At 61.9% G+C, this 57,671-nt stretch carries 31 protein-coding genes, 3 tRNA genes and 1 pseudogene (2 of these 35 running past the window's edge); 26 read left to right on the forward strand and 9 right to left on the reverse strand.

The window, feature by feature from the left end:
- The 6 genes from CFE428DRAFT_RS08505 to CFE428DRAFT_RS08525 form a co-directional block, all read left to right on the forward strand.
- Positions 1-5,404 carry the final stretch of an autotransporter-associated beta strand repeat-containing protein gene (locus tag CFE428DRAFT_RS08505; RefSeq protein WP_006979103.1) on the forward strand. Its footprint begins 16,016 nt before the window's first position, so 5,404 of the gene's 21,420 nt are visible here — the last part of the coding sequence; its start codon lies off the left edge, out of view; the stop codon is at positions 5,402-5,404.
- Positions 5,328-7,316 carry a beta strand repeat-containing protein gene (locus CFE428DRAFT_RS35545; protein ID WP_157447458.1) on the forward strand — a complete coding sequence of 663 codons (1,989 nt, stop codon included), beginning with the start codon at positions 5,328-5,330 and terminating at the stop codon, positions 7,314-7,316. The genes CFE428DRAFT_RS08505 and CFE428DRAFT_RS35545 overlap by 77 nt, the downstream gene beginning before the upstream one ends.
- Positions 7,310-16,498: an autotransporter-associated beta strand repeat-containing protein gene (locus CFE428DRAFT_RS08510; RefSeq protein WP_006979105.1), complete on the forward strand. Its 9,189-nt coding sequence runs from the start codon at positions 7,310-7,312 to the stop codon at positions 16,496-16,498. The genes CFE428DRAFT_RS35545 and CFE428DRAFT_RS08510 overlap by 7 nt, the downstream gene beginning before the upstream one ends.
- Positions 16,413-21,848: a beta strand repeat-containing protein gene (locus CFE428DRAFT_RS08515; protein WP_042724658.1), complete on the forward strand. Its 5,436-nt coding sequence runs from the start codon at positions 16,413-16,415 to the stop codon at positions 21,846-21,848. The genes CFE428DRAFT_RS08510 and CFE428DRAFT_RS08515 overlap by 86 nt, the downstream gene beginning before the upstream one ends.
- Positions 21,841-23,775 (forward strand): beta strand repeat-containing protein, encoded by a 1,935-nt coding sequence (locus CFE428DRAFT_RS08520; protein WP_006979107.1) that lies wholly within the window; start codon positions 21,841-21,843, stop codon positions 23,773-23,775. Before CFE428DRAFT_RS08515 ends, CFE428DRAFT_RS08520 begins: the two co-directional genes overlap by 8 nt.
- A gap of 189 nt (positions 23,776-23,964) precedes the next feature.
- The gene (locus CFE428DRAFT_RS08525) at positions 23,965-25,440 is read left to right on the forward strand and encodes a putative Na+/H+ antiporter (protein WP_157447459.1); all 1,476 of its coding nucleotides are present in this window, start codon (positions 23,965-23,967) and stop codon (positions 25,438-25,440) included.
- Between the two features lie 19 nt (positions 25,441-25,459).
- On the opposite strand, the gene CFE428DRAFT_RS08530 is transcribed toward CFE428DRAFT_RS08525, so the two are convergent.
- Together CFE428DRAFT_RS08530 and CFE428DRAFT_RS08535 are read right to left on the reverse strand one after the other, a co-directional pair.
- Positions 25,460-25,825, reverse strand: a complete 366-nt coding sequence (locus CFE428DRAFT_RS08530) for a response regulator (RefSeq protein ID WP_006979109.1) — start codon at positions 25,823-25,825, stop codon at positions 25,460-25,462.
- Entirely contained in the window at positions 25,818-26,582 is a 765-nt protein-coding gene (locus CFE428DRAFT_RS08535; RefSeq protein WP_006979110.1) for a response regulator, read from the reverse strand. Before CFE428DRAFT_RS08535 ends, CFE428DRAFT_RS08530 begins: the two co-directional genes overlap by 8 nt.
- A 151-nt stretch (positions 26,583-26,733) precedes the next feature.
- On the opposite strand from CFE428DRAFT_RS08535, the gene CFE428DRAFT_RS08540 reads away from it, so the two are divergent.
- Positions 26,734-26,809: transfer RNA gene (locus tag CFE428DRAFT_RS08540), tRNA-Lys, on the forward strand.
- A gap of 180 nt (positions 26,810-26,989) precedes the next feature.
- Here CFE428DRAFT_RS08540 and CFE428DRAFT_RS33285 read toward each other — a convergent pair.
- Both CFE428DRAFT_RS33285 and CFE428DRAFT_RS08550 read right to left on the reverse strand, forming a co-directional pair.
- The gene (locus CFE428DRAFT_RS33285; protein ID WP_049975585.1) at positions 26,990-29,401 is read right to left on the reverse strand and encodes an Ig-like domain-containing protein; all 2,412 of its coding nucleotides are present in this window, start codon (positions 29,399-29,401) and stop codon (positions 26,990-26,992) included.
- Positions 29,386-31,098, reverse strand: coding sequence for a hypothetical protein (locus CFE428DRAFT_RS08550; protein WP_157447460.1), 1,713 nt, complete (start codon positions 31,096-31,098; stop codon positions 29,386-29,388). Before CFE428DRAFT_RS08550 ends, CFE428DRAFT_RS33285 begins: the two co-directional genes overlap by 16 nt.
- On the opposite strand from CFE428DRAFT_RS08550, the pseudogene CFE428DRAFT_RS41520 reads away from it, so the two are divergent.
- Positions 30,986-31,324, forward strand: a pseudogene (locus CFE428DRAFT_RS41520) (PIN domain-containing protein); the annotation flags it as partial. The gene CFE428DRAFT_RS08550 and the pseudogene CFE428DRAFT_RS41520 overlap by 113 nt on opposite strands.
- A gap of 86 nt (positions 31,325-31,410) precedes the next feature.
- Here the strand turns inward: CFE428DRAFT_RS41520 and CFE428DRAFT_RS08555 are convergent.
- A tRNA-Lys gene (locus tag CFE428DRAFT_RS08555) sits at positions 31,411-31,482 on the reverse strand.
- Between CFE428DRAFT_RS08555 and CFE428DRAFT_RS08560 the strand changes: the two genes are divergently transcribed.
- Positions 31,468-32,838 (forward strand): tetratricopeptide repeat protein, encoded by a 1,371-nt coding sequence (locus CFE428DRAFT_RS08560; RefSeq protein ID WP_157447461.1) that lies wholly within the window; start codon positions 31,468-31,470, stop codon positions 32,836-32,838. The two genes, CFE428DRAFT_RS08555 and CFE428DRAFT_RS08560, sit on opposite strands and share 15 nt — an antisense overlap.
- Here CFE428DRAFT_RS08560 and CFE428DRAFT_RS08565 read toward each other — a convergent pair.
- Positions 32,798-33,493, reverse strand: a complete 696-nt coding sequence (locus CFE428DRAFT_RS08565; protein ID WP_006979114.1) for an HAD-IA family hydrolase — start codon at positions 33,491-33,493, stop codon at positions 32,798-32,800. The two genes, CFE428DRAFT_RS08560 and CFE428DRAFT_RS08565, sit on opposite strands and share 41 nt — an antisense overlap.
- A 181-nt stretch (positions 33,494-33,674) precedes the next feature.
- Here CFE428DRAFT_RS08565 and nusA point away from each other — a divergent pair, with 181 nt between their 5' ends.
- The 7 genes from nusA (at position 33,675) to CFE428DRAFT_RS35555 (ending at position 40,442) form a co-directional block, all read left to right on the forward strand.
- Positions 33,675-34,940, forward strand: coding sequence for a transcription termination factor NusA (gene nusA, locus CFE428DRAFT_RS08570; protein WP_006979115.1), 1,266 nt, complete (start codon positions 33,675-33,677; stop codon positions 34,938-34,940).
- Between the two features lie 31 nt (positions 34,941-34,971).
- Complete coding sequence (gene infB, locus CFE428DRAFT_RS08575) at positions 34,972-37,149, forward strand: translation initiation factor IF-2 (RefSeq protein WP_006979116.1); 2,178 nt, start codon at positions 34,972-34,974, stop codon at positions 37,147-37,149.
- Between the two features lie 264 nt (positions 37,150-37,413).
- Entirely contained in the window at positions 37,414-37,800 is a 387-nt protein-coding gene (gene rbfA / locus CFE428DRAFT_RS08580) for a 30S ribosome-binding factor RbfA (protein WP_006979117.1), read from the forward strand.
- Entirely contained in the window at positions 37,790-38,770 is a 981-nt protein-coding gene (locus tag CFE428DRAFT_RS08585; protein ID WP_006979118.1) for a DHH family phosphoesterase, read from the forward strand. The genes rbfA and CFE428DRAFT_RS08585 overlap by 11 nt, the downstream gene beginning before the upstream one ends.
- Positions 38,751-39,470, forward strand: coding sequence for a tRNA pseudouridine(55) synthase TruB (gene truB / locus CFE428DRAFT_RS08590; RefSeq protein WP_006979119.1), 720 nt, complete (start codon positions 38,751-38,753; stop codon positions 39,468-39,470). The genes CFE428DRAFT_RS08585 and truB overlap by 20 nt, the downstream gene beginning before the upstream one ends.
- A 10-nt stretch (positions 39,471-39,480) precedes the next feature.
- Positions 39,481-39,939: an FAD synthetase family protein gene (locus CFE428DRAFT_RS35550; RefSeq protein WP_006979120.1), complete on the forward strand. Its 459-nt coding sequence runs from the start codon at positions 39,481-39,483 to the stop codon at positions 39,937-39,939.
- Positions 39,936-40,442, forward strand: coding sequence for a riboflavin kinase (locus CFE428DRAFT_RS35555; protein ID WP_006979121.1), 507 nt, complete (start codon positions 39,936-39,938; stop codon positions 40,440-40,442). The genes CFE428DRAFT_RS35550 and CFE428DRAFT_RS35555 overlap by 4 nt, the downstream gene beginning before the upstream one ends.
- 130 nt (positions 40,443-40,572) lie before the next feature.
- Here the strand turns inward: CFE428DRAFT_RS35555 and aroE are convergent, their stop codons facing one another.
- On the reverse strand, positions 40,573-41,490 hold the full coding sequence (gene aroE, locus CFE428DRAFT_RS08600) for a shikimate dehydrogenase (protein ID WP_006979122.1): 918 nt from the start codon (positions 41,488-41,490) through the stop codon (positions 40,573-40,575).
- Positions 41,491-41,611: 121 nt separating this feature from the next.
- Positions 41,612-42,937, reverse strand: a complete 1,326-nt coding sequence (locus tag CFE428DRAFT_RS08605) for a glutamate--tRNA ligase (RefSeq protein ID WP_006979123.1) — start codon at positions 42,935-42,937, stop codon at positions 41,612-41,614.
- Between the two features lie 175 nt (positions 42,938-43,112).
- Between CFE428DRAFT_RS08605 and CFE428DRAFT_RS08610 the strand changes: the two genes are divergently transcribed.
- Complete coding sequence (locus CFE428DRAFT_RS08610; protein ID WP_006979124.1) at positions 43,113-44,306, forward strand: response regulator; 1,194 nt, start codon at positions 43,113-43,115, stop codon at positions 44,304-44,306.
- 315 nt (positions 44,307-44,621) lie between these two features.
- Here CFE428DRAFT_RS08610 and CFE428DRAFT_RS08615 read toward each other — a convergent pair whose 3' ends face one another.
- Positions 44,622-45,281, reverse strand: coding sequence for a lipoate--protein ligase family protein (locus tag CFE428DRAFT_RS08615; RefSeq protein ID WP_042724660.1), 660 nt, complete (start codon positions 45,279-45,281; stop codon positions 44,622-44,624).
- Between the two features lie 141 nt (positions 45,282-45,422).
- Here CFE428DRAFT_RS08615 and CFE428DRAFT_RS08620 point away from each other — a divergent pair, with 141 nt between their 5' ends.
- From CFE428DRAFT_RS08620 to CFE428DRAFT_RS08660, 9 genes are all read left to right on the forward strand, one after another.
- Positions 45,423-46,322, forward strand: a complete 900-nt coding sequence (locus tag CFE428DRAFT_RS08620) for a ParB/RepB/Spo0J family partition protein (RefSeq protein ID WP_006979126.1) — start codon at positions 45,423-45,425, stop codon at positions 46,320-46,322.
- 4 nt (positions 46,323-46,326) lie between these two features.
- On the forward strand, positions 46,327-47,379 hold the full coding sequence (locus CFE428DRAFT_RS08625; RefSeq protein WP_006979127.1) for a M28 family peptidase: 1,053 nt from the start codon (positions 46,327-46,329) through the stop codon (positions 47,377-47,379).
- Between the two features lie 276 nt (positions 47,380-47,655).
- Positions 47,656-47,729 (forward strand) — tRNA-Arg (locus tag CFE428DRAFT_RS08630).
- Positions 47,730-48,058: 329 nt separating this feature from the next.
- Complete coding sequence (locus CFE428DRAFT_RS08635; protein ID WP_006979128.1) at positions 48,059-49,243, forward strand: Gfo/Idh/MocA family protein; 1,185 nt, start codon at positions 48,059-48,061, stop codon at positions 49,241-49,243.
- Between the two features lie 39 nt (positions 49,244-49,282).
- A complete protein-coding gene (locus CFE428DRAFT_RS08640) occupies positions 49,283-50,503 on the forward strand; it encodes an AraC family transcriptional regulator (RefSeq protein ID WP_006979129.1) in 1,221 nt (406 codons plus the stop codon).
- A gap of 108 nt (positions 50,504-50,611) precedes the next feature.
- Complete coding sequence (locus CFE428DRAFT_RS08645; protein ID WP_006979130.1) at positions 50,612-53,578, forward strand: sensor histidine kinase; 2,967 nt, start codon at positions 50,612-50,614, stop codon at positions 53,576-53,578.
- A gap of 123 nt (positions 53,579-53,701) precedes the next feature.
- Positions 53,702-54,340, forward strand: a complete 639-nt coding sequence (locus CFE428DRAFT_RS08650; RefSeq protein WP_006979131.1) for a response regulator — start codon at positions 53,702-53,704, stop codon at positions 54,338-54,340.
- A gap of 115 nt (positions 54,341-54,455) precedes the next feature.
- Complete coding sequence (locus CFE428DRAFT_RS08655) at positions 54,456-54,647, forward strand: hypothetical protein (RefSeq protein ID WP_006979132.1); 192 nt, start codon at positions 54,456-54,458, stop codon at positions 54,645-54,647.
- Between the two features lie 255 nt (positions 54,648-54,902).
- A protein-coding gene (locus CFE428DRAFT_RS08660) for an autotransporter-associated beta strand repeat-containing protein (protein WP_006979133.1) crosses the window boundary here: on the forward strand, positions 54,903-57,671 show its 5' portion. Its footprint extends 4,236 nt past the window's final position; the window shows 2,769 of its 7,005 coding nt (coding positions 1-2,769); it begins with the start codon at positions 54,903-54,905; its stop codon lies beyond the right edge, outside the window.

The following is a 57,671-nucleotide window of genomic DNA, read 5'->3' on the forward strand; positions in this document are numbered from 1 at the left end:
GGTAACGGTGAACAACCAAGGTGTGGCGGCCGGCCCCGGCAACGGCGGCTACGGCCTGCAGGTCGATGGCGACATGGCTCTTGGCGCGGACCAGACTTTCAATGTCAGCACGGCCACGGCTTCGAATGTGGTTCAAGGTCTGACCTTGAATGGCGTGGTCTCCGGTAACGTGAACCTCGTCAAGGGTGGTAACGGCACCCTCGTGCTCGGGAACGCCGGCAACACCTTCGGTGGAGCGGGCAAGAGCATCGACATCCAGGGCGGTGTCGTGGCGATCAGCAATGACCTCGATCTGGGCGATTCCAATAACGTCGTCAACCTGGACGTCATCGGGGCGCAGACCAACCTCTTCGGCCTGCGCGCGACTGACAACGTCAACCTGGCCTCGACGCGCATCATCAACCTCGGTCAGGCCAACAACGGCATCGAGGTCGTGGCCGGCAAGACGCTTACCGTCAACCACGCGTTCACGCTCTCCGCCACCACCAACACGCTGTTCAAGAACGACGCCGGTGTCCTCGAACTCGCGGCCGACAACTCCGCCACCGGTTGGTCGAATACGAACACGACGCAAGGCGGTATCAATATCGCCTCCGGTGCGGTGCGGTTGAGTGCGAATGGCGCAGCCGGCGCCTCGACCAACCTGATCATCGTCTCGCCGACGGTCACGGGCGCGGCCCTGCAGTTGAACGGCGGTATCACCGTAGCCAACCCGATCGTCATCAACAACAGCACCGCGACCAACCAGGGCTTCGGTGGCATCAACTTCGGTGGCGAACTGGAGAACTTCGGGGGCACCAACACCACCAACGGTGTCATCACCATGTTCGCGGATGCGGATATCGGCGCGGATGCCGGCAGCGTGCTGAACATCAACGGCACGATCAACAACCCGACCACCACGGCGCGGGCCTTGATCTTCACCGGCGATGGCACCATCAACCTGAACAGCAATGCCACGGCGGGCACGACCACGGCCAACCAGTATTTCAGCATCAACAAGTACGGCCAGGGCACCCTGAACATCACGACTGCCAACGCGGTCGTCTTTACCAACAACTTCACGGTCTTCCAGGGCAAGATCTCGCTCAATGGCGCCGGCGCGCTGACTTTGGGCACGAATATTGCCGCCACCGTCAATCCCGGTGCGACTCTGGAACTCAATGACCTGGGCACGAACGCCACCAACCGCCTCGGCGGGCGGGGCCTCACCTTGGTCGGAGGTAACTTCAACCTCATCGGCAATGCCTCGGCCAATACCAGTGATTCGATGGGCACCCCGACGTTCAATCGTGGTTACTCGATCATCACCGTCACGGCGCAGACCGGCGAGCAGGCGAACCTCAAGTTCACCGCCACTAACAACAGCGTCGCCCCGGCGCAATCCACGGCCGGCTCTGGCGCCAGCATCCTCTTCCGCGGCACCAATCTGGCGGCGACGGCGACGGCGGGTTCGGCGACCATCAGCGACAGCCTCGGCTTCACGTTCAACGGCCAGACCGGTGGCACCGGGCAGACGAGCAAGGGCATCATGCCTTGGGCGTTGGTCGACACTTCGGCGACCGGCAATGGTCTGTCCTTCGCCACGACCGATGGCAGCGCAGGCTCGGGAAATGGCACGGCGAACGCAGGCATCCGCGTGCTGGCCGCGAATGAGTACGTCTACAATACGGTCACCGCGAACAACAACGTGCTGATCAATACGGGGACGGTCAGCCTCACCGCCGCTCCGTCCTCTGCGGCGAACTCGTTCACCTTCGACAACAGTGCGAACCTGTCGATGAGTTCGCTCGTCCCGCTGAGCAACAGCAGCGGTGGTATCCTTGTGCGCAACGGCAGCTCCAGCATCAGCGGTGGTTTCATCAACCAGACCAACGGTTTCTCGCCGCTGAATATCTGGACTCTCGGCAACCTGACGATCAACAGCGTCATGAACGGCGGTAATGGCTTCGGCAACGGCAGCCCCAGCATGATCAAGGCTGGGGCCGGAACGCTGACCCTGTCCGCGCCCGCCAGTTACGTTTATACCAATAACAGCGGCAACACGCTCACCGGCCTGACCATCATCAACGGGGGCACGCTCAAGCTCAACAGCGGGACGAACACCCTTTCCTACAATAACTTCCTCGAAGTCGGGCTCGGCGGCACTCTCGACTTGAATGGCAATTCCCAGTACGTCGAGGGATTGTTCACCGACGGTGCGCTCGCGGGGACGGGCGGAACGATCACGGGTGATGCGAACAGCAACAGCACCCTCATCGTCAACGCCGACAATACCACCCGGAATTTCGCCGGCAACCTCACTGGCGCCCTGAGCTTCCAGCGTTCCGGCCAGAACACCCTCAGCCTCTATTCCAACAGCGACTACACCGGCATCACGCAGATCAGCGGTGGTGTGACCGTCCTGCGTGACAAGGCGCAGTTGTCTGGCACCACGCAGATCGACCTGAACTACGCCACGCTGTTGGTCGACAACAACGTCGGCGTGCAAGACCTGTCGGATCGCATCAACGATACGGCGGCCATCAACCTCCGGGGTGGCAGCCTCACGGTGGTCGGGCGCGCGCAAACCGCGTCCTCGGAAAAACTCGGCGTCGTCACGGCGATGCAGGGTTACTCCACCATCCTGGCCAACGCTGGCGCCGGCCCTGGCCCAGCTTCGGTCGATGTGACGTTGCAAAAGATCGCCCAGGGAAATGTGGATGGCGTGCTCAATTTCAATGGCCAGATCAACGGAGGGAGCAATGGGCAGACCGTTTTGGGTCTCATCGGCAGCAATCCGCGGATCGAGATCACAGACGTCTCGAACCTGACCAACCTGAGCACTACGCATATCATCGGTGGCTGGGCCGTGGTGAACGGCACGGAATTCGCCGCCTATAATGCGACTTACGGGGTCGGAGCGCTCACCCAGGCGGGCTTTGCTGGTTATGACTTCAACCAGTCGACCTTGCCGCTGACGGTGACGCCGACGCAGAACCTGCGCCTTACCGCGAGCACCACCATTCCGGATGCGGGCCTGGTGATTAACGCCTTGAGCTTGCGGGGTACGTTTGACACCAACATGACGACCAACGCGGTGTTGAACGTGGTGAGCGGTGGCTTCATCGCCAACCAAACCAGCAACAGGCTGAGCAACCTCATTGGTCAAGGCTACTTGACGGCGGGTGGCTCGCAGACCTCGGGCATTGCGCCGTTGTATCTCTACAACACTGCAAACACCTACACGATCAACGCCAACGTGATCGATACCGCGGTCCCGCAGGGAACCTTTGGCCCGGTCGCAACCGGGGCGCACGTACGCTTGATCATCTCGGCCACGGGCGGCGCCGTTTCGCTGGCGTCGGCGAACAACGGCGCGGGCAGCGGCAACAGCTATACCGGCGGCACCGTGCTCAATGGTGGCACGCTCAACCTCGCCACGCCGGCGTTGCTGCCAGGCTTCGTCATTCCGAACTCCAACCCGAACGCGATCGATCCCACGCTGAGCACTTCCGGTTTGATCATCAACGGCGGCACGGTGACCGAACTGAACGTTGGGGGCCAGATCGGTACCGCCAACATCGTTACCCTGAATGGGAATTCGACCCTGAACCTGGTCGGCAACACCAACCAACTCGCTGGCGGCCATTACGACACCGGCAGGATCAACGACCCGGTGGCCGGCACGAACACGTTGGCGGGCCTGGTCTTCAACGACAACGGTGGCGGAGCGACGAACCCGATTGTGAACACCGGTGGCGGCACCTTCACGGCCACGGGGCTGATACCGGCGACGGTGAACGCCCCCGGCGTTCTGGCCTTGACGGGCGATGTCAATCACCAGGCGATCACTTCCAATCCGAGCAACGTCGGCTCCATCGCCACGGTGGCCGGGCGCATCACCTTCAGCACCGATTCGAACGAGATCATCACGGTCAACCCCTACAACTTCAACGTCAACGACGTCGCGCCGATCCAGTCCGGCCTGAATATTCAAGGCATCATCGGGACCAACGGTTTCATCAAGCAGGGCCTGGGGGTTCTCGGCCTTTCCGGGCAGCAGATCTACACCGGCCTCACCGACGTCCAGCAGGGCACCATTGCTATTGAGATCCTCAACGGCGGCAGCCGCTACTCCGACTACCAGTTGGACGCTGGCACGTTCTTCAACTTGAACGCGATCAGCACGGCCATTGGTTCGTTGACCGGCAGCGGCACCGTCTTCAACTCGAGCGGTATCACCAATGCAACCTTGCAGGTCGGCTTCGATAACACGAATAGCACCTTCAGCGGGCAGTTCAGCCGCTTCAGCGATGGTGCTGCCGGCACCCTGTTCGTGCAGAAGATCGGCACTGGCACATGGAACCTGACCGGTGCCGCGAATACCGCCACTTCCGCCTTGGGTAACTCGGGGATCAACGGTGGCCTGGCGGTGAACCAAGGCGAGGTTTTGTATAACGGCAATGGCACTGGCGCCTGGTCGAACTACACGGTCAACGCCGGCGGCACGCTCGTGCTGGATAACTCCGGGACGAACATCAACAACCGTCTCGGTTGGGCGGGCGGCACGGCGACCATCCCGAGCATTTCGTTGGTCGGGGGCCGGATGGACGTGATCGGCAACGCCAGCGCACCGACGACCGAAACGGCGCAGTTCTTCGCCAACAGTACTTCCGTCAACGGCATGGGGATCCTGAACCTGGGTGCCGAATGCGAATCAACCGCTGACCTTCGCGAACCTCGCCAACTGGGGCTTCACCGCTGGCCAGACGCTGTTTATCCTCGGTGTGAATGTCACTCCGGACAGGCGGTGGGAGCGGGGCAAGCGGTCTACACGTGGCCGTTGATGAACTTCAACGGCGGCCAGGGCAGTTTGGCGAACGGCACCGTCACGACCCAGGTGCGTCCGGATATCGTTTTGGATCCGCAGAGCAACGACATCGCCCAGACCAACACGGGCATCGCGTTCTCCACGAAGGATTCGGTGACTGGCATCGTACGTCCATTGGCGGCGAATGAAATGCAGACGGCGGCCAACTTCCTCACGAGTGGTAGCGCTTCCACGACGAACTACTCGCTGAACGCGGGGGTCACTATCGTGAACAACCAGTCGTCGAACACGATCCGCCTCGAAAACGGCGGCGGCATCTCGATTGGCACGGCGTCGAACTTCGGCCTGCTCAACACCACCGGCGGCGTGATCACGGAAACGCTGAATTCCAACGGCATCATTGCTCTTCAGGGCAATAACGGGATCAACGTGGGGGCGCTCTCCGTCACTCAAAAATACCCCGTACCTGTTCTGGGTGGAGGGGGCCTCGACCACCCTGAATGTGACCGGCTTCATGTCGACCGCTTCGGGTCAGACCCTTCAGGGTCTGACGAAGTCCGGCCTCGGTACGTTGAGGCTGAATTCGCATGAATTCTACACCGGCCAGACGACGATGAACCAGGGCACCCTCGTGCTCAACGCCGGCGACAACACCCTGCTCGTCAATCCTTCCGGTGGTGCGCCCACCGTGGTGAATGTGCTGCTCAACAACGGCACCATCGACCTGAACAATAACAGCCAGGCTATTGGATTCCTGGCCAGCAGCGACCCGATCGCCGGAACGGGCGGCACGATCACCAACAGCGGGGGGACGACGGTCAACCTGACCAGTGCCACGACGTCGAGTCTCACCTTCGCCGGAAGCATCACGGGTAACTTGAACTTCCTTAAATACGGGAGCAGTACGCTGACGCTGACCAATGCGAACACCTATAGCGGAATCACAACGCTGGCAGGTGGCACGACGACCCTGCGCGATAGCGGCACGATCGCTTCCTCGGTGATCAACCTGAACTTCGGAGGTCTCACCCTCGACCAGAGCGGCCTCAATCCGGCAGGCAATCCCAACTTCCAGCGCCTAACCACCACGAGTCCGAATGGCGTCTCCCTGAATATGCGGGGCGGCACGTTCCTCATCCAGGGTGGCGGTTCCACCGATTCCGTTCAAGAGTTGGGAACGGTGACGGCTTTGGGTGGCCAGAACACCATCCAGGGTTCCCCGATGATCAATCAGGGTTCCACGATCACGATGACCATCGACAACCTCGTGCATACGTCCAGCAACGACACGATGTTCAGCTTCGTCGGGTTCGTGGGCAGCTCAGCCAACATCACGGTCAACGCGGGCACGATTGGTGGCAACTCGCTGAACGGGTTCACCCACATTTACCTGAACAACATCAACGGCTCGACGTTTACGCAGACGAGCATGCTGAATAACATCATCGGTGGTTGGGCGATTTCCGATGGCTCGACCTTCGCGACCTACAGCGACACGCTGGGTGTGGGCAGCATGGGTTCGACCGGCTTCGCCAATTTCGATGGCACGGATGTCTCGGCGGCCACCACGGCCTCGCAGAACATCAACGACGGTAGCAACCGCACCATCACCGCCAGCCATACCGCCAATACCTGGCGCATGGCTCCGGGTGCAGCCCAGACCATTACGCTGGGCAACCTCGCCAGTCCGGTCACCCAGGGATTGCTCACCGGCTTCATTACCAACGCCGGGCAGACGATCTCCATCAACGCCGGGGATCCCGGTTCGCAGCTCACCTCCACGGGAACGGACCTGTACGTATTCATCAATCAGGCCACGACCAACATCAACGCCCCGATGGTGGGAAGTCAGGCTCTGGTCAAGGCGGGCGGCGCGACGCTGTCGCTGACCCCGGCCTTCTTCGTGGGCAGCAATACCACGACCGGTAGCAACGTGGTGACTCCGACTCTGGCGGTGAATGGCACTGCCGTGAGCTCCGGCAGCAGCACGATTACCGTCACGACTTCGAACGGCTTGGTCGTCGGTCAAACGATCAGCGGCACCGGCATTCCGGCTGGCACGACCATCGCGAGCATCAATGGCACGACGGTTACCCTGTCGGCCAATGCCACCGCGAGTGGAACCAATGTGGGTCTGACCGCAAACAGCACGGTTGGCTTCCAGGTGGGTGAAGTCGTCAGCGGCAGCGGCATTCCGGTAGGCTCGGTGATTACCAGCATTGGGCTCACCAGCTTCACCATCTCGCAGAATGTGACGACGGGTGCGACGGGCACCCTCCTGGCCTTCGGCAATGATATCGTCAACAACACCTTCAAGAACGACAATACCTACACGGGCGGCACCTTCGTCCAGTCCGGTACGTTGAACCTGAGTGGCTTGATCGGTTCGACCGTCATCCCGGGTGACCTCACGATCAACAACGGCACCGTCAACATGGTGTCCGTTCTCCGGGCAGATCAAATCGACGAGCAACATCACCCGTCAACGGTGGCGGCGTGTTGAACCTGGTCGGTATCAATACCCTGAACAAGCTGACCTTTGCCGATGTCGGCGGCAACGGCACCCCGTCGGTGAACGCCAATGGGATGGCCATCACTTTGACCACCACGAGTGGCAGCCCCACCATTACGGTTCCGTTCACCAACGGCTTGGCGGTGGGACAGAGCGTGACCGGCACGGGCATCCCGGCTGGGACGACGATTCTTTCCATCGCTGGTAATACGATCACTCTGTCCGCGAATGCGACCACGAGTGCTTCGAACAGCCTGTCCTTTGGCGGTACTCTGACCCTCACCGACGCGAACGCGATTACGGCGGTGACCGATAACTATGCCACGATCCCGACCGTCTCGGCTTCGCAGGGTCTCGTGTTCAGCAATGCGGCTCCGGTGATCAATGTCTCCGGTGCTTCGATTGGCAACCTCCTCATCTCCGCGCCGATTACCGGCGCGGGTGGAGTGATCACCAAGACGGGCACGGGCGTTCTCATTCTGAGCAGCAATGCGGGTACCTTTAGCAGCGGCTTCGAGGTGCAGAGCGGCTCATTGACCCTGGCCAATAACAGCACGGGAACCTTGGTGAACCAGTTCATGAGCGGTCCGCTGGGCACGGGAACTCTGGTTCTCGACACCGGCACGACGATCCAGTCGGACGGCACCGGGCGCACGCTCCTCAACCCGGTCACGATCAACGGCAACGTGACCTTCGGTGGTGGTACGGCGGGCAACAACGTCACTCTCGCTGGTCCGGTCAATCTCGGCAGCACTACGCCCACTCTGACCGTGACCAATCCGTTGGTGACGGCGGCGCTGGCTGGCCCCTTGAACGGCACCGCCGGCCTGACCAAGAACGGCAACGGTATCCTCGTCCTCTCGGGCCAGAGCACCGCTTACAGCGGTCCCACCTTTGTCTCCAGCGGCGTCTTGAAACTGGGCGTGGCGCAGAACCTGTCCCAGTCCGAACTCATCATCGGCAGCGGGGCGGGTGGCACGGTCGGAGCGGCGTTCGATCTCGCCGGCAATGCGGCGACCTTCGGTTCGCTGGCCAGCGACACACCGACCACGGGCGGCTTCATCACCAACTCCTCCGGGACGGCGGCGACGCTCACCGTGGGCGTCGATAATACGTCGACCACCTTCGGCGGCACTCTCAGTGCCGGTTCGGGCGCGCTCAACGTCACCAAGGTCGGCACCGGAACCCTCACCTTGACCGGCACGAACACGCTGACCGGCGCGCTCACCGCCGCCGGCGGTAGCCTGGTCTTCGATTACACGACCAATAACACCACCAAGCTCGGCACTGGTCCCCTCGGCCTGTCTGGCGGCAACCTGACGTTGCTCGGCAACGCCACTGCAGCGACGACGCAGACGGCGGCTTCGACCCTCGTCGGCCCTGGCCTCTCCAGCGTGACCCTCACGCCGGGCTCCGGCCAGACGCTCACTCTGAATACCGGCGTCATCTCTCATGCGGGCGGTATCGTGAACTTCGCCGAACTTCCGACGGGCGCGACGGTGAATGTCGGCGCCACGCCGCTCTTCAATGGCCTCCTTGGCGCCTGGGCGACGATCTCGGTGGGCAGCAATACCTTCTTCGCCAGCAAGGACATCAACAACAACCTGATCGCTTCCTCGAGTACCTACGGCAATACGGCCAAGGATGACATCACCACTTGGAAGATCGCGGACGATGTCAAGGACTCGACCGGCTACATCAACACGATCGTCGGCGGCAATGCGGTCAATTCGATCGAGTTCAACGCGAACGTCGCCAGCTCGAATGTCGCGATGGCTTCGAACGTCACCCTCGATGTCGCCTCCGGTGGCATCCTGATGACGAGCAATGTCGGCGCGAACAACCGCACGATTTCCGGTGGTGGATTGACCGCGGCCAGCGGTGAACTGCTGGTCACGCAAAACGGCACGGGAACGCTGACCATCGGGTCGAACCTGACCGGGGTCTCGGCGGCGCAGAACCTGACGGGCAGTGCGGCGAGCTCGAACCTCGCGTTCACCAAGTTCGGCACCGGCATGGTGATCCTCTCCGGCAACAACACCTACACCGGCAACACCACGATCAACCAAGGCACCGTGCAACTCGCCGGTGGTCACGCGATCGGTGATTACTCGACTGTCGTCCTCGCCAATACCGCCGGGGTCACTCTCGACCTGAACAACACCACCGAGACCGTCGGCCCGCTCCAGGGCGGCGGGGCGGTCGGTGGCACGATCAGCATCGGCACCGGTTCGCTGACCAGCAACCACCTCAGCCCGTTCTTCAACGTTGGCGTCAACACCATCTACAGCGGCGCGATCACCGGCAGCGGCAGCTTCATCGTGAATGGCTCGGGCAGCCAGCAGCTGGATACAATCAGCAACACCTTCACTGGTGCGATCGCTGTGACCGGTGGGGCCAACCTCATCCTCTCCGGCTCGGGCGTGAACAACTTCAGCCAGGCGTCGAGCCTCACCGTCAGCGGTGCAAGCCTCACCCTGGACTACAACGCCTCGACGACGAGCGGGGACCGCCTGTCGGACACTGCTCCGGTGACCTTGAGCAACACCGCCTTCCAGGCCAACAGCCAGTACGCGGGCTTCAATGGCGCCATCAATGGTCTGACTCTTCAGACCAACGTGGCCGCTGTCCGTAACGAAACGATTGGCGCGATTACCCTCGGCGGTGGCGCCAACCAGATCACGGGCAACACCTTCATTGGGACGACGGCGGTGACCGATGCCCTCGTCAATCTGACCGCGGCCAGCCTGACTCGGACGAACGCCAGTACCTTGGTCATCCGCGGATCGAACCTCGGCACGGTCGCATTCGGCACGAACCAGGGCGCCACCGTGGTGCTCAACACTGCTCCGACCTTGGTCGGCGGCACCGGCGCGGCGGGTACCACCACCATCCCGATCCTCCCTTGGGCGGTCGCCGATACCAGCGCGAACTTCACCGCGGCCAACATGGGCTTCGTCACCTATGGCACGTCCGGGGCCAGCAATGGCTTCCGCGTTCTCAGCACGGCCAACGAGTATGAGAACCTCGCTGCCGGCGGCGGCGTGACGCTGCTCAACAACGTGCGTTACTCCTCGGGTTCGAACCTGACCATGACCGGCTCGAGCCACACGATGAATGCGTTGTGGCTGGACAATACCTCCACGACGGCGGCCATCACCGTGGCGGGCTCCGCTACCGATAGCCTCAATGTGCAGAGCGGTGCGTTCCTCTTCACCGGTACTCAGGGCATTACGCTCAGCACCTTCACCAACGGCATCACTACCGGCACGAACAACGAGTACATCCTCAACCAGTTCGATACGAACACCGTGACCATCAGCGCGAGCCTCACCACCGCGAATTCCACGGTGACCAAGACGGGCAACGGTCTGCTCGTCCTTAGTGGGACGGGCAATACCGTCACCACCTACAACTTGAACCAGGGCGTATTGCAGGCCAGCGCCGCGACCAACCTGGTCTCCAGCGGCACGACCACGCTGAACTTCTACGGCGGCACGTTCCGCTTTGGTGCGGTGTTCGATCTCTCGGCCGACACGCTCAACTTCAACACCGGCGGCGGTGCGCTGGACACGAACAACCTCAGCGTCACCTTTGCCAACTCCATCGGCAACGGCTCCGCGGGCGCCTTTACCAAGACTGGTTCCGGCACCTTGACGGTCGGCGGCGCGATCAACGTCACCGGCCCGGTAAACGTCACGAACGGCACGTTGGCCCTGAACAATGCGGCCAATTCGAATGCGGCGATCGGCGCCGGCGGCTTGTTCATCGGTGGTCCGAACTCCACGACCAGTGCCATCGTCTCCTTGAGTGCAGACGAGCAGATCAACGACACCGCGGCAGTCACCATCCAGGCGGTCACCGGCAGCATTAACACGCAGCTCAACCTGAACAATCACAAGGAAACGATCGGTGCGCTGACGATCAGCGGCGGTACGGCGACGGCTTCGTTGGTAAGCGGCGTGACCACCGGCACCGGCACGTTGGTGCTCAATGGCGACTTGAATTTCATCAACACGCGGGCTGCCACCGGCAACAGCGGTCGTGAAGTTCTCATCACCAGCGCCGGCACGACTAGCACGGCCAACTTCAACGGCACCGGCAAGCTGGATCTCGGTGGCGTGCAGCGCAACATCACCGTGACCAGCCCGAACACCGGTGCGAACATCGCGGGCTCGGACGCCACGATCGAAACCATCATCCAGAACGGTGGTATCAATAAGTTCGGCGGCCGGACGCTGTATCTCACCAACGCCAACACCTACGGCCTGGCGACCAACATCTACGAAGGCGTGCTGGCGATCGGCACGGCGACGGGCCTGGGTGTGGGCGACGGCGCGGCCGCCACCGGCACGACGGTCTTCGACGGCGGCACGCTGCAACTCGGCTTCACCCAAGCCGGCACTACGGATGGCACCTTCACCGTGGCCAATGAAAAACTCGTGATCAACGGTCAGGGGGGCGCGCTCAGCGCCGGCGCCCTGCGCAACAGCGCGGGCAACAACACCTGGCAGACCTTGGTTACGATGGGCTCCGACGCGCGCGTCAGTTCCGATGCGGGCATCCTGACCCTGAACAACGGCATCGTCTCCGCCGGTGGCGCGGCCTTCAACCTCAGCGTCGGTGGCCAGGGCTCGGCCGCGGGCACCGCGGTGGTGATCAATGTCACTTCCAACAACGGTGGCGGCTCCTTGCTGAAGGACGGCGCCAGTACCCTCATCCTGAACACCGGCAGCAATAACTTCTCGTCGGTGACTGTCAATGGTTCCGGCGTTCTCGGGGTGCCCAGCGTCCTCGCGACGACGGCTCGCTCTGGCGGTTATGGCACGGGCCCGATCACGGTGAATCCGGGCGGCATCATTCGCTTCGCGGATGCGACGGACATCAGCAACGCCGCTGGCGTTACGCTGACCAGCGACAACACCAGCCTGGCCGGACTCGGCATGGGCTACAACGGTCCGGTGCCCACGATCCTCACCAGCGGCACTGCTCTCCCCGGTCAGGTCGTCGCCCACGCGAACGCCGCCGGCTTTGGTGGTGAACTGACCCTCGACGTCCCGAACTTCACGCAGTCGCTGGATCTGTCCGCGATCGGCAACGGCATGATGTTGCTCGGCACCACCTACAACTCCGGTCTGGGCGGCGCCAACAGCGCGACGATGAACTACCTCGCTCCCAGCCTGAAGGCGAACAGCGATGGCATCTATCATCTGGGCGCCGGTAGTAACTCGGGCAACCTTGCCTTCGGTGCCGGCGTCTTCGAAAACGTCTTCACTACGCCGGGCGCCAATATCCAGATCGGCACCCTCACTCCGAGTGGCACGCCCTATTCCGATGGCATCGGCAACATCACGCTCAACGGCCGGAACACCAACCTGACGAGCGCGCAGACGGTGACCGTCAATGCCGGTTCGCGCCTGAACATCGCCAACTCGTATGCCTTGGGCGGGGCCACGCTGGATCTCAATAACGTCGGCAACAACGGGGCACTCGTCCAGTTCAACGCGTCGATCAAGAACAACATCGTGTTGCTCGGCGATACCTTCGCCAACGACGGTGGCACCGATAACTCCATCTTCGGCAACGTGATCCTGGACGGCGGAAACGCCAGCACCACCCGCACGTTCATCAATAATGGGACCGCTAACACCGTGCTGGGCTTCGAAGGCGTAATCTCCGGCAACGGGATCAACATCGTCAAGGCGACGAACGGCCAGACGATCGTCTTCAACGGCAACAATACCTACACGGGGACCACGACCATCAGTAACGGCTTCCTCATGGCCGGGACGGACGTCCTCGCGAACACGAACGGCGCCTTCGGTAACAGCAACACCGCGATCGTCCTCTCCGGTGGCAGCCTCGGCCTCTCCGGCCAGATCACGATCGGCCGTAACATCACGGTCAACAACACCACCGTTATCCGCGCTCAGACAGTTGGCAATTCGGTGATTACCGGAGCGATGACGGTCGCCGCGAGCCAAACCTTGCGTTTCGATCAGGCGACCACCCCAACGTCCTTTGTCGGTGGCGTCCTCGACGTCCAGGGCGTGATCTCCGGCGCCGGCGGCCTCGGACTGGGTAACGACCCCCAAGCTAGCGCAACCACCACGGGCACCGTCCGCATTATCGGCAACAACACCTTCACGGGTGGCACCACGCTGCGCCAAGGCCGCACCCAGATCAATTCCAACACCGCCTTCGGTACCGGCAGCTTGACCTTCGGGCCGGGCGGCTTTGGCAACTTGGGGGTGGTCGAAGCCTACGGCTCCGCCCGGACGATTACCAACACGCTGGGATCCATAAATTGGAACGGCAACACCGTTCTGGAATTTGGTGGGCACAACAGCCTGACGTTTACCAGCGCGATGAATGTCAACAACGAGTCGGGCACGAGTGCCAATCGCACCCGGCAGTTCACTGTCTCGATGACCCAGGGAGTGACGACGTTCTCCGGTAATTTCACCAATACGCAGCCTCTAGCGTTGCAGAAAGCCGGCGCTGGCACGCTGGTCCTCTCCGGCGTGAACACCCAGGCCGATACAGCCACCACGGATACTCTGTATGGGACGGGCATTGCAGTGAACGGCGGCACGCTCCAGGTGGCAGCCGATACCGCCTTGGGTCAGACCACGTCTCTCATCGTCGGCGGCGGGCACACCATCGCCGGTGCGGCCGACGTCCGTTTGGGCGGTGGCGTGCTCGCTACGACCGCCAGCTTCGCCACCAGCCGTCTCTTTATCTACACGGCCAACAGCGGAATCGATGTCGCTTCGGGGACGACGCTGACGGAGAATCAAATCACCACCGGCGCGTTCACCCTCACCAAGACGGGTAACGGAACGCTGGCCCTGAATCCGGCCACCCCGGGCAGCCTGACGGAAAGCATCACGGGGTTGACGATCGGCGGCGCCCCGCTCACATCGGCAGCCAACCAGTTGAGTGGCACCGGCGGCGGCACCGTCAGCACGACGGCAACCGGGGGCTCCCTGGTCGCGGCAACTGGTAGCATCACGATCAACGGTGGCACGCTGAGCCTCATCGGTAATTCCACCACCGCCCAGGCGTTGACCATCCCGACGGTCACCTTCGGCTCGGGTTCCTACATCCAGCTCAATAAGTCGGGGACCGGTTCGGCTTTGACCGCCACGGCCTTGACCCGCGTTAACCAAGGCACCCTCACCATTCTGCCCAGCGCGCTGGGCAATCTGGGAACCGGTGCGCCCGCCACGAGTGAGGACCTGATTACCTCGACTACCTATACGAATCCGAATGGCATGCTCGCCTTGCCGGATGTATACATCCGCCTCGCTGGCACCGGTCAGGATGCCAATTTTGCCCAATACGGTGGCGCGAATGGTTTCGCCGTCAATAACGCCGTCACGACCACCGCTCTCGACGGCAGCGCGCCGGCGACCGACCTGGCGGATCTCTCGTCGGCGACCACGGTGGGCAACGCTGTTGGCCAGACGGTCGACATCCTCGCCGTGCGCACCAGCGCCAATATCTCGTCCTTCGACCCGAGCGACATCCTGCGCATCAACAATGGCGGCCTGATCATGAACGGCTCCACGGCGCCGACGATCAGCTCCAACCTGTTCTTCGGCACCAGCGCTGGCGCGGCGGAAGCGCTCGTCTACGTGCGCGACGGCCAGACCGGTACGTCCACCATCTCGGGCAACATCACGGCCACGAACTTCACCAAGTCCGGCCCGGGCACCCTCCTGCTCTCCGGGACGAAAAACGTGATGACAATTGGTACGACCGGTCTCGGTACCATGCAGATCAATGAAGGGACGATCCAGTTCGCCGGCCAAAGCAGCCTGCCGAACCAAGGTCAGTTCATCATCTCGCCGATGGATAAGGGCGCGTTCGATCTGAACGGGCAGAACCTGACCATCGCCGGCTTGGGTGGCAATGCGGCAGCCTCGGCGGCGACCGGCAACGTGATCAATTCCGGTGCGGGTAACAACGTCCTCACCGTGGCTCCACAGCAGGGCACGACCAGCATCTTCAATGGCCTCATCAGCGGCAATATCTCGCTGGTGACGCAGGGTATCGGTACCCTCACGCTGGGCTACAACAACACCTTCACGGGCACGACGACGATCGGTGCGGGCAACATCCCCAGCGCCAGCGGCCTCTATACCGCCAACGGCACGTTGCAGATCAACGATTACAACAGCTTGGGCAGTAACTCGAACGTCGTCCTCGCGGGTGGCACCCTGGCGATCAATGATCCGGTGGCGGGTCCGGAAGTCATCAACGACACGCTGGTGACCATCCTCGGCTCGGGCAACGGCTACAACTTCACCGTCGCGGGGACGAACAGCCTCGGCTCGGACAACACGACGAGCACCGTTACCGTGGCCAGCGCCGCGGCGAACACCTGGCAGGCGATCAACAACCTGACCTTCCAAAGCAATGCGGACAACAACTACGTCTTCAACGTCGGTGCGACCAACACCGGCTTCCTGGTGGGTGGAACGACGACGCTGGCCGGCAATACGACCTTCAACGTCGCGGGCAACCTGAACCTGGCCGGCCAGATCCTGGCCAGCGGGAACACGGTCACCAAGCTCGGCGCCGGCACGCTCTTCGTCTCCAACACGAACCTGAGCTCCAGCAACAACGTCGGCGCATGGAACGTCTACGCCGGCACGCTCGAGGCCCGCACATTCCAGGGCGACAGCGCCAATCCGCTGGGCAACGGCGTTGCCGTCACCCTAAACGGTGGCACGCTGAACCTCCGCAACGATGGCGACGGCTTGAACGATCCGCAGATCCTGAATGGCTATGTGACCAACAATATCGTGGTCGGTTCCACCACGCCGGCGAGCAGTGCCAGCTACATCGGCAGCGCCAATTCCACGCTCGATGTGCGCACCTTCAGCGGTATCGGCGCCAACAAGACCATCCAGATTGGCCAGGTGCAATTCGGTGGCGCGCTTGGAGGCGCGCAATTGACCGTCACGGGCGGCAATGGCTTCGGCTTGGAAATCACGAATGGCATTCGACTGCTGGGTCGCGACGCGATCTTCGCCAACGGCACTTCCTCCGCCAACTCCGGAGTGCCGGTGACTGTTGATGGGACGATTAGCGGCAACGGGACCTTCGTTCACCCAGCTCCAGTTCAACGCCGACCTTTGGGTCAATACCGCGGCCACGGGTAACAACACCGGCGGCGCCGTTCTGGCGGCGAACGACGACGTCTACTTCGGCTCGTTCGTTGGCGGCATCAAGACGCTGAACGACACCTCGAAGCTCGGTGGCGGCAACATCAGCGTCCAGCGTGACGCCCGCCTGCTGCTCTCGGCAGCGACCAACCTCAACGCCGGCCAGTACATCGACGTGCGCAGCAATAACTCTGGCTACGCGGTGCTCGGTATCGCCGGCGATGGCGACAACGGGGTCATCGGCAGCAATACCAGCAGTGCGGCCTACAACTTCCGCTCCGCGTTTGCGGGCGGTCAGTTCATCAACAACGCGCTCACCGCGGTGAATAACGGCTCCGGCATTCTGGCGATCAACTCGGTCTACAATCAGGCGATCGACCTCGGCCACATCGGTGACGGCACCTGGTTCCTCGGCTCGACGGGGAATGGCGTGGGGCTGACCAGCGGCACTTATGTGGGTGCGACTCCGCTGACGGCGGGCGCGTCCTACAACGGCACCGGCAACAGCAATGCCACCTACCGCCTAGGTGCGGGTGGAACCAGTGCCACCCTCAACATCGGCATTTATCCAGGTGATTCGCAGAGCTTTGCCAACCAGTTGACGGGCAACACGAACCTGGTCATCGGTTCGGGACTTACCAACGGCACCGGCGGCAATCTGCTGCGCGGCACCGGCTTCGTCGTCCTGAACACGGCGCAGAACTACACGGGCAGCACGGTTATCAATTCCGGCAGCCGGTTGGAATTCCGTGGCCAGTTGGCGACCAGCGGATTCGACGTCTTCGGCACCAATAACACGGGCGTGCCCTCGCTCATCGCCGGTGGCGTTGGCGGTCGGTTCTTGCAAGCCGATGGCACCACGGCGATCCCGGTCAACTTCCATCCGGGTGGTGTGCTCCAGTTAGACAACAGCTTCGACCTGCTGGCCAACGACGCGAACCACGCGCAAGGCCGCTGGGGCGACACTGCAGCGGTGAACCTTAATGGCAGCTCATTCAAGGTCGTGGGCAGCATCCTCACCGACATCAACGAATCCGTGGGCCAGGTGACCACCTTCGGTCAGTCCTTCCTCACCCCATCGCAGACCACTGCTCCGGGCGTCAACCTGCGCACCACCACGATCACCGTGGCGGGTATTACCCAAGGCGTAAATCGCAACGGGAACACCGGTGACAACGGCTCCATCTCCATCGAGCCGACGACGGCCGGCCAGCTCGGCTTGCTCGAGCGCGTGATGGTTTCGGGCGCGGCCCCGACCGTGACCAACGGCATCGTGGCTCCGTGGATGTGGAACCAGCGTGAGTCCAGCTTCCTCACCTACAACGCCACGACCGGCTTCAATAACGCCGCCTTCACTATCACCAATACCAGTTCCAGCACCACGGCGCCGATTGTCACTGCGGGCACCGATATCTATTGGAACAAGCCGGGTGTCGCCATCAACCTGGCCGTGGGCCAGCAGTTTGATGTCTACGCACTGCGGACCGATAACAGCATCAATCCCGTCACGGCGAGCGATGCCACGGCGAAGATCATTATGGAGAGCGGTGGCCTGCTGACCGGCGCCAATTCCATGAACCTCTTCACTGGGCTGGTCTTTGGCACGGTGGCTTCGCCCCGCGAGGCGGATATCCATGTAACCGCCAACACGACTACCATCGGTGATGGTGTCAATAATCCCACCACCTCTGGCCAGATCACCGCGACCAACATCGTCAAGGACGGCGGCGGAACGCTGCAGTTGGACGCCGAACAGGGAACCTTCACCGGTGCCATCGCGTTCAATAACGGCGTGCTCACGCTGAACAACCGCACGTCGGGCAATTCCGGCGCATCGAATGCGGGCGGCAACGGCGGAACCATTTACATCAACGGCTACAACCTGACCTTGAACCTCAACGCCGGTTCGACCGCAGCCGGTGGTTCCTTCAACAACAATATCTACCTCGCCGCTGGCAATCCGCTATCGATCATCGCCGTCAATCGTCTCGGCGCCGCTTCCGGCCAGACGATGATTGGCGGAAATGGCGGGACCGGTGGCAATCTCACCTTCGGTGGCTCATCTGGAGACCAAGGCCAAACGCTGACGATCAACCAATCCAATGGCCAGACGTTCCGGGTCAACGGGACCACGAACCTTGGGCCGTCTGGCAACGCGATCTTTGTGACCAATACCGACACGTTCCTGGCTGGGTTGGTGACGGGGGCCGGTACATTGGTCAAGGAAGGCGGCAGCAACCTGTATCTCGCCGCGACCACGAATGCGACCGCAGCGACCGCCGCGGCGACCCAGACGAACACGTTCACGGGCGGCATCACGATCCTGGGCGGTGGCGTCGTTGCTCCGGGCGTCGGCACGCCCGGGGGCAGCATCACGACGAACCCGTTGGGCGTGAATACCACGGTTACCCTGGTTGGTGGCACGCTCTTCCTGCGGGCGGATGCCGATAACACGACCACGTTCAACACGGTTGCTTACGACACCAACAATATCGTGGTGAACGGCAACTCCACGATCACCGTGGATCGCACCGGTGCGCAGACGGCCGAGACGAGCAAACTCGTTCTGGTCAATAATCTGACGATCGGCAACGAGACCCTGACGGTGGGCCAGGGAAATAGCTATCGCTTCGGTATCAACGGCGGCAACCTCACGAATATGGCGACGTTGAACCTTGGTGCCGACATGGTCATCAACGGCAACCTCACCGACAATGGTGCGGGTATTGGCTTGATCAAAACCGGCGGCAATACCTTGTGGTTTGCCAATGGCAATAACAGCACGTTCAGTGGGCCGCTGGTCATCAATCAGGGAGCTCTGCGGTTTGGCAACTCTGCTGTCGCCAGCGCAACCGCTACGGTTGGCGCCGCCAGTAAGATCATCATCAACCCAGGTGCCAGCGTTCAGTTGGAGGGCGTGGGGAATGTCAACACGGGTGCAGGACAGCAGATCGAGGTGCGTAGTGCGGGAAGTTTCGCGGGCATCGTCCAGCTGAACTCCAGCTTCGATCCTTCGGCGATGATCACGAGCAATTCGACCGGCTTGCTATTAACCCCGGCAAGCTTCACGACGAAGCTGAACCTCTCGACCATTGGCGATGGCACGTTCCAGTTCGCGACCACGGGTGCATTCAGCTATACCTTTGCTTCGATGGGCGCCGGAGCGGCCAATCCGCTGAATGCCGGCGTCGGTGTCTACCGTTTGGGTGGCAATAACCAAAACCTCACGATTACGGCTACGAACAACAATGTCCTCACTGGCCAGAATGAGGTTCAGGTGGGTTCGTTGTTGTCGGGCGGCGGCAATTTCCTCTTCAACAATTCGAACGATTACACTGGTGGCACTGTGATCAGCCGCGGAACCGCCGCGACCATCACTCAAGGAGGCGCCAACACGCCGATGGGCACTGGCCAGGTCGACGTATTCGGCACTCTTACGGCCGCTGGAACGACGGGCAGCTTCCTCAATGGCGCAGGCACGGCCAACAACAACGTCATTGTGTTGCACCCGGGTTCATACCTGCAGTTTGACGGCAACCAGGCTGGCAATGGCGGCACCACCGGAGGAAACGCCAACCGCTGGGATGACAATACGCCCATTGCGTTGAACGGTTCCTCGCTGCTCAATCAATCGCAGAGCGGTCAGGTGCAGAACGAGACGGTCGGTGCCATCAGCTTCGCGAACGGTTCCCGCATCAGCATCATCAATCCCGGCGTCCCGACTGGCCCGCACGTGTTGACGACCTCGTCGCTGACGCGCGTTGGCAAGGGCACTCTGGTCTTCACACCGGGCGATACCTTCGGCACGAATGGGGGCAATACCGATAACTTCTCGGTCACCGGCGGCTTGCCGGCGAACGTCAACGGCATGATGCCTGCCTGGTATGTGGATTCGTTCCACAACAGCTTCGTCAAATCGGCTTCGGTCTCCGGACTCAACCTCGTTCAGGTGGTGACGCCGACGCAAACCTCGCTCGGCGCCGGTCTCGTCGCCGGCACGGATATCGTCAATCTCACGGCGGCGTCCACGCTGGTCGATAACCCGGTCATCTACGCGTTGATGACGAACAACAACATCAGCAATGGTCCTGGGCAGTTCAATACCATTACCCTGAGCGGCACTGGGGCGAGCGGTTCCAACGTGGGCGGTCTGCTGGTCTACACCAACTCGGTAACCATCCAGTCCAATATCAAGGCAGGGACCGGCGGCCAATTTGAGCTGCCGATCTATAACTCCTCGGCCTTGGCTCTCAACGGTGATATCTCCGCCGCCGGTGTGACGAAGTTCGGCACTGGTGTCCTGACCATTGGCAAGGATCAAAGTGACGCCGCTCGCGGTGTGGGCAACGGGTTCAACAGCGGTTGGGTGGTCAATGAAGGCCAGTTGACGCTGGGAGCCTTCGGTTCCCTTGGTAATGTCGGCACCGCGGCCAACCCCAACTTGGTATTGCTCAATGGCAGCCAATCGGGTGCCGCGCAGTTGAACCTCACGCTCAATCAGGGCAACACCTCGAATGCAACCTATACCTCGGGTCGGATTGTGGTGCTGGACAACGCGGTGATCAATTACGATCCGCAAGCCAACGATCGCACCCAGACGATCAACGATGTGCAGGTGCAATCCACCGGCGGCACCCTGATGGATGCGCAGTTGAAGTTCACCTTCACCAACAGCCGCGCACGCTCGATCCTTGAAACTGGGGTGCTCTCGCTGACGGATGCGTCCGGCTTCAGCAATGGCGGTACGCAACTCACCGTGACTTGGGGCAGTAATGTGACCAATGGCACCAGTGCCGGCGTCTCCGTCGCCAGCCTGGCCGGCAGCGATCGTCTCACCAAGTGGGGCGCGGGGGTCCTTTATATCCGTGGCGATTCCACGGTGGGCAGCACAGCTGCCGACGGCACAGTCTACGGCGCCTATACTGGCAATGTGAGCATCGAAGAAGGCGCCATTCAGATCCTGAATCCCAAGGCGCTCGGAAACGGCACGGTCACGGTCAAGCGTGACGGTGTGCTCGATATCAACACGGTCGGCTATACGGGGGCCCCCACTTATTCGGCGGGCTCGATTGAGCGGTGGTCGGCGGATGGCGCCCGCACTGGCGGCATCACCGTGGATCTCACTGGTGGCGCGACGCTCCAGATCGCCAACGATCAGACGACCGGAACGGCAACGATCAAGATGAATGGTGGCTCTATCGAAGGCTTCTTGAACACCGACAGTAACATCACTGCCATTTCGCAAGGTGCAGTCTACCGCACGATCGGCGCCGGTTATAGCTTCCAGTTGATGGGGAATTCCTTCCTCGGGCAGTCCATCACGGGGTGGTATCAATGGCTTGGATAACGGCGCTGGGCCGACCGTCTCCACTCCCAGCGGCGACGCTCTCACCGGTGCGCTGCTCGAGATCAAGGGCAACATTAGCGGCGTGGGTTCGCTGACCAAGCAAGGCTACGACGCAGTGGTCCTCTCCGGCACCAATACCTACACCGGCGGCACGTTTGTGAACACGGGCTGGCTGCGCGCTGGGGCGGCCAACACGCTGCCCACCGCGGGGCTCTTGAGCACCACCGGCGGCGGCGTCTTCGACCTGAACGGTTATAACGTCGAGGTCGGCACGCTGACCAGCCCGGGCGCCCTCGTGGGCACCACGGCGCAGCAGAACAGCAACGGTTACATCACGAACACGGCGCCCTTCGTCAGCACCCTCACGGTTGGCAACGGCACGTCCGCCGACTTCACCTACGCGGGTCTGGTCCAGTACAACGTCGGCCTCGACAAGATCGGCGCCAATGTCCTGAGCCTGCTGAACAGCAACACCTATGTCGGCCCGACGACGATCAACGCCGGCGACGTCCGTGCGGTGGACGGTGTCGGTCTGCCGACGGCGAGCAACCTCGTCATCAGCGGCAACGACCCGCTCAATGCGGCGGCTTATGAGCCCACGACTTCGACCTTCACGCGGTCGCTGGGTTCGGGTGCCGGCCAGGTGCAAATCACCGGCGGTTCCTCCGGCTTCGGCGCCTTCGGTACCCCGCTGACCGTCGACGTCGGCGGCAACGGCACTGGCACGGGCCCGACGCTCCAATGGGGAACGACGTTCTTCAATCCGAGCACGTTCCTCCTGAACGACTCGCATGCCACGGCGGCCTCAACGTTGACCAACAACATCGACCTGAACCCGACCACCAGCGTGGTTACCCGTGGCATCGCGGTGAACAGCACTGGTGCGAACACCGCGACCATCAAGGGCAACCTGCTCCAGAGCGGCAGCGGTGCGGCGACCCTCGACAAGACTGGCCCGGGCACGCTCATCCTGAGCAGCACGAGCACCCTGAGTTACACGGGCGGCACGACGGTCGACAACGGCACCCTGCAGGCTGGCGCGACCAACCAGTTGCCGCAGACCCTGCTCTCGGTGAACAGCACCGGTTCGACCACGGGCACGTTCGACATGAAGGGCTTCAGCCAGAATGTGGGCGGCCTCGCGGGCACCGGCGCCAACGCGCTGGTGACCAGCACGGGCGGCCCGGCGACGCTCATCGTTGGCTCCGATAACACCGATCACGTCTTCAATGGCAAGATCATGGACGGCACAGGTTCGACCGGCGTCGTCACCTTCACCAAGCAGGGAACCGGCACGCAGACCCTGGCCGGCCCGAGTGCCTATAGCGGCAACACTACGGTGAATGGTGGCACGCTGCTCGTCAGCGGTTCGCTTAACGGCACCGCGTTGGTGAACGTGAATAATGGCGGCACCCTCGCTGGCGGAGGCTCGATCACCACGAGCAACAACGGCAGCGTGACACTGGCCCTCGGCGCCAGCCTCGCTCCGACTACCGATAGCACGTTCTCGCTTAACCTCGGCACCGGCTCGCTGGATCTCTCCGCGGCGGTCGCGCCGTCGAATTCGCAGTCGCTCATCTTCGCGATGGATCCGGCGGTGACCAGCGCCATGGTGGCTGTGAACACCGGCACGCTGAGCATCGGCACGGGTGTGCTGGAGTTCAATGACTTCAACTTCAGCGCTGCGGGCGGATTCGGCACCGGGAACACCTACACGTTGTTCCACTCCACGAATGCGATCAACGGCACGCTCGGCGCGAATCTCACTGGGCAGATCAACGGGTTTGTCGCCAACATCGCGATCCAGGGTGACGACGTCGTCCTCCAAGTGGTGCCCGAACCGAACTCGATGGTCATGCTCCTCGGCAGCATCGGCATGGCGCTCGGCCTGCAGCGCTTCCGCCGCCGCCGCTCCGCGAAGGCATAAATCAAAGGTTGTTTCCTCGGTTGAACCGGGCCGGCTTCGCAACTCGAAGCCGGCCTGCGTTCTTTGTATGAGACACGATCCCGATAGAAGAGAGGGAGTTTCTCACCGACAAATGCGCGCAGGTCCGTTACATCAGACGCGATGCGCCCACCAAGTTCACGTGTTGCCGGTCTCTGCCGTCCCGGCGTTTTGATCGCGTTGCTCCTCGGGTCGACCGCGTATGGAAGGGCCGCGGACACTGCCGGGGGCGAAGTCTTCCCGCGACCGCTCGCCAGCTACCACGACGGTGCGCTGGGCGTCGGGGCAAAGCTTCTGGACCGCATTCACCAGGACCCTTTCAATCTCCTGGCGACGGTGCTTTTTCTCGGAGCGATCATCCACACTTTCCTGGCCTCGCGCTTCATGGCCGTTTCGCACCGCTACCAGCGTGATCTGGAAGCCCTTGGCGACGCTCAGGGGGATGCGGCGACGCGCGAGGCGCACGATCGCCTGCGCGATCAATTCCGATTTCGGGCGCAGCTCTTTCATTTCATGGGCGAAATCGAAGCCGTCTTTGGAATCTGGGCTGTGCCGCTGGGCATCGCGCTGGCCGTGTTCAAGGGCTGGCCCGTCATGGTCGACTACTTTGCGCGCACCAGCTATGCGGAGCCGGTTTTTGTCGTGGTAGTCATGGCGATCGCCGCTTCCCGCCCGGTTCTTACCCTGGCGGAAGCGTGTCTCGCCCGGGTGGCTGCGCTGGGTGGAAGTACTCCGGCCGCCTGGTGGCTCTCCATCCTCACCGTGGGCCCTCTCCTTGGATCATTCATCACCGAGCCCGCGGCGATGACCATTTGCGCGCTGCTGCTCCGCCGCCGCTTTTACGAACTGAAACCCGATCCTGTCTTGCAGTACGCGACGCTCGGCCTGCTCTTTGTGAATATCTCCGTCGGCGGCACGCTCACCCACTTCGCTGCGCCACCCGTGGTGATGGTGGCCCGGACGTGGGGCTGGGATCTGAGCTACCTGTTCACCCACTTCGGCTGGAAAGCCATCATCGGGATTGTGGGGGCCAATGCCGCCCACTTCGTAATCCTGCGCGGGCGCTTCCGGCGCCTCTCGACCGGAACCTGGCCTGAAACGACCGCTCCGATTCCTGTTCCCGCACCCATCACGCTGGTGCACTTGCTCTTCATCGCCTGGACGGTGCTCACCTCGCACTATCCGCCGTTGGTCGTGCTTGGCTTTCTTTTCTTTCTCGCGTTTGTCGAAGCCACCGAGCGCCATCAGTCGCCGATCCAATTGCGTGGCCCGTTGCTGGTCGGCTTTTTCCTCGCCGCGCTGGTGCTGCACGGCGGGGGACAGCAGTGGTGGATCGCGCCGGTGCTCGGGAGCCTCGATCGCTGGCCGCTGATGATCGGCGCGACCGCCCTCACGGCGGTTAACGACAATGCGGCCATCACTTATCTCGCCTCGCTGGTCCCCGACTTCTCCGAAGTTTTGCGCTACGCCGTCGTTGCCGGCGCAGTGGTCGGCGGCGGTCTCACCGTCATCGCCAACGCGCCCAACCCCGCCGGCCAATCCATCCTGCAGGCGCAATTCGGCGACGGCGGCATCTCACCGCTCAAGCTCTTCCTCGGAGCCCTCGCTCCGACAGTGATCGTCGGCCTCGCGCTTGCCTTGCTCTAATCGAAGCGCCTCCCGCAGCCTAGATCTGCCCAAGCTGCCCGCGGAACACCCAGATCAGCGCCTTTAGCCCGAGCTCCGAGATATTGAACGGTTTGCCGACGAAGTCGTTGCCGCCACTGAGGCTCGATTGCACGCGGTTTTGGAACGTGGCCATGCCCGTGATGAAAACGATCGGCGTCTTTTCGTGCAGCGGGAGCATGCGCACTTTTGAGCAGAGTTCGAAACCGGTCATTTCCGGCAGGCCGACATCGAGGAAGATCAGGTCGAATCCCTGGACGCCCAGCGCCGCCAGCGCGGTGGTCGGCGTATCCGCCGCGACCGATTTCAAATTTCCCAGCCGCATCGCGGCCATGATGATTTTGCGCGCGCCTTCTTCGTCATCCACGATCAATACTTGCGCCGCACTTGGGTCCTTTCAACCGGTTGCGCACCGTGTCCGGCAGGAGCCCTGCGAAGAAATCAAGCGCCTGGCTCAGGGTGCGGAGAATGGAGGGATTGATCTGCTCAGGAAACGCGTGAAGATCGTAGGCGAGCGCCTCGATCTGCGCGGCCAGACAGAAGAGCGGCCGCTGTCCCAGCACGGACATTTCTTCGGCAAAGGCGTGCACCCGCTGATAAAACTCCCGGGCCGCGGCCGGCGTACTGCCTTCGCGGCTGATCTCGTGCAGCGCCCGGCGCAACGCCGTGAGCACTTCCGGGCCGGCTCCGAGGCTCATCCTCAACCAGGCCTCCTCGGCGCGAAAGGCGAGGCCCTTGCTGGCCGCCGCGGTATTTTCCATCTTCAGCGCCGTCTGCAGCGCATCGAGAATTTCGGCGACCGGGTTTACGCCCCGGGTCAGCGAGACGGCGTTCGCATCCTGGGCTGCCTCGGCGTAGACCGAGCGCGAATTGGGCAGGACGATCACTGGCAGGGCAGACTGGCCGGCACGTTCGCGCAATTGCCCGATGAGCTTGGTCAGCTCCGGCCCGGGAATCACCGGATCCATGACGATGGCCTCCGGCGCCCGTTCCTCCACGGACTTCAGCGCGGACTCCGCATCGTGCGCGACGTCCACGCCCAGGTTCGCCCCTTCGATCTTTTCCCGGAAAAGATTGGCGAGCAGGCGATCTTCGTGGATGAGGAGGACTCTTTTGTGGCTCATTGCAGGGGCGAAACGTTTAGCATCGACGTGGGGGATGTGCAGGAGATTCTTCGGAAATTTACAGAATGATTCGTGCCCGGCGAAAAAATTGAGTGCAAAATATCCTTGTGCATCCGGAAAGGTGCGTTATCTATCTCGCCCGCCTCGCACTGGACCGTTAGCTCAATTGGCAGAGCAAGTGACTCTTAATCACTAGGTTGAAGGTTCGATTCCTTCACGGTCCACCATCTCCAAGTCGGTGATGGTGAAGAGGTTGTGTTATGCGACCGATGGTCGCCCCCCTTCAGCTCCGAATCCTCACTCGGCGATCGAACGAATGACTCTCGCTGGGTTGCCTCCGACAAGCGTACGTTCGATGATAGGGTCGGTCCCAACCCCGGCAGGAAACTAGACTTCACCTCTGACGCTCAACCGCCGGCCGGCAGCACGACGCGCAGACGCAGGAATCGGGGAACTCCTGACGCGATTGGCACGTTATCGCGCACGATCAATTGCGTCGCGGTATTCGTTTCCGTGACCAGTCCGGTGCTGCTCCAGTTGGGCGTGGGGCCCAGCGTGCTCGTGGCTTCCACGATGTATTGAATATCTGTCGCATTCGCATTCTTCGGAATCGTCAGCCGGAGATACTTTTGGCCTGAGGCCGTCTCGGTGTCGGTCGTGATGGGTGCGAAATTGGACGTGGTCGGACTGGTCGCCAGCGCGTATTCGAGCAGGTTGCTCAGGCCGTCGCCGTCGGGATCGGTGGCCGGGCCCGCGATGGCGGCATTGGTGGCATTCGTGCCGAAGTTCCGCCCGAGCCAGTCATCGAAGGGAGGCAATGTGGCGGTCACATTCACGGCGCTCGTGGTCGTCCCGCCGTCGGGATCGGCGATCGTCACCTGGAAGCTGTAATTTCCGGATTGATAAAGCGTGACCGTGCTATTCGCGGCGGTGTTGCTGCCATTCACCGAGAAGGTGGGAGCGGCGATTCCGGCGGGATAACTCGTCGCGACCCACGTGTAGTTGAGGCTCGACGCAGAATAGATATTGCTCGCCCCGAGCGCCGAGAGTGTGGTGCTGAAGGAAGTCACCGGGCTGGCCCCTGCCGCGGCGGGATTGGTGACGGTCGGTGTGGCGATGGCTAGAGCGGCGATGGCGGGGGCACTGAGCGAGGTATTGTAAATGCGCACCTCATCCATCGAGCCGTTGAAATAGCGCGTGTTGTTTAGCGGATCGGTCCCGATATCTGTAACCCCATCAAAGGCCGCGGCGGTATTGGCCACAGCCTTGGTAGCCGATTGCATGGCGCCACCCAGCGGCTGCATGTAGATCGTCGCATTGCTGGGTGTAATCACCAGGGCCACAAAAGTCCACTGGCCCGCGGGTGTGACCAAACCGGAGTTCCAATTGTAAGTAGCGGAGACGTTGTTCCAATTGTAACGGAGTTCATTGGCGGAGCCGAAACTCAGGCCGCAGGTCGTGGTGCCGGCGCGGCAGAAGACGATCCCGGTATAAGTATTTTGCGAACCATTCCGGTTGATCCAACCGGTAATCGTCAGGGTGTTGGTGTGCAGGTTCAGCGCCGGGATGCTGGCGTAACTGCTGCTCGAACTGGCAAAAGCCAGCCCGCCGGTGCCTTCGATGCCGCTGGTCCAGGTGGCGCCGTTCAGGGTGCTGGTGTAACCGTCGCCCGTGGCGTCGGCGCTGCTGGTGCCCGTCCCTTCGTCGAATTTGTAATCCGCCTGGAGACCGGCAATGAAGATGGTGACCGTGGCCGTTGCGGAGTCGCCTTTGCCGTCGCTGACCGTGTAGGTGAACGAATCGGTTCCGATGGCTCCGGAGTTTGACGTGTAGGTGAAACTGCCGCTGCCATTATTCACCAGCGTGCCTTTGGCGGGCTGGGTGTAATTGGTTACGGTCAGGGTAGCACCCGCGGGTCCGGTGTCATTGGTCAGGACATTCACCGTGCCCGGCATGCCGGGATTTACGTTCAGGATGTCGTCCTCGGCGATCATCAGCGAGATATTGTCGAAGGTGGCCTGGCAGAGTGCGCTGGTATTGTGACTGCACACCGCCAGGCCGATCAGCGGGGTGGCGGTGGCGAGCGTCACGGTCTGCGAACTCTGCTGAGTCCAGGTCGTTCCATCGGGCGACGCATAGCCGGTGAAAGTACTGCCGCTGCGGACGAGTTTCACCCAGTAGGGGGCGACGCGGCCGCCGGTGCTGTGAAAATTGCTGCTGGAGCCGGTAGTGGTTCTCCACTGGAACGTGGTCCCATTGCTCGGGCTGATGCCCATGAAGGCATTGGCCGCGCCCGCAGCCGTGCTTTCGCGAATCATCACCCCGGCCTTGGCCCACCCAGCGGTATTCTGCTGCGTGGCGACGCGAGCGATGATGACCCCATCGCCACCCATCGTTTGATACACGTAATGGAATTGGTCGGCCGTGCCCCAGATATCATTGCCTTCGCCACTCACCGTGAAAGTTCCGGCGCTGTTGTAACCCGAGCCGGTCAGGGCCGGTGAATTGATATCCACGGAAACCCAGGGGGCGATCACCACATTGACCGTAGCCGACGCGCTCAGCGTTCCGGTCGTGGCCGTGACCACCGCCTGCGTGCCGGTCGCGGGCGAAGTGTAGAGACCGCCGGCACTCACGCTGCCCCCGCCCGAGGTAAGCGCCCAGGTAAAGGAAGGCTGGGCGGTCATGCTGTTGCCAAATTGATCCAGGCCGGTGGCCGTGATCTGCTGCGTCTGGCCGGTGGTCAAATTGGCGACGGCGGGTGAGACGGTCACACTGTTGAGCGTCTGGTTCACGGTCACGTTCACGCTGCTCTGCACGGCGAGTCCGCTGGGAGTCCGTGATCGTGACGGTCAAGGTGTAGGCGCCCGCGTGATGAAACGTGGCCGTGATGTTCTTCGCCGCATTGGTCCCATTGGCGGAGAAGGATGGCGTGGGCACACCGGTGGGGCGCCGATGTCGTGACCCACGTGTAAGTCAGGTTGGATTCGCCGCCGCCGTCGGTATCCGCGCCGAGCACGGACAGCGCCGTGGTGGTGCCGGTGACCGGGCTGGGCGACGCGGCCGCCGCCGTCGCGACCGTGGGCGCGGCATCGCCGGCGACGTATGGCGTGGTCAATTGCACCGGCGCCGAGGCAATGCCGTTGGCCACGGCGACCACCGAGTAAGTGCCCGCGGGCAGATTCAGCGGAAGGGTGAATTGCGTCGTGACCGCGGTGCTGCCGGTCTGCACACCAGTGTTGCTCCAATTATAAGTGTGCGCGTAGAAAATATTGCCGGAGCTGTCCGTAAATCGCACTACCGGGCGATTCGTGGCCATCTGCCAATCGTCGCCGTAAGCCGCACCCTCGGTAAAGCCATTGAGGAGCGTGCCGGTCAGCAGGTACGAGCCATCGGCATTGTGCGAAATACCGGAGATCGTCGGCTGCCAGGCGGAGAGCGCGGAGCCGGTGGGCGTATAGACGTAGAACGTGCCGCCGATCGCCATCAGCACATTGCCATCGGGCAACGCCAGCATTTTCATCACATAAGCTGCCGCCGTTGAATTCTGGCCGGTGGGCCCATTGACCTGGGTCATCGCATTCGCCACCGGATCGTATTCAAAGAAGCTCGTCGAACCGCCGACGTAAGCGGAGTCCGCGGCAAAGAGCACGCGGCCATTCACCATCACACAGCCTGGCGAATCGCCGCAGTTGAGGCCATTGGGGACATCCGGACCCTGGACCCATGTGCCCGGGCTGCTCGTGCCGCTCGGCGTGTAAATGAGCGTGTGGGTGTAGCCGCGAAAGAAGACCGTGCCATTGGCCAGCAAGTGGCCGCACCCGGTTTCGCCGCCGCTGTACATGACGACCGGCGTATTCGCATCGGCGACCCATTGATTGAGGGAGGGGATGTAGCGCTCGGCATTGCTGCTGCCGTCGACGGTGAGGATGCTCCCATCGGGCAGTTTCACCCAAGGCACTTCATCCTGGCCGTGGAGCGTCGCCGGGCCGGCGGTCCAGCTATTGGCGAGGGGGTCGTAAATAATGGTGGAATCCGGGCCGGAAACCGGGGCGACGAGCACCGTGCCATTGGCCAGAATCTCCGACACCGCATCCGAAAACGTCTGCCCCGACGCCGGCGTCAACGTCCAGGTATTCAGCTTCGGATCGTAGACCTCCGCGGTGGTATCGCCGGTGCCGTACTCGCCGCCGGCCGTGAAGAGCCGGCCATCCATCAGCACCTGCGTGGAATTGTAGAGCCGGGTGCTGTTCATCGAGCTGAGCGTCGTCCACGTGCCATTCGCGTAGCTGCCGTGGATGTCCGGTGTGAGCCGGTACCACGCGTTGCCACCGCCGTTCTGGACCATGATCGTCCCATCCCCGAGCAATTCCATGAGCCCCCCTCCGGCCGGTGGTGAATTCGTGAGCGCCTGCCATGTTCCCGCGAGCGCCGGCGACGGAACCGCCGCGCAAAAAGCCAGACACATCGTCCAGAGGACGAGCCACGCAGCCTGCCTTGGGACGAGCCGTGTCATTGGGGGACGCAAAAAAGGGCGGAGCCTTTTCCCTAAAAGTCCGTTGAATGTAACGACTTTTTTTTCCGGGCGACGCCTCCACCGTCGCGTTTCCGGCGACGGCAGGTGCCGTGTTACGGTTGTCTCCGACACTTCGCCGATCCATTATCTCTGCCTGATCGGAGAGATTGCAGTTCTCCCGTCCATTTTCAACGAGGTGCTAACTCCGCCGGGTGTATTGAGTGAATTCCGATATCCCTCGGCGCTCAAGACAGTCGCGGAGTGGCTGGGGCCTCTCAGTATTCATGCGGGTTCCAGAGCGATTTCCAACAGTGGGTTGGGAGGGACTCGAACCCTCAACCAACGCCTTAAAAGGGCGCTGCTCTACCATTGAGCTACCAACCCGGCTGGTTTTGGAAGGGGCGGATGGATAATTCACCGCGGCGGGTGACGCAAGGACTAAATCGGGTGGAATTCCACGCGCGCGCGCCGAATCTCGATTCAACCGTCCGCCGGATAAGAGGGAATCGCGCCTTGCCCACGCTGCAAATCCGTGCCACGCAATTCCGCTTCCATTTCCAGACGCTCTTCCGCTCCGCGCCACCCATGACTGACCTCGCCGCTTTTTTCCGCACCCGTCGCATGCTCGCCATCGTTCTCGTTGTGCTCTTGCTCGCGGGGATTGTCGCGGGTGTGGGGGCCTGGTCGGGGTGGTTCTCGCACCGGAATCCGCTGCTGGATTCGCCGCAGCTCGCGCTGGAGGGGTTGCAGGCGAAGTCGCTTTACTACAATGGACGCGCCAAGCCGTGGCTGCTGTCGTTGCGACCGGATTTGCTCGCGCCGGAGGATCGCAATCCGGAGTCGGATCGCTCGCGCGGGCTGATGCAGGCGGTGGAGAATCCGCAGCTATTTCGCCAACTCGACCGCAAATATCGCTTCGATGCGCTGCTGCTAACCGGTGATCCGAGCGAATACAAGCCGCTGCTCGACCATCTCAACGAGACGAAGGACTGGACGCTGAGGTACGTGGATCACACGAGCATGATTTTCCGGCGCGACAGTGGGCGCCCGTGGGAACTCGCCGATTTTGCACCGGTGCGCGCGCGTTTTGCCAGGAGCCGGGCCCGCGACCGGGCGGAGGTGCTGGCCGAGACAGCGGTGAAGCTCTTCGCGGCGAAACAGGCGGATGCGGGCAAGGCATTGCTCGACGAGGCGTCGCACATAGCGCCGAATGAACCGCACGGGGCGAATGCGCTGGCGACGTATTATCTGGGCCGCGGGGAATGGCGTCAGGCTATGGAGCAGGTGGAGCGGGCGCTTTCGGTGGATAAGCAATTCCTGCCGGCGCTGGCGACGAAGACGCAAATCCTTTACGGGACGCGGCGCTACAGCGAGGCGTACGCGCTGTCGTCGGAGTTGATTGAAAAGCTGCCGAATGATCCGAACCTGCTGTTTTATCACGCGAAGATCGCCCATGAGGCACACGCGTATCAGGCCGAGGTGGATTCGCTGGGGAAGCTGATCGCGCAGGCCGGGGCGGAGGGGCGACCGATAGGGGGTTATCAGCTTACCTCGGGCAGGCGTATACGGCGATGGGCGATGCGACGCGGGCGGTCGAGGCGTTCATGGTGGCGCTGGATGATCCGAGTTTGCCGGTGGATCAGCGGGATTTCGCGCGGGAGAATATCACGCGGATCAAGAAGCGGACGGGGATGTAGAATTACTGCTGCGCGACGAGTGTGGAGGCGTCGGACGCTTTGAGGAAGCCAGGCAGGTCTCGCAGGGAATTGAGCGGACGTTCCAGGCGGAAGACCTGGATATTGGCGGCTTCGGCGCCTTGCCAATCGGAGCGCGGTTCATCGCCGACGTGGAGGGCTTCTGCAGGGCCGGTGCCGGCCAAGGTGAGGGCCCGTTGAAAGATCCATGGGTCGGGTTTGTCCGCGCCGACTTCACTGGAAATGACGATCGGGTCGAAAAAGCCGGTCAGGCCGAGGTTATCCAGAATCGGGCGAAGGCGGCCGTCGAAGTTGGAGATGACCCCGAGGCGGTAGTGGGACCGGAGTTGGGTGAGCACCTCCAGGGTCTCCGGATACAGTTCCCAGATGTTTGGTTGGGTAAACTCTGTATAGAGCTGCTCAAAGTAAGCAAAACGCGGCAATTGCTCTTGAGACACGCCGCATTGGGCAAGCACCTGCTCGACGAGGGAAAACCACCACCCTTTGTCATCGTCCTGCCGGGGAAAGCGGGTTGCGGGGCGGACCGGCATCTGTTTCCACCCTGTGCGAAAGGCGTGCGCCAGGGCATCCGCATCCAGATGACATCCAAAACGGGCGGCGACGTCCCGGTAATGCCAGCCGACCCCCTTGGGCAAATGAAAGAGGGTGCCGGCGGCGTCGAAGAAGATGGTCTTGGTCACGGATGCGGGAATTGCGGGTCCGGTTGGGGGACAAATCGGCAGGGGATGGGCGCCTCGCTTAAAGAGGCATTCCACCTTGACGCTTCTATAGAGGAGGGGTATCTTGACCCTCCAACTCCGGCGCTTGCCAAGTGGGTTTAACGCCCACTTTTTTTTGTCTCCGGATGCGGAAAATTGAACTATGATGAACAGTGAAATCCTAGCAGGCCTCGACTTCTTTGAGCGCGACAAGGGCATTAAGCGGGAAGTGCTCCTGGAAGCGATCAATAATGCTGTACTGGCGGCGGCCCGCAAAGCGGTCGGCCCGGCCAAGGATTTGCGTGTCGATATCGACCCCAAATCGGGGGAAATGAAGGTTTACGCCAAGCTGATCGTCGTCGAGAAGGTCGAGAACAAGCACGACGAGATCAAACTTGACCTGGCGAAGAAGTTCAAGAACGACGTGCAACTCGGCGAAGAGCTCGAGGTGCCCGTTACTCCGCGGGATTTCGGGCGTATTGCCGCCCAGACCGCCAAGCAGGCCATGATGCAGCGTATCCGGCAGGCGGAAAAGGAGATGATTTACGACGAGTTCAAGGATCGCGCCGGCGAGATCGTCAGCGGCACGGTGCGCCGTTTTGAGCGCCTTGATGTCGTCGTCGACCTCGGCAAGTTCGAGGCCGTGATGCCCAACAAAGAGCGTGTGCAGACCGAGGATTACAATGTCGGCGACCGCATTCGCGCCTATGTCGTGGCCGTACAGAATGGTGCCCGCGGCCCGGAAATCATCATCAGCCGCAGCCACCCGAATTTCGTCCGCCGCCTCTTCGAGACCGAAGTCAGCGAGATCGCCGACCGCACCGTCGAGATCAAGGGCATCGCCCGTGAAGCCGGCCATCGCACCAAGATTGCCGTGTGGAGCGCGAATGACAAAGTTGACCCCGTCGGCGCCTGCGTCGGCATGCGCGGCGCGCGCGTGAAGAATATCGTCCGCGAGCTGAACAACGAGAAGGTCGATATCATCCGCTGGAGCTCGGATACGAAGGAGTTCGTCCTCGAGGCGCTCAAGCCCGCGAAGGTGAAGAGCGTGACGCTCGACGAATCGAAGAAGAACATTTTGATCAAAGTCGATGAAGACCAGCTCTCGCTGGCGATCGGCAAGCGCGGTCAGAACGCGCGGCTGACCTCCCGGCTCACCGGCTGGGATATCAACATCGAGCAGGACAAGTCGGTGATCGAAGACTTCAACGAGCGCGTCGGCAAAGCGGCGAAGACGCTGGCCGATGCCTTGGGCATCGATCAAGCAGTCGCGGTCTCACTCGTCAAGGGTGGCCTGAGCACGCTGGAGACGCTCACTGAAGTTGAGCCCCAGGATATTGCCGACACCGTCGGCATTCCACTCGAGAAAGCGACCGAGATTCAAACTGCGGCGAAGCGCGCAAGCGGCTCGCTGGCCTCCACGCAGTAGGCCATGAAAACCAATTTCCAAAGAACTTTTGATGCCATCCACCAAGACCACAAACAAAGCGGGCGCGAAGAAAGCCGACGACGAAAAGCCGTCGAAGGCTGGTGCTGCCCCGAAGACCCCGGCCAAAGCCGGCGCTGCTGCTGCTGATAAAGGCAAAAAGGAAGAAGCACCTGCACCAGCTCCCAAGGCGGCCAAGCCGGAAACCGTTTCGCTCATCGACGGGCCGAAGAAGGTAAAGCGTCCCCGTACGGCGTCGACCCTCGATAATCGAATTCCCATTTCGAGGATTCTCGCGCCGGAAGCGCCGAAAGCTCCGGTCGCCCCGCCGCCCGCGCCGGAACCGGCCGCGCCTGAGCCGGCTCCCGCTGCTGAAGCGGCTCCTGTGGCGCCCGCTCCAGAAGCGCCCGCCGCCCCGGCTCCGCCCAGCGACGAAAAAGTCATCCATCTCAAGCCGCCCTTCACCGTGAAGGAGCTGGCGACGGCGATGAATGTGAAGCCGTTCCAGCTCATCAAGGATTTGATGGACATGAACATCTTTGCCGCGATCAATCAGACGATTGAAGCGGACATCGCCGCGAAGGTGTGCGTGAAGCACGGTCTCGTTTTCGAGAAGGAAAAGCGGAAGGAAGGCGGCGGCGTTCATAAGCCTGAACCGCCCAAGGAACCGCCGAAAGTCGCTCCCAAGCCGAAGCCGGCCGAGCTCACCATGCGTGCACCCATCGTCACGTTCATGGGCCACGTCGACCACGGCAAGACCACGCTCATGGATGCGATCCGCAAGACACGTGTCGCGGCGGGCGAAGCCGGCGGCATCACGCAGCACATCGGCGCCTACAGTGTGATGCACAACAATCATCGCATTACTTTCCTCGATACCCCCGGCCACGCCGCCTTCACGGCCATGCGTGCTCGCGGCGCGAATGTCACCGACATCGTCGTGCTCGTCGTGGCGGCGGATGACGGCATCATGCCGCAGACCATCGAGGCGCTGAACCACGCCAAGGCGGCGAAGGTGAAAATCATCGTCGCGATTACCAAGATGGACGCGCCTGGCGCGAATCTCGACAAGGTCAAGGGCCAGCTCCAGGACAAGGGCCTCCAGCCCGAAGACTGGGGTGGTGACATCGGCATGTGTCCGGTCTCCGCGATCAAGGGCCAGGGCGTCAGTGATTTGCTCGACCGCATCCTGCTCGAGTCCGAAATGCTCGAGCTCAAGGCCAGCTCGCAGCAGACGCCGCGCGGCACCGTCATCGAAGCGCAGATCGAGCAAGGCCGCGGCCCGACCGCGACCATCATCGTTCGCATGGGCACGCTCAAGGTGGGCGATTCCTTCATCTGCGGCAACTTCGACGGCAAGGTGAAGTCGCTCATCGATGATTTGGGCAAGCCGATCAAGGAAGCCGGTCCTTCTACTCCGGTAAAGGTGCTCGGTTTCTCCGGTCTGCCGAATGCCGGCGATGACTTCGTCGTCATGGAGAGCGATCGTGCGGCCAAATCGCTGAGCGCCGAGCGCCAGTCCGAGGATCGCATGCACAAGCTGGCCACCCCGGCGCGCGCCACCTTGGAAAATCTTTTCGCCAGTCTCGCCGACGGCCAGAAGAAGAGGCTTTTCGTCATCATCAAGGGCGACGTGCAGGGCTCGCTGGAAGCGCTCGTCAACTCGCTGGAGCAGATCGAGAGCAAGAAGATCGACCTCGAGATCGTGCACAGCGCGGTCGGGCCGATCAGCGAATCCGACATCCTGCTCGCCACGGCTTCGAACGCCATCGTCATCGGCTTCAACGTCAAGGTGGAGAGCACCGCGGCGCAGGTTGCCAAGCGCGAGAACGTCCCGATCAAGCTCTTCTCGATCATCTACGAACTCATCGATCAGGTGAAGGAAGCGATGGCCGGCATGCTCGATCCGGAGACGCGCGAAACCGTCATCGGCCACGCCGAAGTCCGCAAGGTCTTCGAGTTGACCAAGGGTTTGGTCGCCGGCTGTGCCGTCACCGATGGACGCCTCGCCCGCACCGCCCGAGCCCGCGTGCTCCGGGGGCGCACGCCGATTTACGACGGCGGCTTTGCTACGCTGCGCCGTTTCCAGGACGACGTGAAGGAAGTCCGCAGCGGCCTCGAATGCGGTATCAAACTCGGCGATTTCAACGACTACGAAGTCGGCGACGTCATCGAGTGCTACACTCTCGAAAAAATCGCTCAAAAGCTGTGACGGATTAAGTTGATAGTTGAGAGTTGATAGTTGAGAGCCGCGCCGGTTCGGTGCGGACGACCGGCTCCAGTGCCGGTGAGGGAAAGTTGAGAGTGAATAGTCGCGAGTCGCGCCGATGAGGCAAGGCGACCGGCTCAACCAGCAATGGATCTCAATCTTCAACCATAAACTCTCAACTTCCCCGTGAAGCCGCGCCGATTTGGTGCGACACTCGGCTCCACTCGCGGCGGCTATCAACTATCAACTATCCACCATCAACTTCCCATGAAGCACCGTCTCGAACGCGTCAACGAACTGCTCAAGCGTGAGCTCGGCGAGCTCCTCAGCCGTGAGGTGTCCTTTGAGGCTGCCCTCGTCACCGTGCAGCAGGTGGACATCACGCCGGATCTCAAGCACGCGCACGTCTTCATCAGCGTGATCGGCAGCGACGAGCAGGCCAGGGCGGCCATGGCGAAGTTGCACGACAGCCGCAAGAATCTGCAGCACCTGCTCTCCAAGCGCGTGGTCCTCAAATACACGCCGCACCTGCACTTCAAGCTCGATGAATCCATTGAGCGGGGCACGCGGGTGATTAATATTCTCAGCCAGATCGAGATCCCACCGGACGAGCCCTTGCCGGACGAGCCTTCTCCAGACACTGATGCAAAGTAACCACGCTCTCGCGGAGATCGCGGAGGTGCTGCGCACGCGGAACCGTTTCGTAGTGATGAGCCACGCACGGCCCGATGGCGACGCTCTCGGCTGCACGATCGCGACGGCGCTGTGCCTCAAGCAACTCGGCAAGGACGTCACCGCCTGGAACGAGGACGGTGTGCCGGAGAAATTCCGCTATCTGCCGGGGCATGAGATGGTCTTGCGCCCACCGGCGGAACCACAAAACTTCGAGGTCGCGATCGTGCTTGATAACGCCGTGAAGACCCGTGCGGGAAAAGCTGTCGAGGCCGTCGCGCAGGCGGATGTGTGGATCAACATCGACCACCACATCACCAACGAAGGCTACGGCGATTTCAGCTACATCGACGCCACTGCGCCGGCGACCGGCCAGATTTTGTTCGAGCTTTTCCGCGAACAGGAGCTGCCGCTGACCTATGCGATGGCCGACAATCTTTTCGTCGCCATCAGCACCGACACCGGCTCGTTTCAGTATCCGAGCACCACGGCGCGCACCTACGAGATCGGCGCGGATTTGATTCGCGCCGGGGTGAATGTCGGTGAGCTCTCGCAAAAAATGTACGAGAGCTATCCGCGCCGCCGTCTCGAGTTGCTGCGCGAATTGCTGAACGTATTGCGCTTCAGCAGTAACGACCGCGTGGCCAGTTTCGCGCTCAGCGCGGAAACCACGAAGAAGCTTGGTATTCAGGCTGACGACACCGAGGGGCTGATCGATTATATCCGCTCGATCAACGGCGTCGTGGCCGCGGCATTTTTTGACGAGATCGGCGACGGCCGGGTGCGGGTGAGCCTGCGCTCGAAGTCGCCCAGGATTAATGTGAGCAAGGTCTGCCAGCTCTTCGGGGGCGGCGGACATATGCTCGCGGCGGGTGCGCGCGTGAAGGGCTCGCTCGCCGAAGTTCAGGAAAAAGTTTTGCATGCGATCGACCATGAATTTGACCAGCCTTGACGGCGTCCTCCTTGTAGACAAAGCGCCCGGCATGACGTCGCACGACGTCGTGGCAATCGTCCGCCGTCGACTCAACACCAAGAAAGTTGGCCACTGCGGCACGTTGGATCCGCTGGCCACTGGCCTGCTCATCATCGTGCTGGGCCGTGGAACGAAGATCCAGGACCTGCTCATGGCGGAGGACAAGGAATACGTTGGCACCATGACGCTCGGCGTGACCACCGACAGCCAGGATGCGGACGGACAGGTCGTCGAGACGAAGCCCGTGCCGGACTTCCCGCGCGAGCAGATCGATGCGGCTTTCGGCAAATTCCAGGGCGACTTTTACCAGACGCCGCCGATGGTCTCGGCGATCAAGAAGGAAGGCGTGCCGCTCTACAAGCTGGCGCGGCAGGGCAAGACTGTGGAGCGCGAGCCGCGGTTCGTGCACGTCTACGCGCATGAGATTCAGGCGGTCCGCCCACCGGAGATCGATTTCCGCGTCGTCTGCTCGAAAGGCTTTTATGTGCGCACCTATGCCTTCGACATCGGCAACGAGCTCGGCTGCGGCGCGCATCTTAAATCGTTGCGGCGCACGAAGAGCGGCAAATTCACCCTGGAACACTCGGTGACGGTGCAGGACATCCAGACGCTGGATGCCGCGACCATCGAACAACGCATCCTGAGTCTGCCGACCGTGTCGCGCATGCGCGGTGCCTGATTTGAAGATCATGCGCAGCGGTCACGATGCGATTCCCGGCGTCCTGCGCAAGATAGGCGAGCTACGGAATCTGCCCGGACCATTGCATCTGGCCATCGGAGTTTTCGACGGTGTGCATCTTGGCCATCAAGCGGTGATCTGCCGCGCGCTCGACGGTGCGCGGCAGGGTGGGGGAACGGCGGTGGTCGTGACGTTCGATCCGCACCCCGTGCGGGTGTTGCGTCCCGAGCATGCGCCGCGGCTACTGACCTCCACGGCGCACAAGCTGCAGCTCATTCGCGATCTCGGCGTGACGCATCAGTTGATCATCCATTTCGATCACGCCTTCGCCGCGACGCCGCCGGAGGATTTCATTCGCGAGCTGGCCGCCGCCGCGCAACCGCTGCAGGAAATCTGCGTCGGCTTCGAATGGTGTTTCGGCAAAGGCCGCGCCGGCAACCTCGCGCTGATCGAGCGTCTGGGAAGGTGAACTTCGGCTTTTCCGAAGTCGGCGTGCCCGCGGTGAAGATCGGTGACGAGATCGTCAGCAGCACGCTCATTCGTGCGGCCGTGGAGGATGGCGACCTGGCGCGCGCGGCGAAATTGCTCGGTCGCGAGTTCACCATTCTCGGCACTGTCGTGGAAGGCGACCGCCTGGGCCGAAAACTGGGCTTTCCCACCGCCAACCTGAGCGCACACAACGAGCAATATCCGCCGAACGGTGTGTATGCCGTCCAAGCGCGCCGGGGTGACCGCATGCTGCCTGGGGTGGCCAACATCGGCGTCCGCCCCACGGTGAAAAACGCCGGTGGCGAACGCCTGCTCGAAGTGCACCTCTTTGATTTTCAGGAAGAGATCTACGGCGAAGATCTGGAGATCACGTTCCGCAAATTCCTCCGCCCCGAGCAAAAGTTTTCGGGCCTCGACGCCCTGCGCGAACAGATCCAAAAAGACGCCGCCCAAGCGCGGCTGTTTCTCGGCCTAGCTGGCTGAGTAGGTATGGCGGCGTCTGTCAGACGACGCTTCGATTCAGAGCTGGAGGGCACCGCTCCGTCGGTGCCGGAGCGGGAGGTTGAAACACGGCACCGACAGAGCGGTGCTCTCCAAACACACCTCACGACCTCTACTTCGCCCGCATGTGCGCGAAGAGGACTTCCCGCATCACTTCGATCGGCGCAGGCCGTTGGAACCAAATCTCAAACGCCACTTCACCTTGATAGAGTAGCATGGTGAGTCCGTTTGCCGAACGTGCGCCGGCCTTCTCGGCGGCCTGCATGAGTGGCGTGCGATCGGAGACGTAAATGGTATCGAAGAGCAGGTGTCGCTTGTCGATGAGCGGAGCGGGAATCGGCGACGGATCCTCCGGCTTCATCCCGAGTGAGGAGCAATTGATCACCAGGTCCGAGTGATCGAGCGCCTTGGCCAGTGAAGCGTCATTCCACGCGCCGGTCGAAATCTGCCCACGCGGATACACCTCCGCAATCGCATCCTCCAAAGGATCGAGCTTTTCGACGCTGCGATTGATGAGCGTGAGATGCTTCACATCGGCATTGGCGCAATGCATGGACACCGCTTGTCCCGCTCCACCACCGGCCCCGAGCACGAGCACGCGCATCGTGCTGAGTTCGACGCCGAGTTGTTCGCCGATCGCCCGTTCGAGTCCCAGGCCATCCGTGCTGAAGCCCTGCAGCTTGCCCTCCGGGCTGATGCGGATCGTATTCACGCTGCCCGCCAGGCGCGCGTGGTCGTCGACTTCATCGGACGCCGCGAGCGCGCCCGCCTTGTGCGGAATGGTGCAATTCACACCGACGAAACCTTTCGAAGGCAGGAGGTGCAGCGCCTCGGCGAGTTCTTCCGGACGAATGTGCAGCCGGCAATAAGCCATCTTCAGCCCGCACGCCGCCAGCGCCGCATTGTGCATTGGCGGAGAAGCGGAGTGCGCGATGGGATCACCGAGCACGGCGAGGCGGAGGGGCAACGTTTCGTCGGCCGTGACGGTTTCCCACGACTGCAAATCGGCAAAGGTATAGACGGGTTTCATGAAACTGATCGGGAAGCTTTAGCGACTGTGAATTGACCGGCAGAAATTGGTTTGGCCCGCAAATCACACGAATGAAAGGATCCGAATTCGTGTCATTCGCGTGATTCGCGGGTACACTCTCTTAGGCGGCGAAACGCTCGCGGGTCTGTTGGATGCGGGCCAGGACGCGCGCTTTGCCCAGCACTTCGAGCATGTGGTAAAGGCTCGGGCCGACACTGCGGCCGCTCACCGCGATACGCGTCGGATGAATGAACTCCGCCGGCTTCACGCCGAGAGAGCTGGCAAGTTCCTTGAGCTTCGCTTCGAGAGTGGCCGCGTCGAACGTCTCGAGTGCGGAATAGGCTTCCGCAATTTGCGCGAGCCGATCCGGCGCGCCCGGTTTGCGTAACGTCTTCTCTACCGCGGCCGGGTCGTATTCGTAGTCCTCGTTGAAGAAGAACGAAACGCGATCCGGGATCTCCTTGAAATGCACGACCTTCATCTTCTCCAGCGCGAGCACGGGATCGAGTTGCTCGGCGGGCGCATGGATGCCGGCCTTGGCGAGCCACGGTTGCGCGAGTTCGCGATACCGGTCCATCGGCATCTGCTGAATGTATTGCGCATTGAACCAGTCGCATTTCGCGATGTCGAAGTGCGCGCCCTTGCGGTTCACATTCGCCAGGTCGAAACGGCTGATGATCTCCTCGGTCGGCATGATCTCGCGATCGTCCTTCGGCGACCAACCGAGCAGACAGAAATAATTGCGCACCGCCTCGGGAGCGTAGCCGCCCTCGATGTAGCTGGTAATGCTCGCCCCCTGGTCGCGCTTGCTCATCTTGGAGCCGTCGTGGTTGAGGATGAGCGGAATGTGGCCGTAGCGCGGCGGTTCCACGCCCAGTGCTTGGAAAAGCTGGATATGCTTCGGCGTATTCGAAAGGTGGTCCTCGCCGCGAATGACGTGGGTCATCTGCATCTCGATGTCGTCGACGACGTTCACGAAATGGAAGATCCACGAACCGTCCGGACGGCGGATGGTCATATCGGGCGTGATCTCGGTATTGGCGAAATCGACCGCGACCTTGCCGCAAATCAGGTCATCGACCTCCACGACTTCGCGCCGGAAGCGGAAACGCCAGGCGCCACCGTCTTCATAAAGATGGCCGGCCTCCTTCAGGCGCTGGAAATATTTCTCGTAAATAGCCTCCCGCTCACTCTGGAAATACGGGCCGTGGTCCCCGCCCGCTTGCGGGCCCTCGTCCCAATCCAGCCCCAGCCAGCGCAAGCCGTCATAAATGACCTGGACGGCCTCGGCGGTATTCCGCTGTTTATCCGTGTCTTCGATCCGCAGGATGAACTTTCCGCCCTGGTGGCGGGCATATAGCCAGTTAAACAGGGCCGTGCGGGCCCCCCCGACATGTAGATAGCCGGTGGGCGACGGGGCAAAACGGACGCGGACGGGTGCGGACATAGGGAGGCGGAAGGTGGCGTATGAGCGGGGTGCAGGGAAGAGAAAATCGCAGGTTTACAGACGTTAGGGAGTTTGATTGACAGCCCCCGGCCAGCCTTTATTTTGCCGTTCGAGGCCATGTCTGGCCCGAAACCCCAGGCACGCCGTTTTTAAGCGCAACATCAATACATTTGGTATGTCCCAAAAAATCCTGGTAATCGACGAAAGTCTGGTCGCGACCAAGCTCACGGAAAACGTGCTGGCGCAAAATTTCCATGGCGTCGATGTCCTGCTGGCCCAACGGGGCAATGACGCTTTTGACCGGTTCAATGTGGCCCAACCGGATCTCATTCTCCTGAATGAATCGCTCCCGGATATGGATGCCGAAGCGGTCTGCTACCGGCTGCTGAACGACCCGGCCACTTCGAAGGTGCCGGTGGTTCTCCTGGCGACCAATGGCAACGGCGACCGCATTGAGGAGCGCTACGAAAACGTCATCAAGGTGCTGCCCAAGCCGGTGACGCCTGAATCGCTGCTCGAGGTCGTCAACGCCACGCTTTCGAAGAACAAGCCGATGGTCAACCCGGCCCGGCAGCTTCTCTTCCACGATCCGTCCCGCACGGTCTTCAGTGGTCACACGGCGTTCTTCTCGTTGCGCTCGGCGTTGCAGATGGCCTACGGCGACCGCCTCACCGGCGCGCTGCGGTTCTTCGTCAATCGCTACCCGATCGAGCTCTTCATTAGCAAAGGCCGCTTCCTTTTCGCCACGTCGCGGAATTTCCAGATGTACTGCCGCGACTCTCCCGTCATCCTCTCGGCGACGAATCTGGGATTGATCATCGAGGGCCAGGTGGCCCAGGCGGCGACTGGTTGCCCGATCTTCCTCTTCCTTTCCGTGCGCAACGGCTTCCCGCATGACGACGTCGTCCAGATCGTGCGCGACCACGGCCAGCGCGTCTTCGCCAACTTGTGGACCGCGGGTCGCGTGACCTTCGAGTTCGAGGAACTCCAGGAGTTCCCGGAATACGTGAAGAATTTCCCGCCGGGAACCGAAGATCCGGACAATTGGATTCTCGGCAGCTTGCGTCATGTGAAGTTCGACAACCTCATGGCCGCGCAGCGCCCCGATCCGAATGGCAGCCCTGCCTACACGCGCAAAGGCTACGAACTCATCCAGAAGCTCAAGCTCAACGACGTGGAAGCGCGCTTTGCCACCGCGATCAATGGCGCCGAATCGCTCCAGTCCATCGCCAAGAAGATCGGCATCCCGCTGAACGACGCGCTGCTCATCGTCTTCCGCTTCGCCGCGCTCGACATCATCGATTACTGGTCGTCGAACGTGCTCTCGCTGCCCGGTGGCGCTCCCGCCCCGACGCCAGGGGCCGCGTAAAGCGAAGTCGCGCGCGCGTCGACGCTTGCGTTTTGGAGTGCTACTCGCCCGTCCACCAGCCTCCACTATTCCCCTCCGCCGCCTCGGCGCTGCTGCGCCGCTTTTCGATAACCGGCTCCCAAAAGTGCCGGCGCTCTCTAGAGCATTCCCCACGTCTTTTGGTAAACCCACCGTTTCAAGATTTTGGTGGCGTGCTCGTTTGCTCCCACTGGGAGCGGCGACTTCCCAGTCGCCGACCGTCCCCACGCGCGAAGCGCCACACTCTCGCTGGGACATAGACCGCCGCTACAATCACCGCCCTGTCGCGACACGGCCCTAAAATTTCCGCAGCCAACCTTCCGTCGCGTACTTCTGCTGCGCGATCTCCTCAGCGCTTCGCCAAACGCTTTCGCTGATTTCCGTTTGCTCAATGCGCGTCGCGAATGTGCCGGCGAGAGCGATGGCGTCGTGGCGAGCCCCGCCGATTTGAATGCTCCCTTGATGCAACAGCCCCCAGCGCGTGCGCCGTTGGGCCGCGCCGGCCAGCTTGGTGTTCCCCGTTACAATATCGTAGCGCACGTGGCTGACGAAACACGCCCCGGAAGTTTCCGCGGCGGAGCTCGGCGCGACACCCGCCGAAACACCGCCATCGCTCAACCACCGTGCAATGCGTTCATGAATCATCCGATACGAATCCAGCGGCGTGTATTGAAAGAAAGCAGCATCGCGCGGCACGAGCAGCGTGTAGGTGATGTCCTCGCCGTGCTCCACCAACCCTCCTCCCGTCCAGCGCCGCACCAGCTCACGCCCCGCCGCCGTTGGTTCCGCCTCCGCGATGCGACTGAAATACCCGAGCGACACCGCCGGCTGACACCAGCGATAAATCCGTAAGGTCGGCGCCATGGCACGCTGCAAGAGCGCCTCATCCACCGCCATATTCAAGGCGGCGGAATGCGGCTCGGGATCGACGATTTCGATGATCTGCTCAAACAACACGGAACGAATTCCCCATCTTTCCGTGGACGCCGAAAGACTTCCAGCGGACTTTTCCGTTATCGTCTTTCGTTCCCGCTCCTCGGGATCATTCGTCATTCGTCATTGCCCCCCATTCTTTCTCCACCTACACTCGCCCTCCCTATGGCAAAAGTAGCACTCGGCAAAGGCCTCGGCGCGCTCATCAATACGCGCGTCGCGTCGCCCACGCCCGCCGTCGAAAGCGGCGAGCGCGTGCAGCCCATGCCATTGAACAAGCTGTTCGCCTCGCCGCTGCAGCCCCGCACCGTTTTTCGCGACGAGCACCTCGAGGAACTCGTCGCCTCCATCAAGGAACACGGCATCATCCAGCCGCTCATCGCGCGGCAGCGCGGGGATCGTTTTGAACTCATCGCCGGCGAACGCCGCTGGCGCGCCGCGCAAAAAGCCGGTCTCGCTGAAGCGCCGGTCATCATCCGCGAAGCTTCCGATCAGGACGTCCTCGAGCTCGCGCTCATCGAGAACCTGCAGCGCGAGGATCTCAACCCGATTGAAGAAGCGAACGCCTTTGCGCGCCTCGCCAAGGAATTCGGTCTGCGCCAGGAAGACATCGCGCAAAAGGTCGGCAAGAATCGCGCGACCGTGGCCAACAGCATGCGCCTCCTCGAACTGCACGAACAAGTGCAGAGCTACCTGGCGCAGGATCGCATTTCCGTCGGCCACGCCAAGGTGCTGCTCTCGCTGAAATCGCGCGAAGAGCAGGCCCTGCTCGCCGAGGAAATCATCCGCCACAGCCTGACCGTGCGCGCTGCGGAAAAACTCGTTGCCCGCCATTTCGTCGAAACCGGCACGCCCAAGCCGACTCGTAACGGCACCGCCGCCGCGGCCAAACCTTCGCTGGCGCCCGCCGTCCAACATTTGCAAAATCAGCTCCAGCAGCACCTCGCCACACACGTCACGCTGCACCACGGAGAAAAACGCGGTCGCATCGAAATCGAATATTACGGGAACGACGATTTGCAGCGCCTGCTGGGTGTGCTGGGATTGAAACCTGACGATAAATAAGCGCTTGGTCCGGTTCCGCTGCCTCACACTCGCCGTCGCCGTCGTCGCTGCCCTCAGCGCCTGCAAACCCGCGCCCAAAGCGGCCGAGGGCACCGCGCCTGTCGAACAGGAATCGGAACGCCCGGCCGCCATCAGCGTCATCAAAAGCAACGGCGGCGCTCCCGCCAGCCATTCCGTCGCTGCCGTTCCGCCGCCCGCGGAAATCTGGAAAGAATTCTCCGGCGACAAAGCCTTCGCCGAAGCGCGCGCACAAGTCGAAGTCGGCCCACGCCCCGCGGGCACGCCGGAGCTCGAAAAAGCGCGCGTCCTCATCGAAGAAGCCCTCCACAAATCCGGCTGGGATGCGGAGCGGCAAACCTTCACCGCGGATACGCCGCACGGGCCGACGCAGTTCGTCAACATCATCGCCCGCTTCTCCGCCACCGGCGCCCATCCCGCGCCGCGCAATACCCAGCGCGCCATCGTCTGCTCGCACTACGACACCAAGCGTTTCAGCACCATCAAATTCGTCGGCGCGAGCGATGGCGCATCCAGCACCGGCGCGCTCTTGGAGCTTGCCCGCGTCCTCGCCCTCGATCCTGCCATGGCGGCGCAGCTCGAGCTCGTCTTCTTCGACGGCGAAGAAGCCTTCGTCCAATTCACCGATCCCGACGATCCCAAGCCCGACGGCCTCTACGGCAGCCGCTACTACGCGCGCACGCTCATGTCCGAGGGCCGCGCCTCGCAATTCAAATTCGGCATTCTCTGGGACATGATCGGCGATCGCGACCTCACCATCACGCTTCCACCCGATTCTCCGAAAGACCTGGCCAGCGGAATCCTCAGTTCTGCCGAGGCGCTCGGTGTACGTCAGAATTTCGGCTATTTCTCCCGCACCATTCTCGACGACCACGTGGAACTCCAGCACCGCGCGCGCATTCCCAGCGTCGACCTCATCGATTTCGACTACATTTACTGGCACACCGCTGGGGACACCCTCGAACACATCGCCCCCGAGAGCCTGCAGAAAGTCGGCGCCGTCACCCTTTGTTACCTGCGGCAGGCACTGGCCAAATAGTGCGGGCTGGATCAGTGGGGCCGATGCGGCGGTGTGGAGCGGTTGTCGCCGTGCGCACTGAGCCCGGGCCGGTTTCCGTGAACTGGCGTCGCCCGGTTCCGTAAACCCGGCTATAGCGCCGTCCGGGCAACAAGCCGCGGCAGCAACCCTGCCGCAAAAAACGTCCACCGCGCGCCTTCGAAAAGAACCGCAAAAATTTTTGACGAAATGGTTGCCACGCCGGGCGAACAGTGCTTTTATCCCGCTCCCCGATTTCGATCGGGACCATTTAGAAAAGCACCCGTAGCTCAATTGGATAGAGCATCTGACTACGGATCAGAAGGTTTGAGGTTCGAGTCCTCACGGGTGCGCTTTCCTTCGCCCCAGGTATGCGATTTCGAGTTGAGGGGAGAGAGGAGGGCAACCGCCGCTGCGTCTCACCGCAAAGCCCTCGCGAGCAGCAGGCGTCTTCTCAAAATGGATTTCCGAATCCCGGAATGCCTGGAGGGGACCGCGGCTTGCCCATGTCAGCCCACCGCTATTCCCCTCCGCCTCGGTCGTCGGTGCTGGGAACACTGCTCCCTCGAATATCGGGGCAGACTCGTGACGGCTGAGATGCCGGCGAGACCATGCGCAAAAACGAAAGTCAAACGCGCAAGGTCGAATTCCGCTGTTTTGCCGGCGGGCTTATCTCAGCTCAATGAGTACACGCAAACTGAATATCGCTGTCATCGGTCTCGGCTTCGGCGCCGAGTTCATTCCGCTGTGGCAAAAGCACCCGCACACGCACTGCTACGCCATCTGCCAGCGTAATTCCGAGAAGCTGAAGGAATGCGGCGATCATTGGGGCGTCGAGAAGCGCTTCACTAGCTACGAGGAACTGCTCCAGGATCCGAACGTCGACGCGGTACACATCAATTCGCCGATCCCGAACCACGCCGAGCAATCCATCGCGGCGCTCAAGGCTGGCAAGCATGTCGCCTGCACGGTGCCGATGGCCACGACGGTCGAGGAATGTCTGGAGATCATCCGGCTCACCGAGCAGACGGGGTTGACTTACATGATGATGGAGACGGTCGTGTACGCGCGCGAATACCTCTTCATGAAGCAGCTTCGCGACTCCGGCGAACTGGGCAAAATCCAATACGTCCAGGCGAGCCACCAGCAGGACATGGATGGCTGGCCGAACTACTGGCCGGGCCTGCCGCCGATGCACTATGCGACTCATTGCGTCGGGCCGGTACTTGGGTTGGCCGGCGGCGATGCGGAATACGTGAGCTGCTTTGGCAGCGGCACCATTCGGGAAGAACTCATCCCGCATTACGGGTCGTCTTTCGCGGTCGAGACCGCGCACATCAAGGTGCGCAATTCGGACTTGAGCGCGCGAGTCATTCGCAGCCTGTTTGACACCGCCCGGCAGTACCGGGAATCCATCGACATTTACGGCTCGAAGAAATCCGTCGAGTGGCCGCTCATCGAGCACGAACCGCTGGTCATCCACACCGCGAAAAAACCGGAGCCGGAGATTCCCGAGAAAGCGAAATCCCCCGATTTTGCCGCGCGCCTGCCGGAGCCGATCCAGCGCTACACTACCAGGGGCGTTTACGATTCCGACGAGCACACGCACCTTAGTTTCACCCAAGGGGCCGGTCACGGAGGCAGTCACCCGCACCTGGCACACGAGTTTGCCATGGCCCTGGTGGAAGGGCGTCAACCTTTCCCGAATGCGCGGCAATCGGCCAACTGGACCTGCACCGGCATTCTCGCTCACCAGAGTGCGATGGAAGGAGGCGTGATCAAGCATCTGCCGAAGGAAACGTTGAGCCAGCTCGCCGATTCTGAATCTGGATCTTACTCTCGTCGTCACGCCGGACGGGGAGATTAAGATTAAGATTAGGATTAAGATAGGAATTACCTAAACCACATGCCCCCCCGTAAGACTTCCCGACGCACCACCCGCCCACCGAAAGTGGCGCTGCTGGTGGAAACGTCGAATGCCTACGCGCGGGAACTGCTCCTCGGGGTGAAAGAGTACATCCGGGTGCATGGTCCCTGGAACGTTCATCTTTCCGAGCATAGTCGCGGCGACCGTCCGCCTTCCTGGCTGATCGATTGGGATGGCGATGGCGTTATTGCGCGGGTGGAAAACAAACAAATCGCCCGGGCGCTGGAAGCGTTGCGTGTGCCGGTGGTGGACTTCAGTTCACATCGCTATCTCGCCGGCGCGCCCGTGGTGACTACCGACAACGCGGCCATTGCCCGTCTGGCGTTCGATCATTTCATCGAACGAGGCTTCCAACACTTCGCCTATTGCGGAGTAGACCGCTTCGCGTGGTCGGTGGCGCGCGGAGGGCACTTCGACGAGCTGGTTCGGCGGGCCGGTCTCATTTGCGAGCACTATGCTGATCCTGCCGGCTTCGGCCCCGATAGCGATGCGGAGACCGATGCCATCGCCCAATGGTTGCGCGGCTTACCGGCGCCAGTCGCCGTCTTCGCCTGCTACGACGCGCGCGGCCAACAACTCCTCGACGCCTGCCAACGAGCGGGGCTGGCGGTGCCCGACCAAATCGCCGTCCTTGGCGTGGACAATGACAGCCTGCTTTGCGAACTCTCCCCGCCACCGCTTTCGAGCGTCATGCTGGATACGCGCCGGACCGGCTGGGAAGCGGCGGACCTGCTCTCGCGGTTGATGCAGGGCCAACGGACGAAAGCCGAGGTGCATCGTATTCCGCCGCTGGGCGTCTTTACGAGACAGAGCACTGACATCCATGCCGTTGAAGATCCCAAGATTGCTCGCGTTTTGCAGATCATCCGCGAGCAGGCTTGCGCCGGCCTGACCGTGCCGGAGCTCTTGCGCAAATGCCCGATGTCGCGCCGCGTGCTCGAGCAACGCATGAAGGAAGTGCTCGGCCGGGCGCCGCACGAAGAAATCGTGCGCGTCCAAATCCGCCGGGTCCAGGATCTCCTGCGCACCACGGAACTCAGCCTCGAGGAAATCGCCGAGCGGAGCGGATTTCGCAACGCGCAGTATCTCAGCGTCGTCTTCAAACGCGAAGTCGGCCAGCCGCCGAGCGAGTTCCGCCTGAGTGGACGAACTCTTCCCCAAAATGGCGGAAGAACACTGCCTCACCACCCCCGTCGTTGAATCGTGCAGAGCCCCAGTCACCATTCGAAAAGGAGGCTGTCGGAACGAAACGCGCGTTCCTCTTTCGAAGGTCTTTGTGCCCGTAGAAATACTGGTGTATGCAGAGAGATGTCCCGCTCCCCCCTGCGCTGGATATTGCCGATTTCTTTTTGGTGGCTGCTCGCCCTCGTAGTGATGGCCTCGCCGGATGCCGCCCCGCTCTCCAGCGAATATGTGCTGCGCACTTGGGAGACTGGCGATGGCCTTCCGCAGAATACCGTCACCGGCATCGCGCAAACTCCGGATGGCTATCTCTGGCTGGCTACCCAGGGCGGACTGGCCCGCTTCGACGGCCTGCGGTTTACCGTGTTTCTCAAGGGCTCGACCCCCGGGTTGGAGTCCAGCTACGCCCGCTCTCTGGCGGTGGATCGTACCGGAGCTTTGTGGATCGGTGCGGAGCGTGGCGGGGTCGTCCGCATGCGCGGCGGGCATTTCGAAAGCATCGTCCCGCCATCGCCCCCCACGACCGTCACCGCGTGGACCAGTTCCTTTGCCGAGGATGCGACCGGGGCGATGTGGATCGGCCTCGCACCGGATCAAGCGGTCTATCGCTGGCGCGATGGACAATTGAAGAAATTCACCGGTGAGGACGGCGTGGGCTCCGGCGGCGACACCTTTGTTCATGCGGATTCCCAAGGGCACATCTGGTATTCGACCAAGACGATGTGCGGTGTTTTCGATGGCACTCGCTTTCAGCCGTTCGATCCGGAAGGAGGGGTTCGCGTGCATTTGGCGGCAGCACGTCAGGGCGGCATGTGGGCGGTGCGGGGGAACAAGCTCCTGCATTATTGGGCCGATGGCCGGCGGAAAGAGGTGGCCGATCTCGAATGGCTGGGCGGCGCGGTGGAAGTCAATGTGATCTATGAAGATCGCGCCGGCGATCTGTGGTTGGGGACACGCAATACGGGGCTCTTGCGTTTTCGCGGGGGCAAGTTTGTGCAGGTGCCGACTTCGCATCAGGTGGTGCAGGCGATCATGGAAGATAGTGAGGGCAATCTGTGGGCAGGCACGCAGGGCGGCTTGGACCGCTTGCGTCCGCAACGCTTCTTCCTCCGCGACGCGCGCAACGGGCTGACGAAGGAGGGCGTGGTCTCGCTTTGCGAAGACACCGAGCACAAGCTCTGGCTGGCCGTCCGCGATTCCGCACCGGAGCGCGCGGTCGACACGACGAACCAATTTTTTGTGCCGATGGAGGGGCCGGATTTGAACCTGGTCCCCTGCATTTGTGCGGATCCGCGAGGCGGAGTTTGGGTCGGGCAGGACGGAGGCAGCCTCCTGCACTGGCGCAATGGCGCCTACATCAAGACTTCTACGGGCCAGAAGGTTTCCACACTTCTGTGCGATCACGCCGGCAATGTGTGGATCGCGACTTCGAAGCGCGCCCTGATTCGCTTTCACGACGACATGGAGGATCCGGTGCCGACAGACAATGGGCGGATCCTCTTCCGTGCACTCGCGGAAGATCGAGCGGGTCACATCTGGGCGGGGACGGAGGACGGCCTCGTTTTTCGCCGCGACCACGATCAGTTTCAACCGGTGCTTTTGCCCGGGGCGAAAGAAGGGGAGTCGATCCGATTCCTTGTGCCCGATGGAGCGGAGACGATGTGGATCGGCGCGCGGGATGGCGGGCTCTACCGGTGGCGGAATGGCCACATCGACCACCTTCCCAGCGATGCCGGGCTCAGCGCCCAGGATTTTCGTGTCTTGATCATCGAGCCCGATGGAACGTTCTGGATCGCCATGGGCAATGGTCTCTTCCGCACGACCCGCCAGGAGGTCGAAAGCGTGCTGTCCGGGCGTCAGCATGTTCTCAATGGCACGACGTATGGCCGCGATGATGGACTGCCCAAGCTCGATTTCACTTTCGGCCGGCGCAATGGAGCGACGCGGACGCACGATGGGCATCTTTGGTTTGCCACCAGCCGTGGGGCGCTCGAGGTAAGCCCGGATCCTTTGCCGGAAAGTCCGTCGCTGCCCCCGGTCTTGGTGGAAGAAATGCGGGTCGACGGCCAGCCGATCGCCTTGGCGAAGACCGGCGCGGGGGGCCTCGGCCCCAACCCCGGGCCCATCGAAATCCGCTACACCGTGCCTCGCTTGAGCTCGCCGGAACGCCTCCAATTTCGCTACCGGCTCGTCGGGCTGGAAGAAGAATGGGTCGACGCGCGGGACCAGCGCACGGCGACCTACACCCGCGTGCCACCGGGAAAGTATCGCTTCGAAGTCGCGGCCAGTCTGGGGGCCGGATCGAAACCGACCGCCGTGGCTTCGTTGCCTTTCGTGGTGCAGGCCGCGTGGTGGGAGACGCCGGTTTTCCGCATCATCGTCGGTATCCTCGGCACTCTCCTTCTCGCGACTCTCGTGCGGATGATGGTTCTCCGCCGGGTGCGCGCGCGCATTCGGCGCCTGGAGCAGGAACACGCGTTGGAAAAAGAACGGGCCCGCATCGCTCGCGATATGCACGACGAACTCGGCGCCAGCCTCACCCGCATCGCCCTGATGAGTGAGATCGCCGCGGATGAACCGGAGATGCGTGGGGCGGCGGCCCAACAGCTTGGCGAAATCGCCCAAGCCGCCCGCTCGGTGAGTGGAACGCTGGACCAGATCGTCTGGACGGTGAACCCGCGCAACGACACGCTCGAGCGCCTGGTCGGTTACCTCGGCGAATTCGCCAGTGAATATCTTGCGCCCACCGGTCTCGATTTCCATCTTAGTCTGCCGGCTGACATCTCCGCGCAAACTTTGGCTTCCGAGACCCGTCACGAAGTCCTCCTCGCGACCAAGGAAGCGCTGAACAACGCCGTGAAATACGCGCGGGCCAGCCATGTCGCCTTGAAGGTCACCACCACGGAAGAGGTGCTGACGATCACCGTGGCCGATAATGGGTGCGGCTTCGATCCGCAGGCCGTCCCGAAGTTTTCCAACGGCCTCATCAATCTGCGGCAGCGCCTCGTCGCCATCGGCGGGAGTGCCGAAATCGTCAGCCAATCGGGGACGGGGACGACAGTCACCTTGCGGCTGCCCTTGAAGACGGACTGAAGGTGCGGTCTTGTCACCCAGAGATGTGACTCGACCAGAGTGGAAATGGATCGATGCTGGAAGGCGCCTCGCTTCTTTCGCTTGTCTGCTGCTATATCCATTTCCCGCGACCCGATTCCCCTCATGCCGTTTACTCTTTCCATCGTCGAAGATGATCCCGTGATCCGTGCCGGTTGGGTAAAGATCATCAACCGTTCGACGGGCTATCGCTGTATCAGCGACTACGGCAGCGCGGAGGCGGCGCTGGCCGGCTTGGTCAAGGAACCGCCGGACTTCGTGCTCATGGACATCAACCTTCCCGGCAAATCCGGCATCGAGTGCACGCGCGAGTTGAAGCGGCGGCTGCCCAAGCTCGAGATCGTGATGCTCACGATGTTCGACGACCGCGACAATCTCTTTGAAGCGTTGCGCGCGGGCGCCAGTGGTTATCTGCTCAAGCGCACCAGCCCCGCCGGTCTGCTCGAAGCGCTGAATCAGCTCAAGGCCGGAGGCTCCCCGATGTCACCCCAGATCGCCCGCCAGGTCGTACATTTTTTCCGCCAGAATGAGCCCGCGGCCGAAGCCAACGGAGCGGTGATCGAAAAGCTTTCCGCCCGCGAAAATGAAATTCTCCGCTGCCTCGCGGAAGGCCGCCACTACAAGGAAATCGCCGATCAGTTGAATCTGAGCATGGATACGGTGCGGACTTACATCCGCCGCACCTACGAGAAGTTGCACGTCCATTCACGGACGGAAGCGGTCGTCAAATACCTCGGTCGCTGAGGAGCGCGGGCTGGTGCAAGTGCTTGGCGGGGCGTCGCATACCTATGCGACTGTTACGTATTCTCAGAGGGAGTGAAGTTGCAGGGTCACAAACTCAACTTTGCCCCCTCCTGTTATGTTTGAATCAAACGACGACCTGCGCCTCCTGCAATCTTCGCTCCTCTACAAAACGTTTGCGCGCCAGCGCGACGAGATCCTGCGCTACAAATGGATCGAAAGCGAAAAAGCAGGAGTGGATATCGGCTTCGAGAAAGCGTTGCTCGGCTGGCTCATCAAACAACACACGGACGCAACCCCGGCCTCCTAAGGGCCCTGGGCTTTATCGTGCGTTCACGTAGACACCGCTGCCGCAAACTTTCACGCTGGCCGGCCTTTGTGCAACCAGGCGGCGGCACTGTCACATATCCATGTGACTACCGCGGAGGAGGGAAGGACAGCAGCATTTCCACCCAGAAATGGATCTCCTCGCGCGTTCCGCCCCGACTCGCCGTCACCCGCGATTCGCAGGCTGTCGCCGCTAAGATCCTCCCACCTGCAGCCCCCGTGTTCCTTTTTTCGTAAGATGAAATTCCCGCACCACGCCGTCCAATCCCCCCGCATCACTCGCTCCAATCGCCGTCGTCGCTATTGCACGCGCGTGTGCGGTATTCTCGCCACGAATATCGCTGTGCTGCTCGGCCTGCAGTCGATCAATGCCGCGACCTACTACTGGGACACCAATGGTGCCACCGCCGGCTCCGGCGCGGCCACGGGCCCATGGGACGGCAGCACGGCCAACTGGACCACCGACTCCACGGGATCGATCCTCCCGACCGTCACGCTGACGACGAGTGCGGACGACCTCATCTTTTCCGCCGGCACCAATGGCACGACGGGCACGATCACCGTGACGGGAGCCCAGGCGGCAAACAGCCTCACCTTCAAAGACAACGTCGCCCTCACGATCAGCGGCGGCACCTCGCTCACCCTCGGGGGCGCGGGTGTGAACTCCGGCATCACCGTGGCCAGTGGCGATAATTCGAGCAATACCATCAGCACGGCTATCGTTCTCGACGCTTCCACGACGGCCCTTGGTTTCACCAACAACGGTACCGGCCTTTTGACGATCGGCGCCATCACGGGCTCCGCGACGAGCGGAACGCAAACGGTTACGGTCAACTCCACGAGCACTGGCGGGATCACGCTGAACGGAATTATTGGAAATGGCTCCGGCGGCGGCACGGTTGCCATGGTGATCAATAACTCGGGCACCGGCGTGACGACGCTCTCGGGTGTGAACACCTTTACCGGCGGCCTCATGATTTCGCAGGGGACCCTTTCATACGCCGCCAACACTGCGCTGGGCGGTGCTTCCGGCACGGCCGGCGCCGTCACGCTCAATGGCGGCACGTTGTTGTTTACGGGGGGATCGGTCGACAACACCCATGCCATTACCGTGGGGGCAAGCGGTGGCACCATTAAGACTACCGGCGCGGGCACATTCCGGTTTGGTATCGCCAACACCCTTCTGGGCAGTGGCCCATTGACCATCATAGGCAATGGATCGCTGGTGACCACGGGCCAGGGCGTGGTGGTGCTCAACAATTCCAATACCTACAACGGCAATGTGACCCTCCAGAGTGGAGGTGTCATTGAATATGCGAATCCCTTTGGCCTTGCACCGGATGCAACTGTTACCGTCGGTAACGCCGGTAATCTGTCGGCATCTACTGTCACCATCGCGAACGCTGTGACCGTGAATGCGGGTGGCGTGCTGGGTTTCCAAAACTCGGGTTTCGGCGTTTTTGCCGGCAGTATCACGCTGAATGGCGCTGCCACGGCCCAGTTGAAGAATTGGTACAACGCCACCGCCCAAAATGGCACCATTACCGGCAATATCTCGGGCACCGGTTCCCTTACGATCAGTAACAACACCGCCACGCTCACGCTTTTGGGCGCCAATACTTACACGGGTAATACGGTGATCGGCACAGGCGCCACGCTGCTGGACGTTGAGCCTATCTCACGGACCTACGCCGCTGTCATCAGCGGTGCGGGGGCGTACATCAAAGATGGACTCAGCACGCTGACGCTGACCGGCGTGAATACCTATACGGGGGCGACGACCATCAGGGGTGGCACGTTGACGGTGGGTGACGGGACCAGTGGTAGCCTCGCCAGCACCACGACCCTTACCTTTGCCGACACGGGCACTTTCAATTTTCAGGGCGTCTCGACTGGCAGCAGCCAGAGCCTGGGAGCGACCACATTCAACGCGGGTGCTGCGGGTACGGTGCAGTCCACCTACGGAACGAGTGGCAACACCAGCCTGACACTCTCCAACGTAGTGGCTCGCCCGGCCAGTGCCACAGCCAATTTTGTCGTGAGCGGTGGCACCCTGACCGGGGCTACTCCGACCAACAAGATCGTTTTCACCCAAGTCGCGGGAGCCACCCCGACGACCGGAGCGCTGCTCGACAAGGGCTACTATTTCAACGGGGCCGATTTTGCGGCCTACGATACCAACGGGTATGTGCGAGCCCTGGCTTACGGTACGGACACCAATACCGTGGCGCCGGATACGATCACGGCGGCGAACAGTGTGAAACTCACCGCCACGCCGGCTGGCCAAAGCAGCATTTCCCTGCTGACCTTGAACCTGGCCGGTAGCGGTGTTTCCTGGGCCAACAATGCCTCGCAAACCCTCACCCTTTCCGGCGGGGGTTTGATCAAGTCCGGTGGCGGCACGGTCGGCACGATCAGCGGCGGTACGGGCATCACGACGGGCGGTGCGGTAGAATTTGTGGTCCGCACGGACACCGCGAGCGACCTGCTCGACATTCAGACCCCGATCACCTCGACCTCCACCAGCGGCTTGACCAAGACTGGCTTGGGCACGCTCACCCTTTCCGCCGCGAATGCCTATACGGGAGTCACGACGGTGGACCAGGGAACCCTTTCAGTCACGGGAAGCATTGGCTCCACGGGCGCCACGGTGGTCACCAGCGGCATCCTGTCGGTTTCCGGTTCGGGGTCGATCAACCCCCTCAGCGGCACAACCAGCACTATCTTGATTGGAAATATCGCCGGAGCCCAGGCTGCCGTCTATCAATCGGGCGCTTCTTCGGTAGTGAAAAACACCAGCAGCGGCGGCGGTGGTTTCGCGATTGGCAGCGCGGTGGGCGGGCAAGGCTACTACAATGTGTCGGGTGGAACGATCAATGTGGGTGGAGAAATCAATGTGGGCGGCACCAGCGGCGGCCAGGGCACCTTTGGTGAGCTCGACATGAGCGGGGGCACGATGAATCTCGGTACCCTCAGCAACACCACCACCCCTTTCTTTCTGCCGGCT

Source organism: Chthoniobacter flavus Ellin428 (genome assembly GCF_000173075.1).
Classification (GTDB): Bacteria; Verrucomicrobiota; Verrucomicrobiia; order Chthoniobacterales; family Chthoniobacteraceae; genus Chthoniobacter; species Chthoniobacter flavus.

Coding starts and splice junctions, on each gene's coding strand:
- CFE428DRAFT_RS35545 (WP_157447458.1), top strand. CDS start 5,328: ATGTCGACCGCTTCGGGTCAGACCCTTCAGGGTCTGACGAAGTCCGGC.
- CFE428DRAFT_RS08515 (WP_042724658.1), top strand. CDS start 16,413: ATGGGACGATTAGCGGCAACGGGACCTTCGTTCACCCAGCTCCAGTTC.
- CFE428DRAFT_RS08535 (WP_006979110.1), bottom strand. CDS start 26,582: ATGAGCCACAAAAGAGTCCTCCTCATCCACGAAGATCGCCTGCTCGCC.
- CFE428DRAFT_RS08550 (WP_157447460.1), bottom strand. CDS start 31,098: ATGACACGGCTCGTCCCAAGGCAGGCTGCGTGGCTCGTCCTCTGGACG.
- nusA (WP_006979115.1), top strand. CDS start 33,675: ATGATGAACAGTGAAATCCTAGCAGGCCTCGACTTCTTTGAGCGCGAC.
- infB (WP_006979116.1), top strand. CDS start 34,972: ATGCCATCCACCAAGACCACAAACAAAGCGGGCGCGAAGAAAGCCGAC.
- rbfA (WP_006979117.1), top strand. CDS start 37,414: ATGAAGCACCGTCTCGAACGCGTCAACGAACTGCTCAAGCGTGAGCTC.
- CFE428DRAFT_RS08585 (WP_006979118.1), top strand. CDS start 37,790: ATGCAAAGTAACCACGCTCTCGCGGAGATCGCGGAGGTGCTGCGCACG.
- truB (WP_006979119.1), top strand. CDS start 38,751: ATGAATTTGACCAGCCTTGACGGCGTCCTCCTTGTAGACAAAGCGCCC.
- CFE428DRAFT_RS35550 (WP_006979120.1), top strand. CDS start 39,481: ATGCGCAGCGGTCACGATGCGATTCCCGGCGTCCTGCGCAAGATAGGC.
- aroE (WP_006979122.1), bottom strand. CDS start 41,490: ATGAAACCCGTCTATACCTTTGCCGATTTGCAGTCGTGGGAAACCGTC.
- CFE428DRAFT_RS08605 (WP_006979123.1), bottom strand. CDS start 42,937: ATGTCCGCACCCGTCCGCGTCCGTTTTGCCCCGTCGCCCACCGGCTAT.
- CFE428DRAFT_RS08610 (WP_006979124.1), top strand. CDS start 43,113: ATGTCCCAAAAAATCCTGGTAATCGACGAAAGTCTGGTCGCGACCAAG.
- CFE428DRAFT_RS08620 (WP_006979126.1), top strand. CDS start 45,423: ATGGCAAAAGTAGCACTCGGCAAAGGCCTCGGCGCGCTCATCAATACG.
- CFE428DRAFT_RS08635 (WP_006979128.1), top strand. CDS start 48,059: ATGAGTACACGCAAACTGAATATCGCTGTCATCGGTCTCGGCTTCGGC.
- CFE428DRAFT_RS08640 (WP_006979129.1), top strand. CDS start 49,283: ATGCCCCCCCGTAAGACTTCCCGACGCACCACCCGCCCACCGAAAGTG.
- CFE428DRAFT_RS08645 (WP_006979130.1), top strand. CDS start 50,612: ATGTCCCGCTCCCCCCTGCGCTGGATATTGCCGATTTCTTTTTGGTGG.
- CFE428DRAFT_RS08650 (WP_006979131.1), top strand. CDS start 53,702: ATGCCGTTTACTCTTTCCATCGTCGAAGATGATCCCGTGATCCGTGCC.
- CFE428DRAFT_RS08655 (WP_006979132.1), top strand. CDS start 54,456: ATGTTTGAATCAAACGACGACCTGCGCCTCCTGCAATCTTCGCTCCTC.